This is a genomic window from Actinomycetospora sp. C-140, assembly GCF_054796175.1.
In genome coordinates, this window is record NZ_JBTWNF010000029.1 from 1 (window position 1) to 54,554 (window position 54,554).

At 73.2% G+C, this 54,554-nt stretch carries 61 protein-coding genes and 1 tRNA gene (1 of these 62 running past the window's edge); 27 read left to right on the forward strand and 35 right to left on the reverse strand.

Translation table 11 applies throughout. The annotated features are described in order from the left end of the window. On the forward strand, nt 1-938 hold a 938-nt coding region (locus tag ACR9E3_RS31125; protein WP_460384878.1), incomplete at its 5' end, for an ATP-dependent nuclease. Nucleotides 939-973: 35 nt separating this feature from the next. Next, nucleotides 974-2,629 carry a UvrD-helicase domain-containing protein gene (locus tag ACR9E3_RS31130; protein ID WP_460384949.1) on the forward strand — a complete coding sequence of 552 codons (1,656 nt, stop codon included), beginning with the start codon at nt 974-976 and terminating at the stop codon, nt 2,627-2,629. On the opposite strand, the gene ACR9E3_RS31135 is transcribed toward ACR9E3_RS31130, so the two are convergent. The 3 genes from ACR9E3_RS31135 to ACR9E3_RS31145 are packed head-to-tail and all read right to left on the reverse strand — an operon-like array spanning nt 2,626 to nt 4,654. Next, nucleotides 2,626-3,018 (reverse strand): NUDIX domain-containing protein, encoded by a 393-nt coding sequence (locus tag ACR9E3_RS31135; RefSeq protein WP_460384880.1) that lies wholly within the window; start codon nt 3,016-3,018, stop codon nt 2,626-2,628. The genes ACR9E3_RS31130 and ACR9E3_RS31135 overlap by 4 nt on opposite strands. Before the next feature lie 35 nt (nt 3,019-3,053). Next, nucleotides 3,054-3,860 carry a PP2C family serine/threonine-protein phosphatase gene (locus tag ACR9E3_RS31140; protein WP_460384881.1) on the reverse strand — a complete coding sequence of 269 codons (807 nt, stop codon included), beginning with the start codon at nt 3,858-3,860 and terminating at the stop codon, nt 3,054-3,056. Next, nucleotides 3,857-4,654, reverse strand: a complete 798-nt coding sequence (locus tag ACR9E3_RS31145; RefSeq protein WP_460384883.1) for a GntR family transcriptional regulator — start codon at nt 4,652-4,654, stop codon at nt 3,857-3,859. The genes ACR9E3_RS31140 and ACR9E3_RS31145 overlap by 4 nt, the downstream gene beginning before the upstream one ends. Before the next feature lie 244 nt (nt 4,655-4,898). On the opposite strand from ACR9E3_RS31145, the gene ACR9E3_RS31150 reads away from it, so the two are divergent. The 8 genes from ACR9E3_RS31150 to ACR9E3_RS31185 are packed head-to-tail and all read left to right on the forward strand — an operon-like array spanning nt 4,899 to nt 9,610. Further along, nucleotides 4,899-5,237, forward strand: coding sequence for a hypothetical protein (locus ACR9E3_RS31150; protein ID WP_460384884.1), 339 nt, complete (start codon nt 4,899-4,901; stop codon nt 5,235-5,237). Between the two features lie 18 nt (nt 5,238-5,255). Further along, on the forward strand, nt 5,256-5,678 hold the full coding sequence (locus ACR9E3_RS31155) for a hypothetical protein (protein WP_460384886.1): 423 nt from the start codon (nt 5,256-5,258) through the stop codon (nt 5,676-5,678). Then, the gene (locus ACR9E3_RS31160; RefSeq protein ID WP_460384888.1) at nt 5,675-6,031 is read left to right on the forward strand and encodes a WhiB family transcriptional regulator; all 357 of its coding nucleotides are present in this window, start codon (nt 5,675-5,677) and stop codon (nt 6,029-6,031) included. Before ACR9E3_RS31155 ends, ACR9E3_RS31160 begins: the two co-directional genes overlap by 4 nt. After that, on the forward strand, nt 6,028-7,275 hold the full coding sequence (locus tag ACR9E3_RS31165) for a hypothetical protein (RefSeq protein ID WP_460384889.1): 1,248 nt from the start codon (nt 6,028-6,030) through the stop codon (nt 7,273-7,275). Before ACR9E3_RS31160 ends, ACR9E3_RS31165 begins: the two co-directional genes overlap by 4 nt. Then, entirely contained in the window at nt 7,272-7,496 is a 225-nt protein-coding gene (locus ACR9E3_RS31170) for a hypothetical protein (protein ID WP_460384890.1), read from the forward strand. Before ACR9E3_RS31165 ends, ACR9E3_RS31170 begins: the two co-directional genes overlap by 4 nt. After that, nucleotides 7,493-8,032, forward strand: a complete 540-nt coding sequence (locus tag ACR9E3_RS31175) for a helix-turn-helix domain-containing protein (RefSeq protein ID WP_460384891.1) — start codon at nt 7,493-7,495, stop codon at nt 8,030-8,032. The genes ACR9E3_RS31170 and ACR9E3_RS31175 overlap by 4 nt, the downstream gene beginning before the upstream one ends. Next, nucleotides 8,032-9,282, forward strand: a complete 1,251-nt coding sequence (locus tag ACR9E3_RS31180; RefSeq protein WP_460384892.1) for a tyrosine-type recombinase/integrase — start codon at nt 8,032-8,034, stop codon at nt 9,280-9,282. The genes ACR9E3_RS31175 and ACR9E3_RS31180 overlap by 1 nt, the downstream gene beginning before the upstream one ends. Beyond that, on the forward strand, nt 9,275-9,610 hold the full coding sequence (locus ACR9E3_RS31185) for a hypothetical protein (protein WP_460384893.1): 336 nt from the start codon (nt 9,275-9,277) through the stop codon (nt 9,608-9,610). Before ACR9E3_RS31180 ends, ACR9E3_RS31185 begins: the two co-directional genes overlap by 8 nt. A 23-nt stretch (nt 9,611-9,633) precedes the next feature. Here ACR9E3_RS31185 and ACR9E3_RS31190 read toward each other — a convergent pair. Continuing rightward, a tRNA-Thr gene (locus ACR9E3_RS31190) sits at nt 9,634-9,710 on the reverse strand. A gap of 47 nt (nt 9,711-9,757) precedes the next feature. Then, nucleotides 9,758-10,141: a hypothetical protein gene (locus ACR9E3_RS31195; protein ID WP_460384950.1), complete on the reverse strand. Its 384-nt coding sequence runs from the start codon at nt 10,139-10,141 to the stop codon at nt 9,758-9,760. Between the two features lie 99 nt (nt 10,142-10,240). Between ACR9E3_RS31195 and ACR9E3_RS31200 the strand changes: the two genes are divergently transcribed. Then, the gene (locus tag ACR9E3_RS31200; protein WP_460384894.1) at nt 10,241-10,666 is read left to right on the forward strand and encodes a TlpA family protein disulfide reductase; all 426 of its coding nucleotides are present in this window, start codon (nt 10,241-10,243) and stop codon (nt 10,664-10,666) included. Then, nucleotides 10,663-11,082 carry a DUF4395 domain-containing protein gene (locus ACR9E3_RS31205; RefSeq protein WP_460384895.1) on the forward strand — a complete coding sequence of 140 codons (420 nt, stop codon included), beginning with the start codon at nt 10,663-10,665 and terminating at the stop codon, nt 11,080-11,082. The genes ACR9E3_RS31200 and ACR9E3_RS31205 overlap by 4 nt, the downstream gene beginning before the upstream one ends. Before the next feature lies 1 nt (nt 11,083). Here ACR9E3_RS31205 and ACR9E3_RS31210 read toward each other — a convergent pair whose 3' ends face one another. After that, nucleotides 11,084-11,830 carry an arylamine N-acetyltransferase family protein gene (locus tag ACR9E3_RS31210; protein WP_460384896.1) on the reverse strand — a complete coding sequence of 249 codons (747 nt, stop codon included), beginning with the start codon at nt 11,828-11,830 and terminating at the stop codon, nt 11,084-11,086. Nucleotides 11,831-11,850: 20 nt separating this feature from the next. Here ACR9E3_RS31210 and ACR9E3_RS31215 point away from each other — a divergent pair, with 20 nt between their 5' ends. Beyond that, nucleotides 11,851-12,639: a carbon-nitrogen hydrolase family protein gene (locus tag ACR9E3_RS31215; protein WP_460384897.1), complete on the forward strand. Its 789-nt coding sequence runs from the start codon at nt 11,851-11,853 to the stop codon at nt 12,637-12,639. 74 nt (nt 12,640-12,713) lie between these two features. Here ACR9E3_RS31215 and ACR9E3_RS31220 read toward each other — a convergent pair whose 3' ends face one another. Both ACR9E3_RS31220 and ACR9E3_RS31225 read right to left on the reverse strand, forming a co-directional pair. Continuing rightward, nucleotides 12,714-12,986, reverse strand: coding sequence for a hypothetical protein (locus ACR9E3_RS31220; protein ID WP_460384898.1), 273 nt, complete (start codon nt 12,984-12,986; stop codon nt 12,714-12,716). Between the two features lie 206 nt (nt 12,987-13,192). Beyond that, a complete protein-coding gene (locus tag ACR9E3_RS31225; protein ID WP_460384899.1) occupies nt 13,193-14,023 on the reverse strand; it encodes an alpha/beta fold hydrolase in 831 nt (276 codons plus the stop codon). Nucleotides 14,024-14,109: 86 nt separating this feature from the next. Here ACR9E3_RS31225 and ACR9E3_RS31230 point away from each other — a divergent pair, with 86 nt between their 5' ends. Then, on the forward strand, nt 14,110-14,646 hold the full coding sequence (locus ACR9E3_RS31230; RefSeq protein ID WP_460384901.1) for a CGNR zinc finger domain-containing protein: 537 nt from the start codon (nt 14,110-14,112) through the stop codon (nt 14,644-14,646). Between the two features lie 22 nt (nt 14,647-14,668). Here the strand turns inward: ACR9E3_RS31230 and ACR9E3_RS31235 are convergent, their stop codons facing one another. After that, entirely contained in the window at nt 14,669-15,151 is a 483-nt protein-coding gene (locus tag ACR9E3_RS31235; protein ID WP_460384902.1) for an ArsR/SmtB family transcription factor, read from the reverse strand. Nucleotides 15,152-15,163: 12 nt separating this feature from the next. Next, on the reverse strand, nt 15,164-16,315 hold the full coding sequence (locus ACR9E3_RS31240; protein ID WP_460384951.1) for a serine hydrolase: 1,152 nt from the start codon (nt 16,313-16,315) through the stop codon (nt 15,164-15,166). 88 nt (nt 16,316-16,403) lie between these two features. Here ACR9E3_RS31240 and ACR9E3_RS31245 point away from each other — a divergent pair, with 88 nt between their 5' ends. Then, nucleotides 16,404-16,952: a hypothetical protein gene (locus ACR9E3_RS31245; RefSeq protein ID WP_460384903.1), complete on the forward strand. Its 549-nt coding sequence runs from the start codon at nt 16,404-16,406 to the stop codon at nt 16,950-16,952. On the opposite strand, the gene ACR9E3_RS31250 is transcribed toward ACR9E3_RS31245, so the two are convergent. Continuing rightward, a complete protein-coding gene (locus ACR9E3_RS31250; protein WP_460384904.1) occupies nt 16,930-17,076 on the reverse strand; it encodes a hypothetical protein in 147 nt (48 codons plus the stop codon). The genes ACR9E3_RS31245 and ACR9E3_RS31250 overlap by 23 nt on opposite strands. A gap of 1,115 nt (nt 17,077-18,191) precedes the next feature. On the opposite strand from ACR9E3_RS31250, the gene ACR9E3_RS31255 reads away from it, so the two are divergent. Next, nucleotides 18,192-19,703 carry a hypothetical protein gene (locus ACR9E3_RS31255; RefSeq protein ID WP_460384906.1) on the forward strand — a complete coding sequence of 504 codons (1,512 nt, stop codon included), beginning with the start codon at nt 18,192-18,194 and terminating at the stop codon, nt 19,701-19,703. Between the two features lie 80 nt (nt 19,704-19,783). Here the strand turns inward: ACR9E3_RS31255 and ACR9E3_RS31260 are convergent, their stop codons facing one another. Beyond that, nucleotides 19,784-20,989: a DNA polymerase III subunit delta' gene (locus tag ACR9E3_RS31260; RefSeq protein WP_460384908.1), complete on the reverse strand. Its 1,206-nt coding sequence runs from the start codon at nt 20,987-20,989 to the stop codon at nt 19,784-19,786. Next, nucleotides 20,986-21,972: a GlxA family transcriptional regulator gene (locus tag ACR9E3_RS31265; protein ID WP_460384909.1), complete on the reverse strand. Its 987-nt coding sequence runs from the start codon at nt 21,970-21,972 to the stop codon at nt 20,986-20,988. Before ACR9E3_RS31265 ends, ACR9E3_RS31260 begins: the two co-directional genes overlap by 4 nt. Before the next feature lie 71 nt (nt 21,973-22,043). Here ACR9E3_RS31265 and ACR9E3_RS31270 point away from each other — a divergent pair, with 71 nt between their 5' ends. Next, the gene (locus ACR9E3_RS31270; protein WP_460384910.1) at nt 22,044-22,235 is read left to right on the forward strand and encodes a hypothetical protein; all 192 of its coding nucleotides are present in this window, start codon (nt 22,044-22,046) and stop codon (nt 22,233-22,235) included. Here the strand turns inward: ACR9E3_RS31270 and ACR9E3_RS31275 are convergent. Next, nucleotides 22,232-22,834: a TetR/AcrR family transcriptional regulator gene (locus ACR9E3_RS31275; RefSeq protein WP_285658597.1), complete on the reverse strand. Its 603-nt coding sequence runs from the start codon at nt 22,832-22,834 to the stop codon at nt 22,232-22,234. The two genes, ACR9E3_RS31270 and ACR9E3_RS31275, sit on opposite strands and share 4 nt — an antisense overlap. Before the next feature lie 66 nt (nt 22,835-22,900). On the opposite strand from ACR9E3_RS31275, the gene ACR9E3_RS31280 reads away from it, so the two are divergent. Continuing rightward, nucleotides 22,901-23,737, forward strand: coding sequence for an alpha/beta fold hydrolase (locus ACR9E3_RS31280; RefSeq protein ID WP_460384912.1), 837 nt, complete (start codon nt 22,901-22,903; stop codon nt 23,735-23,737). On the opposite strand, the gene ACR9E3_RS31285 is transcribed toward ACR9E3_RS31280, so the two are convergent. Beyond that, nucleotides 23,734-25,701, reverse strand: a complete 1,968-nt coding sequence (locus ACR9E3_RS31285) for a bifunctional MFS transporter/dTMP kinase (protein ID WP_460384913.1) — start codon at nt 25,699-25,701, stop codon at nt 23,734-23,736. The genes ACR9E3_RS31280 and ACR9E3_RS31285 overlap by 4 nt on opposite strands. A gap of 149 nt (nt 25,702-25,850) precedes the next feature. Further along, nucleotides 25,851-26,339 (reverse strand): MarR family winged helix-turn-helix transcriptional regulator, encoded by a 489-nt coding sequence (locus tag ACR9E3_RS31290; protein ID WP_460384914.1) that lies wholly within the window; start codon nt 26,337-26,339, stop codon nt 25,851-25,853. 102 nt (nt 26,340-26,441) lie between these two features. On the opposite strand from ACR9E3_RS31290, the gene ACR9E3_RS31295 reads away from it, so the two are divergent. Then, nucleotides 26,442-27,107 carry an FMN-dependent NADH-azoreductase gene (locus tag ACR9E3_RS31295; RefSeq protein ID WP_460384915.1) on the forward strand — a complete coding sequence of 222 codons (666 nt, stop codon included), beginning with the start codon at nt 26,442-26,444 and terminating at the stop codon, nt 27,105-27,107. A gap of 51 nt (nt 27,108-27,158) precedes the next feature. On the opposite strand, the gene topA is transcribed toward ACR9E3_RS31295, so the two are convergent. The 3 genes from topA to ACR9E3_RS31310 form a co-directional block, all read right to left on the reverse strand. After that, nucleotides 27,159-30,167, reverse strand: coding sequence for a type I DNA topoisomerase (gene topA, locus ACR9E3_RS31300; protein ID WP_460384916.1), 3,009 nt, complete (start codon nt 30,165-30,167; stop codon nt 27,159-27,161). A 215-nt stretch (nt 30,168-30,382) separates the two neighbouring features. Beyond that, nucleotides 30,383-31,246, reverse strand: coding sequence for a hypothetical protein (locus tag ACR9E3_RS31305; protein WP_460384917.1), 864 nt, complete (start codon nt 31,244-31,246; stop codon nt 30,383-30,385). Between the two features lie 53 nt (nt 31,247-31,299). After that, nucleotides 31,300-32,154, reverse strand: coding sequence for a helix-turn-helix transcriptional regulator (locus tag ACR9E3_RS31310; RefSeq protein ID WP_460384918.1), 855 nt, complete (start codon nt 32,152-32,154; stop codon nt 31,300-31,302). 100 nt (nt 32,155-32,254) lie between these two features. On the opposite strand from ACR9E3_RS31310, the gene ACR9E3_RS31315 reads away from it, so the two are divergent. Next, nucleotides 32,255-32,953, forward strand: coding sequence for an SDR family NAD(P)-dependent oxidoreductase (locus tag ACR9E3_RS31315; protein WP_460384920.1), 699 nt, complete (start codon nt 32,255-32,257; stop codon nt 32,951-32,953). 76 nt (nt 32,954-33,029) lie between these two features. Here the strand turns inward: ACR9E3_RS31315 and ACR9E3_RS31320 are convergent, their stop codons facing one another. Then, nucleotides 33,030-35,348 (reverse strand): sodium-translocating pyrophosphatase, encoded by a 2,319-nt coding sequence (locus ACR9E3_RS31320; RefSeq protein WP_460384921.1) that lies wholly within the window; start codon nt 35,346-35,348, stop codon nt 33,030-33,032. A 244-nt stretch (nt 35,349-35,592) separates the two neighbouring features. Between ACR9E3_RS31320 and ACR9E3_RS31325 the strand changes: the two genes are divergently transcribed. Beyond that, nucleotides 35,593-37,941: a DEAD/DEAH box helicase gene (locus ACR9E3_RS31325; protein WP_460384953.1), complete on the forward strand. Its 2,349-nt coding sequence runs from the start codon at nt 35,593-35,595 to the stop codon at nt 37,939-37,941. 380 nt (nt 37,942-38,321) lie between these two features. Here the strand turns inward: ACR9E3_RS31325 and ACR9E3_RS31330 are convergent, their stop codons facing one another. The 9 genes from ACR9E3_RS31330 to ACR9E3_RS31370 form a co-directional block, all read right to left on the reverse strand. Further along, complete coding sequence (locus tag ACR9E3_RS31330; protein ID WP_460384922.1) at nt 38,322-38,966, reverse strand: bifunctional DNA primase/polymerase; 645 nt, start codon at nt 38,964-38,966, stop codon at nt 38,322-38,324. 187 nt (nt 38,967-39,153) lie between these two features. Continuing rightward, the gene (locus tag ACR9E3_RS31335; RefSeq protein WP_460384923.1) at nt 39,154-39,567 is read right to left on the reverse strand and encodes an Rv3654c family TadE-like protein; all 414 of its coding nucleotides are present in this window, start codon (nt 39,565-39,567) and stop codon (nt 39,154-39,156) included. Between the two features lie 98 nt (nt 39,568-39,665). Beyond that, on the reverse strand, nt 39,666-40,157 hold the full coding sequence (locus ACR9E3_RS31340) for a TadE family type IV pilus minor pilin (protein ID WP_460384954.1): 492 nt from the start codon (nt 40,155-40,157) through the stop codon (nt 39,666-39,668). Beyond that, a complete protein-coding gene (locus tag ACR9E3_RS31345) occupies nt 40,154-40,363 on the reverse strand; it encodes a DUF4244 domain-containing protein (RefSeq protein WP_285658628.1) in 210 nt (69 codons plus the stop codon). Before ACR9E3_RS31345 ends, ACR9E3_RS31340 begins: the two co-directional genes overlap by 4 nt. A gap of 42 nt (nt 40,364-40,405) precedes the next feature. Beyond that, nucleotides 40,406-41,128: a type II secretion system F family protein gene (locus tag ACR9E3_RS31350; protein ID WP_460384924.1), complete on the reverse strand. Its 723-nt coding sequence runs from the start codon at nt 41,126-41,128 to the stop codon at nt 40,406-40,408. After that, nucleotides 41,125-41,943, reverse strand: coding sequence for a type II secretion system F family protein (locus ACR9E3_RS31355; protein WP_460384925.1), 819 nt, complete (start codon nt 41,941-41,943; stop codon nt 41,125-41,127). The genes ACR9E3_RS31350 and ACR9E3_RS31355 overlap by 4 nt, the downstream gene beginning before the upstream one ends. Further along, nucleotides 41,940-43,256, reverse strand: a complete 1,317-nt coding sequence (locus ACR9E3_RS31360; RefSeq protein WP_460384926.1) for a TadA family conjugal transfer-associated ATPase — start codon at nt 43,254-43,256, stop codon at nt 41,940-41,942. Before ACR9E3_RS31360 ends, ACR9E3_RS31355 begins: the two co-directional genes overlap by 4 nt. Then, a complete protein-coding gene (gene ssd, locus ACR9E3_RS31365) occupies nt 43,253-44,365 on the reverse strand; it encodes a septum site-determining protein Ssd (protein WP_460384927.1) in 1,113 nt (370 codons plus the stop codon). The genes ACR9E3_RS31360 and ssd overlap by 4 nt, the downstream gene beginning before the upstream one ends. A gap of 203 nt (nt 44,366-44,568) precedes the next feature. After that, nucleotides 44,569-45,306 (reverse strand): oxidoreductase, encoded by a 738-nt coding sequence (locus ACR9E3_RS31370; protein ID WP_460384929.1) that lies wholly within the window; start codon nt 45,304-45,306, stop codon nt 44,569-44,571. A gap of 214 nt (nt 45,307-45,520) precedes the next feature. On the opposite strand from ACR9E3_RS31370, the gene ACR9E3_RS31375 reads away from it, so the two are divergent. The 4 genes from ACR9E3_RS31375 to ACR9E3_RS31390 all read left to right on the forward strand — a co-directional run bounded on the left by ACR9E3_RS31375 (nt 45,521) and on the right by ACR9E3_RS31390 (nt 48,244). Then, on the forward strand, nt 45,521-46,168 hold the full coding sequence (locus tag ACR9E3_RS31375) for an acetate uptake transporter (RefSeq protein ID WP_460384931.1): 648 nt from the start codon (nt 45,521-45,523) through the stop codon (nt 46,166-46,168). Nucleotides 46,169-46,187: 19 nt separating this feature from the next. Beyond that, a complete protein-coding gene (arfB, locus tag ACR9E3_RS31380; protein ID WP_460384933.1) occupies nt 46,188-46,634 on the forward strand; it encodes an alternative ribosome rescue aminoacyl-tRNA hydrolase ArfB in 447 nt (148 codons plus the stop codon). 183 nt (nt 46,635-46,817) lie between these two features. Next, a complete protein-coding gene (locus tag ACR9E3_RS31385; RefSeq protein WP_460384934.1) occupies nt 46,818-47,297 on the forward strand; it encodes a phage holin family protein in 480 nt (159 codons plus the stop codon). A 29-nt stretch (nt 47,298-47,326) separates the two neighbouring features. Then, a complete protein-coding gene (locus ACR9E3_RS31390; RefSeq protein WP_460384935.1) occupies nt 47,327-48,244 on the forward strand; it encodes an alpha/beta fold hydrolase in 918 nt (305 codons plus the stop codon). Between the two features lie 93 nt (nt 48,245-48,337). Here the strand turns inward: ACR9E3_RS31390 and ACR9E3_RS31395 are convergent, their stop codons facing one another. The 4 genes from ACR9E3_RS31395 to nth are packed head-to-tail and all read right to left on the reverse strand — an operon-like array spanning nt 48,338 to nt 51,679. Beyond that, on the reverse strand, nt 48,338-49,534 hold the full coding sequence (locus ACR9E3_RS31395; RefSeq protein WP_460384936.1) for a MarP family serine protease: 1,197 nt from the start codon (nt 49,532-49,534) through the stop codon (nt 48,338-48,340). Next, the gene (locus ACR9E3_RS31400; RefSeq protein WP_460384937.1) at nt 49,531-50,280 is read right to left on the reverse strand and encodes an NUDIX hydrolase; all 750 of its coding nucleotides are present in this window, start codon (nt 50,278-50,280) and stop codon (nt 49,531-49,533) included. The genes ACR9E3_RS31395 and ACR9E3_RS31400 overlap by 4 nt, the downstream gene beginning before the upstream one ends. Then, nucleotides 50,277-50,930: a TlpA family protein disulfide reductase gene (locus tag ACR9E3_RS31405; protein ID WP_460384938.1), complete on the reverse strand. Its 654-nt coding sequence runs from the start codon at nt 50,928-50,930 to the stop codon at nt 50,277-50,279. The genes ACR9E3_RS31400 and ACR9E3_RS31405 overlap by 4 nt, the downstream gene beginning before the upstream one ends. After that, nucleotides 50,927-51,679, reverse strand: a complete 753-nt coding sequence (gene nth / locus ACR9E3_RS31410; protein WP_460384939.1) for an endonuclease III — start codon at nt 51,677-51,679, stop codon at nt 50,927-50,929. The genes ACR9E3_RS31405 and nth overlap by 4 nt, the downstream gene beginning before the upstream one ends. Nucleotides 51,680-51,821: 142 nt before the next feature. Between nth and ACR9E3_RS31415 the strand changes: the two genes are divergently transcribed. Both ACR9E3_RS31415 and ACR9E3_RS31420 read left to right on the forward strand, forming a co-directional pair. After that, entirely contained in the window at nt 51,822-52,076 is a 255-nt protein-coding gene (locus ACR9E3_RS31415) for a hypothetical protein (protein ID WP_285658661.1), read from the forward strand. Between the two features lie 256 nt (nt 52,077-52,332). After that, on the forward strand, nt 52,333-53,007 hold the full coding sequence (locus ACR9E3_RS31420) for a Crp/Fnr family transcriptional regulator (protein ID WP_116708603.1): 675 nt from the start codon (nt 52,333-52,335) through the stop codon (nt 53,005-53,007). Here ACR9E3_RS31420 and ACR9E3_RS31425 read toward each other — a convergent pair. Both ACR9E3_RS31425 and ACR9E3_RS31430 read right to left on the reverse strand, forming a co-directional pair. Beyond that, nucleotides 53,004-53,828 carry an MBL fold metallo-hydrolase gene (locus ACR9E3_RS31425; protein ID WP_460384941.1) on the reverse strand — a complete coding sequence of 275 codons (825 nt, stop codon included), beginning with the start codon at nt 53,826-53,828 and terminating at the stop codon, nt 53,004-53,006. The two genes, ACR9E3_RS31420 and ACR9E3_RS31425, sit on opposite strands and share 4 nt — an antisense overlap. Then, nucleotides 53,825-54,554, reverse strand: the 3' portion of a protein-coding gene (locus ACR9E3_RS31430) for an NUDIX hydrolase (protein WP_460384942.1). Its footprint extends 83 nt past the window's final position; only the last 730 of its 813 coding nucleotides appear in the window; the start codon falls outside the window, past its right edge; it ends in the stop codon at nt 53,825-53,827. Before ACR9E3_RS31430 ends, ACR9E3_RS31425 begins: the two co-directional genes overlap by 4 nt.

A 54,554-nucleotide genomic window follows, 5' to 3' on the forward strand; every position in this document is an offset into this window, starting at 1 on the left:
GTCGCGTCATCAGCAGTCTGCAGTCTTTCGCTCGCCGGCCTGATGCACAGGCTGTCGTCGCGACCCACTCGCCGGCCATGCTGCGCCGAGTCGCACCAGAGTCGGTCAGGTATCTCAGGCTCGACGCTCATCGTGTTACGTCCGTGCGGGAAATCAGCCTTCCTACCGACGACGAGGCCGAGTACAAGTACGTTCGCCAAGCTGTCCAAGCCTACCCAGAGCTGTACTTTGCTCGTCTCGTAGTCCTTGGAGAGGGAGACACCGAGGAAGTGATCATACCTCGCCTTCTTGCTGCGAACGGTCTTAGCGACGACGAGTCGTCGATCACGGTAACTCCTCTCGGTGGGCGACACGTAAATCACTTCTGGCGCCTTCTGAATGATCTTGATATCCCACACATCACGCTACTTGACCTCGACAGCGGGAGGTTCCGCGCTGGCTGGGATCGGCTTCGATATGCGCTTGAGCAACTCGAACAGTACCGAGAGAAGGGCCTCGGAGCCCAGAAATCGCTTCTTGACGAGCTTCCGCGGTGGAACGCTAGCGAATCCGTCACCGATTCGTGGCTAGGACGGGAGCTAATCGAACTATTGGAGCGCTACAACGTCTTCTTCTCTGCGCCGCTTGACCTAGACTTCTCAATGCTACGTGCGTTCGACGATCAATATGAGGCCCACGCTCCGCTGGAGCCGCCAGCACCTGACCTCATAAAGGCCGTACTGGGCAAGGCGGGAGACAGCTCCGCAAACAAGTACCACGACAACGAGAAGGAGTTGTTTGGCAAATATCATGAGCTCTTTCAGCTTGGAAGTAAACCGACAACGCACCTCGCAGCTCTCGCCGAAATGACCGACAGGGTTATACGCAAATCTACCCCGAGGTCGCTCGCGCGCATGCTGGGGAATGTGCAGGCCTCGCTAGAGCGGTTACCCGAGTGATCCACCCTCTGGATTGGAAGCCGGCCGACGGGATCGTGTTGGAGCCGAACGCCGACGCTGCGGTTCGTGAGCAGGCCCAGTCCCTAGCTTTGACCGCCGGGCCAGGCGCCGGGAAGACCGAACTTCTTGCTCAACGTACAGACTTTCTCCTTCGAACGAACACTTCATCTTTCCCAAGAAGAATCTTAGCGATCTCGTTCAAAGTTGACGCAAGTAGGAACTTAGCAGATCGTGTGAGACTACGATGTGGGTCGACCTTTGCTATGCGACTCGATAGTCGAACGTTCCACGCTTTCGCGAAGCGTTTGCTCGACCGCAACCGTCTAGCGCTGCAGAGCAGCTACCCGCTCAAGGCCGATTTCACAATCGGCGACACGAGCAATCCTCCTGATCAGATCACCTTCTCGCAGATGATCCCGCTGGCAACCAAGATACTAAGCACAAGTACTTACGCCAGAAATGCGCTCAGGCAAGCTTACAGTCATGTACTTTTGGACGAATTTCAAGACTGTACGCAACAGCAATATGATCTCATTAAGGAAGCCTTCCTAGGTTCTTCTTGTACCCTCACGGCAGTTGGGGATACAAAGCAGAGGATCATGGGTTTCGCAGGCGCTATGGAAGGTGTGTTCGAGCAGTTCGTCACCGACTTCGATGCTCGGGCGTTGAACATGTATCAAAACCATCGATCAGCGGTACGCATTCGTCGAGTGCACAACCTGATGGTCGAGCTAATGGAGCCCGAAGCGGCACTGCCTGTCGCAGTACTCGCGGGCGTAGACGGCGAGGTTCGGGCGCCATCGTTCGCCAATAGCGACGATGAGGCCGACGCGCTTGTCAGGGATATCCGCTCTAGGATCGAGCTCGGCGTTGCTCCTTCAGAGATAGCTGTCATCGTTCCTCGGGAGCCCCACCTATACCTCGCTGAGTTGATGCGACTCCTTGAAGCGCACGGCGTCCCCTATCGAAACGAGCAGGCTCAGCAAGACCTTATATCTGAGCCGCTTTTCACTCTCATCAGCGACTTCTTGCTGGTGGTGTTGACCAAGAGGGCACCGGACTCCTACTCGCGTCTTATGGGCGCGCTAATAGAGACGGAGCTCGACGAGGAGAGTGAGTACAGTACTCGAGATCGATGGGACCGCTACATCAAAGGATGGAGAGCCAGATTTGATCCGGAGGGTAGCGCCGACTTCGAAACCGTCCGTCGGGCTGTGCATCTGTTCTTGAAGCGATTCGGCGGGCCAGCCACTCGAGCACTTTCACCGAGTTACGAGTTCGGCGACTTCCTGAACAGAACGTATGGCAAGATCGTCGACATGCTCGAAGCCGGATTCACAGGGGAGGGTACGTACGCAGCTTGCGCGGCAGCATTCGGAGCGCAAGAGGCTGTTAGAATCTTGACGGTCCACAAGTCAAAAGGCCTAGAGTTCGAAACAGTCTACGTCATTGGTGCCGAACAGAGCTTCTACCCAGACGACGAGACCGGCCGCTGCACCTTCTTCGTTGCCATATCTAGAGCAAAGCACTCGCTAGTCGTCACAACGGCTGGCCAGCGTCCCGCTCCATCTGACTTGCCGCCCTATCGAACACGTCGATGGGATGCGAGTCCGAGAGTCAACCAGCGCTTCCTAGATTTCGTGGAGTCCGAGGTCGACGATGATGAAGACGGAGGCGACTCGAAAGCCTAGACCAAATTGGTTCCGTCGTGCGCACGGCTTGATACTGAAGTTCCGAGCGACCGAGCTGCGTCCTCGACTCGTATGGCAAACGCCGGTGCCATTCGAGACACCGCTTCGTGCAGGTCGACCCACGCCACTTCAATGCTCTCGTCGGAAGTTGCGGGTTCGCCGCATACGGGACGGCACCGGTATACCAGCGCGACGACGCCTCTGACCATATTCTTATAGATGCCGGTCAGATGGGTTGGCTCGACCAGTACCCCGGTCTCTTCGAGTACCTCCCGAGCCACGCCCTCCTCAAACGTCTCATTGAGTTCGAGGACCCCGCCCGGTGCTTGCCACTGCCCGTTATCTCGCCTACGAACAAGCAGGACCTCGCCGTGATCGTTGAAGACCACGCCAGCTACGGAAACTGAGTGAAGCGGCGTTGAACTCAATGAGAGGTCACCACAACAGCTGTTTTGTCGTCGTGTTGCTTGAAGCGTGGGAGCTCAAGAGCGGCCGGGTCCTTGTCTTCTTCCCACTCGTGGAGTTCGCGGAGCAGGTCCTCGAGCTGGACGCGGGTGCGTTGCGCCACGTCGTCAATTGGGATGCCTAGGTGGCGGAGCGGCTTGTCGACGCCGTCAGTGAGCATCACGAGCCATGGCAAGTCCGCGGGCACGGTGCGGGTGACGCTCTCGTGCCCGGCCTCGGGCCTGGCCTCGGCAATCCAGTAGCCGCCAGGTTCGTTGAGCAGCGGCAACTGTTCGGCGCGGACGGCTCGAACGAGCTCGCGGTGCGCTTCGTCGTAGCCGGCGCCTTGGCGGAGGCGCTTGTAAGCCTTCGTCCTGCTGGGTAGGTCGAGACGGGCGAGGCGGTCGTCGGTGAACAGGTCGCCGTCGGGGCCGAGGTAGATGGGGCTGTCGCCCAGGACGAGGAGGTGGACCTCGTCGCCGCGTCGGCGGGCGATGCTGACTGTGGAGGACGGCGACTCCCCCGGCATGAGGCGGAGCGCGGCGACGGTCGAGCGGATGGCATCGGCGAGGGCGTGCGGCAGCGGGACGTCCGGCTCGGCGTCCAGGACGTCGATGAGGGCGCCGGCGAGGTGGTCGACGTAGTCGGCGACGGTGACCCGGGTGTCGCTGCCCGACGCCCCGTCGAGGACGACGACCGCGTTCGTGCCGACCCGGACCCGGTCCTCGTTGGGGGCGTCCCCGGCCGGGAGCTCGGCGCTGATGACGTGCAGACCGGTGGCGCTCACTGCTGGGCCTCCTGGGCCGCGCTGTCGTTCTCGGCGTTCCACTCGAAGTGCATGATCCACTGGTAGGTCGGCAACACGTCCTCGCGGTACTCCACGGCCGTGCCGTCCTCGAGGTAGGCGATGTGGACGATCTCGTAGACCTGCTGGGTCTCGGAGAGCGCGAAGAAGCGCTCCTCGGCGGCTGACGGGGTCCGGACTCGCACGTCCTCGGTGAACCTCACCGGGCCCTTGCCGATCTCGGCCAGGCGCGAGTAGGTCCCACCCGGGCCGGTGTCGACGTCGGTCACTCCGGCCTGCTCGGCGAGGTCCCACGGGAAGTATGAGGTGGCGAGCAGGACGGGCTCGTCGGAGGCGAACATCTCGCGCTTGCGGATGAGCACCATCTCGCCGACCTCGAGCCCCAGTACCTCGCGCGCGGTCTCCGGGGGTGCGACCTGCCCGAGCTGGGCCAGCTTGGTCGACGGCTTGAGTCCGAGGCGTCTGATCTCGAAGTCGAAGGCTCCGCGACTGCCGTCCTCCTCGCGGGAGCTGCGGGCGTAGCGCCGGCTGCTGTTGCGTCGGATCGGCGGGATCGCTCGGACGACGGTGCCCCGTCCCCGAAGCACGCGGACGAGCCCTTCGCCGCGCAGCAGCTGCACCGCTCGGTTGATGGTCACGCGGGAGACGCCGTACTCCGCGGCGAGCTCGGACTCCGCCGGCAGCGTCGAGCCCGGGGCGTAGTCCTGGCGCTCGATGCCTTCGCGCAGCAGGTCAGCGACCTGTCGGTACTGCGATTTCGCCGCCTCGAGCGCCACCGCGAGTCCCTCCTCGTGCTCACCAGTGCCGGTCAGTGCCTGTTACTGCCGGCCAGTCACCACTCTAGTGACAGGACGTCCTACGTCCTACTTGCGTTGCCTTCGGCGCGTGCTACCTTCCACACACAGGACGTCGGACGTCCGACGTCGTATGTGTGAGGAGATCGCCGTGCAGGTGGATGACGACTCCGGACCCGGCGGCCGACTGGCGCCTCGCCCGGAAGCAGCAAGACGGACCGGCCCCTTGATCGCCGCACTGGACGACGGCGCCGAGGCGGTGCGGCTGGCCAACCACGCAGCCCGGGACGGGCTCGTCGAGGTGGTCGGTCTCTACGGAGCACTCGGCTCCGTCGTGACGCTGGTCGACCGGCTCCCGCAGGTCGTGCTGTTCGCCCAGCGCTGCGCCCTGGCCAACGGCACCGCGGGCCTCGTCGACGACACCGGCCGCGACCCCGGCGAGCGCCTCGTCGAGTTCATCGCCTGGCTCGGCGAAGGCCACGCCGGGCTACTCGGAGCCGGCCGCGCCCTCGGACGCGGCCACGCCGCGCTCTCCCACCTCGGCCACCGACCGGTGCCCGCCTGACCAACCCCAGGAGAAGCCATGATCCAGAACTTCGCCATCGACCAGGCCGCGACCTTCGAGTCGCTGCTGTTCCTGTCCTGCGAGCCCAAGACCGCGTTCGGCGACGCGTTCCGGCAGGAGACCACCAAGGACGGGCTCCCGAAGTGGGAGGCCCAGCTCGTGGCCCGGTTCCGCCAGTTCGGGCGGGCCACCAACGAGATCATCAAGGTCGGGCTCGTCGCCGAGCGCGCCCCCGCCGACGACCTCGCACCGGCCACGCCGGTCGAGCTGGTCGGCTTCGAGATCGGCGTGATGGACAAGAAGGACCGCAACGGCAACGTCACGGGCGCCCAGGTCTGGTACCGCTGCCAGGAGGTCCGCGCCCTCGCCTCCACGACCCCGCGCCAGCGACGCAACGAGGCGGCCACGCAGTCCGCCCAGTCAGAGGCGGCGGCGTCATGAGCTGGCAGACCCAGGCGGCCTGCCGCGACACCGACCCCGAGCTGTTCTTCCCGCCCACCGGCGACGACACCGCACCGATCGTCGCCCGCCACCTCGGCGCCGTGCGGCCGGTGTGCGGGCGCTGCCCGGTGCAGACCGAGTGCCTGACCTGGGCGCTCGACACCGGCCAGGACAACGGCATCTGGGCCGCCACCACGCCCACTGAGCGCCGCGCCATCCGGCGCCAGCGCCTCGCCGGCATCCCCGACCCCATCGCCGACCGGGAGCCGGCGTGCGCGGCCTGCTCGCTGCTGTTCCCCGTGCCCGCGGTCGACGGGTCCGTCTGCCCCACCTGCCAGGAGAAGGGAGCGTGACCGTGTCCGAGACCCACGCCCTCGAGCGGGCGCCGGGCGGCAGAGCCGGGCCGGGCTTCCTCGGGCGGCTGCGCGAGCGCCAGGCCCGCCGGGACTACGAGGTGTCGATCGTCGCCTACGCCGAGGTCGTCCGCGGCGCGTTCCGCGAGGCGTGTACCGGCCTGAGCATCTGCCACTACGTCCAGGTCGCCGCCGGCGTCACCATCCGGACCCCGCGGGTCGGCGAGGTCCGGGTCGGCCCGCCCACGTCGCTGACGGTGGAGCTGCTGCCCGGGCAGGAGCCGTGCGACTTCACGGCCAAGGAGAACGGGCCACGGCTCGCGCACACCCTCGGCGCGCACGGGCTGCGGGTCGAGCCGATCGCGGGCCGCTGGGTGCGGCTGCACCTGCTCGACGCCGACCCGCTGCGCGACGGCTTCGGCCTCCCGCCGGCCGTTGTCGCCTCCGGGAGGGAGGCCGTGGTCCTGGGTCGCACCGAGGACGGCGTCACGCTCGGCCACGCGATCACCGACCCGGCGCACGTGGCCGTGCAGGGCATGAACGGCTCCGGGAAGTCGGTGTTCACCTACGGGCTGCTCTCCCAGCTCGCCGCCGCGCCCGACGTCCTGGTCGCCGGCTCGGACATCACCGGGCTGCTGCTCGGGCGCGCATGGGACGGCACGATCCACCGCGCCCACCAGGTCACCGGCACCGCCGACATCGCGGCGCATGCGGTGCTGCTCGAGGACCTCGTGGCCGAGATGGACCGCCGGCTCGCGACCATCCCGCCGCGCCGCGACAAGATCGTGCCCTCGGTGGAGTGCCCCACGGTGCTCGTCCCGCTCGAGGAGTTCCCCGGCCTGCTGCGCGCCGCGGACGCGCTACCGAGGCCCAAGCGCGGCGAGGGCGTGCCGGTCGGCGACCGCATCCGCACCGCGGTGCTCCGGCTGCTGAGCGAGGGGCGCAAGGCCGCGTTCCGGGTGCTGATGCTGGCCCAGCGGTTCGAGGCGACCGCGGTCGGCGGCGGCTACGCGCGCGACCAGTTCGCCCTGAGGATGAGCTTCAGGGTTCCGGCGGACTCGCTGGAGATGCTCCACGGCACCGACGCCCGCGCGCTGGGCCAGGGGCACGCCAACGCCGATCCCGGCGTCGCGTACCTGTCAGGACTTGGCAGGGACTGCCAGCGCATCCGCGTCCCGTACCTCGGGGAGTACGGCGAGTACGTCGACCGCGTTCAGCGCTTCGGACGGCGGGCCGAGTCGTGAACCTGCTCGCCATCGTCGTCATCGCCGGCCTCGTCACCGCCCTGCTCATCAAGAGCCACCGCGCCGCCCCCGCGCTCGTGTCCGGCGTCGTGACCCTCGTGCTGCTCTTCGCCGCCTTCCCGACCCTCGGGCCCGCGGTGTCGAGCAGCGCCGGCGAGTTCGCCCACCAGCTCGGCGCCGCCACCGACCGCGCCGCCGACGTCCCCGAGGAGACCCGATGACCACGACCGTCGCCGAGCACGTCGGCACCGCGGCCGGCGCCGTCCGCGCGGCCAACCACGCCGCGATGAGCACGGCGCTCACCGCGCCCGACACCTCCGCCGTCGTCGAGGCCCTGACCGACCTCGCGCACCGGCTCCCGCAGCTCCTCGAGCACGTGGCCCGGCCGCTGCACACCGCCGACCCCGTCGACTACCGCGACGACCGCGGCAGCGACCCGATCCACGCGCTGCGCCAGGCCCGCGCCGGTCTGAACGACGCCCGCGACGTCTTCGAGGTGCTCGCCGGCCACCTCGACCGCGCCCACAACCACCTCGGCCACCTGAGCCCGACCGACCCGGAGGACAGCACCGTGAACACCACCAAGTACCTGTGGCGCGTCGAAGAGGTCGCCGAGCTGCTGGGCATCTGCCGCTCGCGGGTCTTCGGGCTGATGAACGCCGGCGAGCTGGCGTCGGTGAAGATCGGCAGCAGCCGCCGCGTCCCCGACCAGGCCGTCCGCGACTACGTGGCCCGGCTCTCCGAGGGCGCGGCGTGATGGGCACCCGCAAGCCCAACCAGCGCTCCTCGGTCTTCGAGGGCGCGGACGGCTACTGGCACGGCTACGTGACCGTCGGGCACAAGCCGGACGGCCGGCTCGACCGCCGCCACCTTCAGGCCACGACCGAGGCCGGCGTCACGACGAAGGTCCGCAAGCTCGAACAGGACCGGGCGCGCGGTGAGACCAAGAAGGCCGGTCGCGCGCCGACCGTCGCGGCGTGGATGACCACCTACCTCGACACGATCGCCCCGCAGCGGGTCACGCCCAAGACGCTGGACGCGTACTGGTCGCAGGCCACGAACTGGATCATCCCGAACCTTGGGCGGCACCGGCTCGACCGTCTCGCGCCCGAGCACCTGGACCGGCTCTACGCGGTGATGCTCGAGGCCGGCCGGGCGCCGTCGATGGTGCTCAAGACCCACCGCATCCTGTCCCGCGCGCTCAAGATCGCTCACCGGCGCGGGCACGTGAACCGCAACGTCGCGCTCCTGGTCGATCCGCCGTCGGCGCCCGAGGTCGAGCAGCAGCAGCTCACCCTCGCCGAAGCCCGGCAGGTCCTCGCGGCCACGGCCGAACTGCGCAACGGGACCCGCTGGTCGGTGGCGCTGTCGGCGGGTCTGCGCCAGGGCGAGGCGCTCGGGCTGCGGTGGGAGTACGTCGACCTCGAGACCGGTGATGTGAAGGTCTGGTGGCAGCTCCAGCGCAACCGCTGGCGCCACGGCTGCGACGACCCGCACGTGTGCGGCGAGCGCCTGCACCGGCCCACCTGCCCCAAGGACTGCCGGCGCCACGCCACCGCCTGCCCGCAGCGCTACGGCGGCGGGCTCGTGTTCCGCCGCCCCAAGGGCAAGAGCCGGCGCACCGTCACCTTGCCGACCCGCCTCGTCGACGCCCTGCGCGAGCACCAGGCCGCGCAGGACCTCGGGCGGGAACGCGCTGGCGAGAGCTGGCACGACCAGGACCTCGTGTTCGCCACCGAGACCGGCTGCCCCGTCGATCCCCGCCGCGACTGGGAGGAGTGGAAGACGATCCTGCGCGAGGCCGGCGTACGCGAGGTCCGCGTCCACGACATGCGCCACACCGCCGGGACGCTGCTGGTCGCCCAGGGCGTACACATCCGCGCGGTGCAGGAAATCCTCGGCCACTCCGACGTCCGGACCACGCAGGGCTACACGCACATCGGCTCGGAGGTCGCCCGGGACGCGGCACGGCGGATGGACTCGGCGCTGTGGGGCGACGATGCCTGAGCGCCCGATCGAGGAACCGCCGCTGCGCCTCACGCCGCCCTACGACCGCGAGGACCGCTCGCTGTTCCGGCAGCGCTGGGAGAACGCCGAGACCCACCGCAACCGGCTCCGGAAGCGCAAGACCGCCGTCCTGCTCGAGGCGCTGGCCGAGGTCGAGCTCAGCGGTTACGAGGGCAGCTGCCTGACGTGGGTCGCGGCCTGGGAGACGCACATGGTCGCCACGTTCGCGGCGCTGATGCGCCGGTCCTACGCCGCCGGCGTCGAGGCCGGCTGTGAACGGAACTGCAACGACAACTGCAACGACGCCGACCGGGAGCAGGCTTCCTGAGGGGGAAACCTGCTGGTCAGGGGTGGAGCCGCCTGTCGGAATCGAACCGACGACCTACGCATTACGAGTGCGTTGCTCTGGCCGACTGAGCTAAGGCGGCAGTGGTCACGAGTGTAGGGCAGGCGCCCGTGCCGCTGAGCAGGCGGGTCACGCCAGCAGCAGCACCCCGAGCACGACGAGCGCGACGGCCTTCACGATCTCGAGGCCGATGTAGACCAGGTGCAGCCGCGAGCGCGGGCCGCTCTCGCCGCTGAGGACGCGGTCGGAGCGGCGATTGAGGCGCGGGCGGACGACGGCCAGTTGGACGATCAGCAGGACGACGAGGACCGCGATCAGCACGCCCGCCGCCCCCGGCACGCCGCCGAGGAGGGCACCGAGGAGGGCACCGAGGACCACGGCGAGGAGCAGGACCACCTCGGCCACGTTCAGCGCCCGGAACACCAGCCGCCCGATCCCGAGGCCGATCACCGTCGTCACGCCGGGAGCCCGGAACTTCAGCGGCGCCTCGAGGAACGAGATCGCCGCCACCATGCCGAGCCAGATGAACGTCGCCGCCGTCGCCACCGCCACGACGGCCGGTATACACCGCGATCAGGGAACATCGGCGCCGGTCGGAGGGTTGCCGCGATCGTGAGCGTGATCGGCGCGGTGGTGCTCGTGGTCGTGCTGGCCGTCGCGACGGCCGCCGGGTTGGTGCTGCAGCGCCGGAACGGCACGATCCGGTCGGCGGCCACGCGGGAACGTCACGGCTGGGACCTCGCCGGCACGGTGCCCGACCCCGACGACCGCGTCCTGCTGCTCCAGCTCTCGTCGCCGATCTGCACGCCGTGCGACCGCACCCGCGAGCAGCTGGACGCCCTGGCCACCGAGCACGCGGGCGTCCGCCACGTCGACGTCGACATCGCCGAGCGGCCGGAGGTCGCCCGCGCCCTGTCGGTGATGCGCACCCCGACCACCGTCGCCTTCGACCGCACCGGCACCGAGCTGCTGCGGGTCGGCGGCGTCCCGCGGCGGGACGAGCTGATCGCCGCCCTGCGGATCGAGGAGACCCGATGACCGAGCAGCTCGACCCGCGCGGCGTGCGCTTCGCCGCGGCGGTGACCACCGTCGTCCTCGCGGCGATCCTGCTGACCGGCAGCGGCGCGCTCGCGGTGCTGCAGGCGGTGGTGTTCGCGATCCCGGTCGTCGCCGGCATGCGGTTCTCGCCCTACGGCGTGCTCTACCGGGTGCTGCTCGCGCCGCGCCTCGGCCCGCCGAGCGAGCGGGAGGACGCGGCGCCGGTGCGCTTCTCGCAGGCCGTCGGCCTGGTGTTCACCGCCGTCGCCGCCGTCGGCTACCTGTCCGGCGCCGCGGCGCTCGGCATCGTCGCGACGGCCTTCGCGCTCGCGGCGGCCTTCCTCAACGCGGCCTTCGGCTTCTGCCTGGGCTGCGAGGTGTACGGGCTGCTCGCGCGGGTGCGCACCGCCCGCTGAACTACGGCAGCGGGCAGAGCGGCGTCGGGACCTCGTCGAGCACGATCCCGAACACGTCCCGGTAGACGTCGCGCTGCTCGCCGGCGGTCAGGGTGCGCTCGGTGCGGGTCCCGTCGTCGGCGGTCTCGATGAGCTTCGGACCCGAGATGGTCACGCGGCCGGTCGGCGTCAGCATCGAGCACGTCACCTCGCGCGTGAACGGCGAGGTCGGCGACGTGCGGTGCCACCAGGCCATCGGGACGAAGTCCCGCAGCGACCGGGTGCGCGGATCGAGGCGGTACTGGGCCCTCTCGCCCCACCACACGTCGAGCTCCCCGTCCGGGGCGTCGCGGACGGTGAAGACGCCGGACCGGTCGGGCTGGTCGGCGCGGGAGTCCAGGTCGATCGGCCCGACGGCGAAGCGGCCGAAGCCGACGTCGACAAGCGTGTGGCCGTCGACGACCAGCGCCATGTGGTCGCCCGGGAAGGAGAGCCCGTCCGGGGTGGCGACCCGGGCCGAGCACCGCGCGACCTCGTGGCCGAGCTCGCCGAGCAGCCAGCCGAACGCCCCGTTGAGCTCGTAGCAGAACCCACCGCGGCGCCGGTCGACGACCTTCCCGACCAGCGCCTCGTCCTCCAGCGGCACCGCGTCGCGCTCGTGGATCGAGACGTTCTCGAACGGGACCGACTGCAGATGACGGCGCATGAGCACGTCGAGCGGATCGTCGGCCGCCGCACCGATCCGCATCAGGTAGTTCGTCGCGTCCACGCGCCCGGTATACACGGGTCATGCGCGTCGCCCTCGCCCAAATCCTCGCGACCGACGATCCGGCCGAGAACCTCGAGCTGGTCCGTGACCACACCGCGCTCGCCGCCCAGCAGGGCGCGACGGTCGTGGTGTTCCCCGAGGCGACCATGTGCCGCTTCGGGGTGTCGCTCAAGCCCGTCGCCGAACCCGTGGGCGGGCCGTGGGCGGGCGAGGTCCGGCGCATCGCCGCGCAGCACGACGTGCTCGTCGTCGCCGGGATGTTCACCCCGACCGACGACGGCCGGGTGACCAACACGCTGCTCGTCACGGGCCGGGGCGTCGACACCGCCTACGACAAGATCCACCTTTACGACGCGTTCGGCTTCGCCGAGTCGGACACGGTCGCGCCGGGGGTGAAGCCGCTGACGGTCACCGTCGACGGGACGACGCTGGGGCTCGCGACCTGCTACGACATCCGCTTCCCCGAGCTCTTCCGCGCCCTCGCCGACCAGGGCGCCACCGTCACGTTGCTGCCGGCGAGCTGGGGCGCAGGGCCGGGCAAGGTCGAGCAGTGGCAGCTGCTCGTGCGGGCGCGGGCATTGGACGCGACGACGTTCGTACTCGCTGCCGACCAGGCCGACCCGGCGAGCCGCGGCATCGACGCCGGTAAGGCCCCCCGGGGTGTCGGGCACAGCCTCGCCGCCTCGCCGTTCGGCGTGACGCTCGACGAGCTCGGCGCGGAGCCGGGGCTGCTGGTCGTCGATGTCGACCCCGAGCAGATCCCTGACGTCCGCGCCGCTCTCCCCGTCCTGGCGAACCGCCGGCTCTAGGTGCGGCTACGCCGCTCGTGAGCACTTCGGAGTGCCGGAGCACTCCGAAGTGCTCACAGGCGCCGGAGGCGCACCTACGCCGGGCGGCTCATCCAGCGCACCCGGTTCTGGTAGGGCGCGAGGCGGGTGATGAGGTCGCGCCGGGCCCCCGCGGCCGCCGGGGCGGTGAAGGCACGGTCACGGGTGAGGCGGGCGCGCACGGCGCCGGGATCGAGGACGATCACCTTCGCGGCGGCACGCACCGCCGCGTCGAGGCCCTGGGCGCCGCTGTGGGTGGCGTCGGCACCCATCCGGTCGGCGAGGACCTGCGCGGCCGCGAGGCCGGTGGCATCGGGTCGGGCAGCCACGACGAGGACGGGAGCCTCGTCGGAACCCGGGCGGGGCGCGGGGACGGTGGTGTCGGGGGCAACGGGCCGCGTGGGCGAGCTCATCGTGCAGTGCTCCAGATCGGTCGCCGCGTGCCGGCGGCGACGTGAGGGTGTTACATCTCGGAAGACGCCTGTGAGGTGCGTCAGTTGTCCGTCGGCGAGGGTGACGCGCACCTCTCCGTACCTCACGGCAGCACCTCCTCGAGCACGGCGAGGAACGCCTCCGGGGCGTCCTCGGTGAGGAAGTGGCCGGCGCCCGCGACGAGGTGGCGGCGGGCGCCCGGGATCGCGTCGCACAGGGTCGACGCGGCGGCGGGCGCGATCCAGGTGTCCTCGGCGCCCCAGACGACGTCGGTCGGCACGGCGATCTCGCCGAGGCGGGCCACGACGTCGCGGGTGTCGTCCTCGCTGAAGCCCGCGACCTGGTCGAGGTAGCGCTGCTGGCCGTCGGGGCCGGCGTAGCGGTCGAGATAGGCCCGTTCCGCCTCGTCGGACAACGTGCCGGCGACGGTCGTGCGCACATGCGCGGTGATCATCGCGGCGAAGAGGTGCGGCGGCATCTCCCGGTACGTCGCGAGGTGCGCTTGCACGTGCTGCGTGGCGCCGGTCAGCCACGGCGAGAGCACCGCGGCGTCCGCGAGGACGAGCGCGCTCGCCGGCGCACCGTGGACGAGGTGCGCGCGCAGCGTCGTCGCCGCGCCGATGTCGTGGCCGACGAGCACGGGCGCGTCGAGACCCCAGTGCGCGACGAGGGCAGCGAGCGTCCGGGCGTGGCCGTCGACCGACGGACGCTCACCGGTCGAGTCCCCGTACGTCGGCAGGTCCCACAGGTGGACCGGGCGCTCCCGCGCGAGCGCGGGCGCGACGTGGCGCCAGAGGTACGACCACGACGGCGTGCCGTGGGTGAGGACGACGGGAGTGCCGGGACGGTCGGCGCCGAGCACGTCGACGGCGATCGTCCCGGTCGGGAGGGCGACGCGGTCGCGCAGCGCCCAGGTCGCGAGATCGGTGGTCACGGTGCACCTCCACAGGGTTAAACTCTCGCTTTGAGCCTTACCGTAGGAGAGGTGCGTAAGGGTTGCAAGCGCTATTTGACGATTACGTGGCGGGTGCCGGGCTCGCCACCGAGCTCGTGAACACCGCGCCCGGCGTCTGGCACGGCGACGACCAGCTCCCCGACGTCGCCGCCTTGACCGCGTTCCTCGGCGAGCACGGGATCACCGAGACGCCGTCGATGGGCGACCTGGCGGCGGTGCGCGAGCTGCGCTCCCGCCTGCGCGCGGTGCTCGACCGGCGTGACGCCGGTGAGCTCGCCGACGGCGCCGCCGACCTGGTGGCCCCCGGGCTCGGCACGGTCGGCCTCGTGCCCGACGAGCGCAGGCGGCTGCAGTGGTCCGCCCGGCCGCGTCCGGACGCCGATCTCGCCGACCGGCTCGCCCTGCTCGCCGGCGTCGGCGTGCTCGGCGCGCTGCGCACGCTGGGGCCGGAGCGCTTCCGCGACTGCGCGTCGGACACGTGCTCGGGCGTCTTCATCGACACCAGCCGGCCCGGCCGACGGCGCTACTGCATGCCCGGCCTCTGCGGGAACCGCGCCAACGTCGCCGCCTACCGCGCGCGGCAGAAGGCGGGCGGAAACTGACATTCTCTGTCAGTTGCGCAGGTCAGCGCAGGGTTCCCGACAGGTCGGCCGCCGCGAGGAGGGCGACGAGCACCGGGACGACGCCCGTGGGCGGGACGCGGTAGCGCCGCCCGTCCTGCTCCACGACGCGGGCAGCGGTCAGCGTGCGCAGGTGGTGGTAGAGCTGGCCGCTGGAGGAGAGCTCGGTGGCCTCGACGAGCTCGTGCGTACCGGCCGGTCCGGCGAGCAGGCGACGGACCAGCGCGAGACGGACGGGGTGCCCGAGCGCCGCGAGGACTTCGCTCACCGGGCCGGCCGGAAGGTCGAGGGTCGCGGCCGCGTCGTAGCCGATCGTCCACGTGATCGGGCCGGCGTCCTCCTGCAGGCGCACGGCGCCGTGGTACCCGACCTCGCCCGCCTCGCCGGCCGGCTCGTCCGCGGCGGGCCGGTGTCCGGAGCGTTCCTCGAGCGCGGCGACGCGCGCCTCGAGGGCCTCGAGACGCGGGTCGGGGTCGGCGTCCGGCATCGCGCGATCGTCTCAGGCCGAACAGAGGACCCGGGAGCGCTCGGCGGGGTCCTCCACGGCCCCGGCGAGGAAGCGGAGCTGGGCGAGTCCGACCTCCGTGAGGTCGGCGGTCGGGCGGAACCCCCTGCCGAGGAGCACGCCGATGCCGAGCGTGCCGTCGGGACGGCGCACGCTCAGCGCCATCGTGCCGATCCCGGGGAACGAGCCGCCCTTGAACGCGCGGACCTGCCCGTCCGGTCGCGGTCCCGCGTACTCCAGCTCGGCCCGGGCGACGTTGGCCCCGGCCCCGAACGTGCCGCTGATGAGAGCGCGCCAGAGCCCGGCGACCTGCTCGGACGACCCGGTCGACGTCGACCGGGCCCACCGCTCGCTCTCGAGGAGGTACGCCTCGGTGTCCGCAGCCTGGGCCACGAGGCGGCGCCGGGAGTCGTCGCGGAACGCCGGGTCGGCCGCGAAGCGCCGCGCCAGGGCCAGCTCCGCCGCGCCGCGCTCGGCGCGCGGCGCGGTCACCGGCGGCGCCTCGCGCGGCCGGACGAGCGCGAGCTGCGCGCCGAGCTCCGAGGGCAGGTCGAGGCCGTACCACCCGCCCGCCGCGGCCGCGTCGACGAGCGCCTGGTCGCCGAGGCGCTCGCGCAGCCAGTCCGCGGCGGCGTTGTCGCTGACCTGCACCATCGAGGCCACCATCTGCTGGACCGTGACCGTGCGGTTCGGGTCGACCGCCCCCACGACGCCGCGGCGCGGGATCCCGAGGACGTCGAGCGCCTGCGCGTGGGCGCCGGCGTCGGCCGCGAGGTACCAGTTCTCCCAGTCGCCGACCCGGACCGGCTCGTCCGGATTCAGACGACCCTCGGCGACGGCCCGCCCGTACGCCGCGACGTGGACGACCTTCGCCGCCGACGCCAACGGCATCGGCCGGTCCGCGGCGTGCGAGACGACCGTGCCGCGACCGTCGTCGACCACGAGGCCCACGTCGTCGGGTTTCGCCGCGAGCAGCCCCAGCCAGCCGCCGGCCGTCGTGGGGTCGGCGGCGGGCGCCCGGGCGCAGTCGGCCGGACGCGGCGGGTTCGTGGGGACCGACGCCGCGGGGACCGTTGTGCCGGGGCCCTCGCCCGAGGCGCCGGACGCGCACGCCGCGGGCAGGACCAGTGCGGCGGCGAGCACCATCGCCACGAATCCGTTATTCCGAAATTCCGGCACAACGGAGAAGCTAGCACACCCGGCCGCCATCCCTCCCGGGCGACAGGATGGCGGCGTGGGTCTCTTCGATGCGGTCGCGGCCACCCCGGCAGAGGTCCGCGAGCCGCGGCGCGGCGACGATCTCGTCGTCCCGGCCGACGTCGTCATGGACCGGGCGTTCACCGTGCCCGGGGCGCCCGCGGACGTGTGGCCGTGGATCGTCCAGCTCGGCAAGCGCCGCGCGGGCTGGTACCTCCCGTCCCGCGTCGAGAGGCTGGTCCCGCCGGGACGTCGGGCCGCCCGCCGGATCGACGACCGCTGGCAGCACCTCGCGCCGGGCGATGTCATCCCGGACTACGGCGGGCGCGACGAGACGTTCGTCGTCGACACGATCGAGCCGCCGGACGTCCTGGTCCACCGCTCGCAGCGCGGCCGCACGCAGGTCTCGTGGTCGATCACCCTGCGCGCGATCCCGGACGGCACGCGTGTCCTGCTGCGCCTGCGGCTCGGGCCGGTGAAGCACGTCCGGCTCGCGGAGACCGTCGGCGACGCGTTCGACGGGCTGACGATCGCCGGGATGGCCGCCGGGCTGCGGGAACGGCTCAGCCCGCCCGCAGCGCCGTGACGAGCGCGTCGATCGCGATCTCGGGCTTCACGTTCGCGGTGAGGGCGTCGCGGCAGGCGAGGACCGACTGGCCACCATTAAGTAGTGGGCGCTCGCAGTTCCAGAGCTTACGACCGTCCGGCACACTGGCCCAATATCTAGACCGATCGGTATGCGACTTCGCCGCCGCAGACAAACCGCCATCTATATCCCCCAATAAAGGGAGATGGGGCATCAACCGCCACAGCGAACCCCGCAACCCACTCGGCTCGGGGTCGGTGCCGATCGGCAAGAACACCTGGCGGATCGGTGTTCCCTCCAGACCGCCCTACCCGTGCGCCCCGATAGTAAGGCCGCGGAACCGGTGCAGCAGGCGAAGCATTCACCTGGATGCTGCGCAAGTTCACCCGTCTAGCGGCATCCTATGCCTGTCGATGTACAGAAAGTTTGGCTCACGTTGGGCCTAACGTAGCAGCGACTCAGGCGACGCTCCTTCAACTTGAGTCGCCATCCGGACAGTGCCGACATGTCGCAACGATACATCTTGGGGGGAAATCAATGGCTGAAGTTGACACCGATATAGCAATCCCTCCTTCTCGCATGGCGGATGACCCAAAGAGGAAGGACGAGGCCCAAGTCCTACTGATCTGCCGAGTTCAACAACTCATCGAGCAGTCCTGGTGCCAGAAGTTGGTCGCAATCGAGGGCGTCGACACGCAGGCCGTACGAGAGCTGTGTCGGAACCAAGTACTCGCGGCTCATCAGGCTTCAGGCCTCCGTTCCTCCGCTCACGATGTTCTCCGATGCCAGGACCGACTCTCGTCGTTTAGACACATCTCGCGTGGCACGATGGCAAGTGCGATCATGGTGATCCTTGCACTCGTCTCGATTGCCCTGCTTGTTCAGCTCTCCTTAGATGAACCCGGCCTAACAGTTGCGGCGACTCTATACGGTGCGATCTTAGGCTTCTGGATCCCACCCTACCTGCGGTCGAGAAGGCGGCGCCAGCTTGGAGTCACGAACGCGCCGGCAGAGCTCTCTGCGTCCAATACCGACCTCGACCGGCGGCTACGCTCGCTCATCAGTAGGTGCGTCCGAACAGCCGTAATGCCGGACTTTTGCGATACCCTCGACGATCGGGTTCAGGTCGAGGAAGCTTCCCATCTGTCAAGCAGGGCCCTCGAAGATCAACGGATTGACACTCCGTCGCGATCGTCGGTAGAGCTACACCTGCTTAGGACGGGCGGCGCCACAGTCGGCGTGACGGGCGAGCGAGGTGTCGGCAAGTCCGAGGTCTTGAGGTCTTTCTCCAATGACTCCACTAGCCAGCCAACGATCGACAACGGTGGCACAATCGGCGTCCTAATTTCGGTACCCGCTGCCTTTGACGGAATTCAGTTCCTGAAGCTCGCGCTGCGTCGCCTCGCCGAGGCCGTACCAGGCCAGGACGAGCTTCGGAAACGGAAGCGGCGGATCGCTTCGATTAAGTACCTGACTGTCTATTTCTTCGGCCTAGTGCTCATGGGCGCCGGCCTCCTCACCCTACTTAACCACACATCGGCCGCCAACTGGCGAAGTATGCTGGGGTCAGATTCGACCGAGAAATGGCAGTGGTCACCCGTTCATTTGTCTGTCGGATTGATCCTGTTCGGCATCGCCTCTGTGTTCTGCTCCTTCAGGGTGGCTCACCGATTCCACACGTCACTGCCATCGGGCCGAACAATGGCCAAAGACTTTGCGGATCAATCACGGCTCAGAACTCTCCGTTTAGCTGCGGCACTCAATGCCCAGAAAGTCCTAGAAAGATTACGCTACAGCGAGACGATCAGTGCAACGAAGGAGGGCTCGCTCACCGTAGGAAAGGCTGGATACAAGCGCTCCAATCAACGCAGCCTAAACGCGCTCCCGCTGACCGAGAGCGACCTTGTCGACGAGTTTCGAACTCTCGCGTCAGGACTCGAGGATGTCGGTTACCGAATTTGCGTGTGCATAGACGAGATGGATAAGCTAGAAGAGGGGACGCCTACCGAGAACTTCCTGAATAGCGTGAAGCAGTTGTTTGTTATTCGTTCTTGCTCGTTCTTGGTTAGTGTTTCCAGTAGTGCGTGGACGCGATTCGTGCGCCGTGGCGTCGAGCTTCGTGATGCGTTCGACAGCTCACTTGACACAATCGAGAGCGTGAGCCCGATGGAATACCTTGAGGTGCGGAGCCTCCTCCGACACCGAGGCGAAAGCATCACTGATATGCAAGCACTCTTGTGCTATGTGCTGTCTGGTGGGTTGCCCCGCGAGGCGCTCCGTGCGGGACGCTCCCTCGCACAGGTCAATTATGATCTGGGAGGAAATGTCGAACTGAATCGCTTGGTGCGCGACATGATAGACCATCAAGCGCGCAGTCTCATCGAGGCTTCGTTCAAGTTGGCGGCCGCCTCGGCGTCGGCGGACGCGACAAGCGTCGAGGTGGAGTTGCACGAGCTGCTGCACGACTGGCGGGTTCGCGCCTCCCTCAAGTCTATGCGCCCTCGCCACGATGATTCCTCCGTAGTTGGCGAGATCGATCGCGTATACGCGCTTCTTCGATTCTTCACTACCGTCGAGTCAATCTTTGTCGAACAAGAGAGAATCTTCGCCAATCCCCCCAGTCGAGTGGTTGAAATTGCATCAGTACTAGCAGCGGTGAGGCGGGAGATTGAGGCAAGTGCTTCCATCGCAGAGGCGTCGCTTGACCGTTTCGAGGCCGAGGTCGGTGCTCGGCTTTCCGCGATCAGCTAAGTTGTCAACTGGGCAGACTCGAGCGACGACTCGGATCCAATTGGGTTGGACCCTGAGCGTCTCCTGGGAAAGTATCCGTCTCAGCCCGCCCGCAGCGCCGTGACGAGCGCGTCGATCGCGATCTCGGGCTTCACGTTCGCGGTGAGGGCGTCGCGGCAGGCGAGGATCGCCTCCAGGCGGCGCAGGGACGCCTCCGGCGTGCTGTCGCGGGCGGCGTTGCCGACCTCGGTGGCGCGGTCCGGGTGGGTCGAGGTGACCGACGCGCCGATACCCCGTGCGAGGACGTCGCGGTAGTAGCCCGCGAGGTCGACGAGCGCGCGGTCGAGGGCGTCGCGCTTGGTGCGGGTGAGGCGGGAGCGCTGCTTCTTCTCCAGGTCCTTCTCCGCGGCGCGGGCCGAGCGCTGGGCCTGCGCGGTGCCCTTGCCGGTGCCGCCGGCGCCCAGCGAGACGGCGAGCTCCTCGCGCTCGGCCTCGTCGCGCGAGGCGGCGAGCGCGGCGGCTTCGGACTCGGCCGCGCCCACCATCGCGTCGGACGCGGCGAAGGCGTCGGCGGCCGAGCGCAGCGCGCGCGGCAGGGCCAGGACGGCGTCGCGCTCCTCCCGCGCCTCCGGCACGCGGGCCAGCCGGCGGGCCCGGCCGATGTGGCCCCCGCAGACCGACGCCGCCCACGTCGCGTCCTCCGGGGAGATGCCGTCGCGCTCGACGAGCACCGCCGCGATCGCCTCGGGCGCGGGCGTGCGCAGGCGCACCGCGCGGCAGCGGGACCGGATGGTCACCGAGATGTCGTCGGGGTGCTCCGACGGGCAGCAGAGCAGGAAGACCGTGCGCTCGGCCGGCTCCTCCACCGACTTGAGCAGCGCGTTCGACGCCTGCTCGGTGAGCCGGTCGGCGTCCTCGACGATGACGATCTGCCACCGTGCCGTCGTGGGGCGGCGGGCGGCGACGTCGATGGTGCCGCGCACCTCCTTGACGCTGATCGACAGGCCCTCGGGGACGATCTCGCGCACGTCGGCGTGCGTGCCGGCCATGACCGTGTGACAGGCGGGGCAGTCGCCGCAGCCCTGGTGGGGGCACTCGAGCGCCGCCGCGAACGCCCGCGCGGCCACCGAGCGTCCCGAGCCGGGCGGGCCGGTGAAGAGCCAGGAGTGGGTCATCCCCGCGGCCGGTCCGGACGCGTCCGGATCCTCGAGCTCGTCGGAGAACCGCACCCGCGCGGCGCGCTCGGCCGCGGCCTGCAGCTCCGCCACCGCCGCGGGCTGGCCGACGACCTGGGACCACACGCTCACGCCGTCGATGATGCCGCACCGGTCCGACGGCTCCCGAACGTGCGCCGGTACTCCTGCGGGGTCGTGCCGACCTCCCGCAGGAACGGGCGCCGCAGCCCGGCGGCGGTGCTGAACCCGCAGCGCGCCGCCACCGTCTCCACGGGCAGGTCGGAGGCCTCGAGCAGCTCCTGGGCCCGCCGCACGCGCTCACGGGCGAGCCAGCGGCCCGGCGTCGCCCCGGTGGCGTCGTGGAACCACCGGGCGAAGGTCCGCGGGCTGGTACCCGCGACCCGCGCCCACTCGTCGACCCCGACCGGGCGGTCGAGGTGGTCGCGCGCCCAGTCGAGGCTCGTGGCGAACGACGACGGCGGGAGCGTCGGCGCGGCGGTCGGCACGAACTGGGCCTGCCCGCCCTCGCGGTGCGGCGGCACGACGCTGTGGCGGGCGACGATCCCGGCGACGCGGCTGCCGTGGTCGCGGCGCACGAGGTGCAGGCACAGGTCGAGGCCTGCGGCCGAGCCCGCCGAGGTCAGGACGTCGCCGTCGTCGACGTAGAGGACGGTGCGCTGCACGTCGACGAGCGGGTGGCGACGGGCGAGCTCGTCGACCGCGCTCCAGTGCGTGATCGCGGGCCGGCCGTCGAGGAGCCCGGCCGCGGCGAGGACGAACGCGCCGGTGCACACCGACGCGATCCGCGCGCCGCGCGCGTGGGCGGCGCGCAGGGCCGCGAGGAGATCCTCCGGGAACGCGACCCGGCCGTCCCGCGGCGGGGCCACGACGATCGTCTCGGCGTCCGCGAGCGCCTCCGGGCCGTCCCCCGGGTCGACGACGGCCCACCGGTCGAGCCGGAGCGGCCCCGGTTCGCCGGCCACCAGCCGGACGTCGTACCAGTCCTCGCGAGGGACGCCGGTGGTCGCGGAGCGGTCGGCGGCGAGCACCTCGAGCACCGTGGAGAGCTCGAACATCGGGGTGCCGTCGGTGACGGGGACGGCCACGGTGTGCATGGCAGGAATGTATCTGATGACGACGTTCCTGCCACTGGTTCGGGCCCTCCTCCCCCGCCAGGGTCGACGACATGGAGATGCGGCGGATCGGGCAGGCGCTGGCGCGGGCCTGGGCGCGGTACGTGGACGCGTGGGAGCTCGTGGGGCGCCAGCAGCGGGGCGAGTGGGAGGACGAGGGGCCCCTGCGCTGGCGGCGGGTCCTCGGCGAGGGCTGGGAGCTGCACGGCAGCGTGCTGCCCGACGAGCCCCCGGTGCGGCGCTAGTCGCCGCGCAGCACGCCGTCGAGCAGCCCGAGCAGCACCTCGCGGACGTCACGGCGGGCCGCCTCACGGTCCGGGGCCTCGGCGATGACCATGGCCCCCTCGTCGAGCGCCCCGATGAGCACGTGGGCGAGCGGCCGCAGCGGCTGCTCGCGCAGCTGGCCCGCCTCGACGGCGGCCGCCAGCAGCTGCTCGGTGAGCCCCAGGGTGTACCGCTGGGTCAGCTCCCGGAACCGCGCCCAGCCGAGCACGCTCGGACCGTCGAGCAGGACGATCTGGCGCACCTCGGGGTCGACGCACACGGTCAGCCAGCTGTCGAGGGCCGCGCGCAGGACCTCCGCGGGCGTCCGGGCCCCGGCGGCGACCACGGCCGCGGCGAGCTCGTCCACCACGCGCTGCTCGACGTCCTCGAGCACCGCGACGAAGAGCGCCGCCTTGTCGGCGTACTGGTGGTACATCGCCCCGCGCGTCACGCCGGCCTCGCGGGCGATCTCCGGGGTGCCGACGTCGCCGTACCCGTGCTCGCCCCACAGCCGCCGCGCGGCCGCCTTGAGCGCGTCGCGGGTCGCGGCGGAGCGCTCCTCCTGCGTACGCCTCTTCACTTCCATACATCCTGCCGGTAAGTTACGAACAGCCTGCACGTAAGTATGCGATCCCGGGAGACCCCGATGCCCACCGTCGAGCTCGACCACACGACGATCCACTACGAGGTCGCCGGCCCCGACACCGGCCGCCCGGTGGTGTTCGTCCACGGCTACGCCATGGGCGGCTCCCTCTGGGCGGACGTGAGCGCGCGGCTGGCCGCGCGGGGCCTGCGCTGCCTCGCGCCCACCTGGCCGCTCGGCGCCCACCCCACCCCCTTGCGGCCCGGCGCCGACCCCACGCTGCCCGGCGTCGCCGCGACCATCGGGGACTTCCTCGCCGCCCTCGACCTCACCGACGTCGTGCTCGTCGGCAACGACACCGGCGGGCTCGTCACACAGCTCGTGGCCGTCGGTCACGGCGACCGGCTCGGCGCCCTCGTCCTGACCAGCTGCGACGCCTTCGAGCACTTCCCGCCGCCGATCCTGCGGCCGTTCATCCTCGCCTCCCGCAGCACGGTGACGTGGCGCGCCGCGGTGAAGCCGCTGGCGCTGCGGGCCGTCCGGCGGCGGGCGTACGGCGACCTCGCCCACCGCGACGTCGAACCGTTCGCGGCGGCGTGGGTCCGTCCCGCGCTCGACGACCCACGGGTTGCCGAGGACCTGCGCCGCCTGACGTCCTCGCTCGACCGCCAGGTGTCGCTGGACGTCGCCGCGCGGCTCAGCGAGATCACGGTGCCGACCCTGGTCGCGTGGTCGGCCGACGACGCCTTCTTCCCGCTGGCCGACGCCCACCGGCTCGTCGACGCGATCCCCCGCGCCGAGCTGACGGTCCTCGAGAACGCCAGGACGTTCTCGATGCTCGACCGGCCCGACGCGCTCGCCGACGCGATCGCCGGGCTCGCGGTGGCACCGGCGCGCTAGCCGGTCCGCGCCTCCTCGGGCGCCGGCAGCGCGCGGGCGACGAGCGGGGCGAGCAGCTCGCGGACCCGCGCGGCGACCTCGTCGGGGTCGCCGTCGGCGTCGACGCGCACGTAGCGCCCGGGGTCGGCGGCGGCCATCTCGGTGAGCGTGCGCTGGACCTGCCAGGTGTCGACGATCCCTTCGGACACGAAGCGCAGCGGAGCTCGACCATCGGGTCCGTTGACCGGCGCCGCGTCGGCCGAGGGGTCGCGGTCGAGCAGGACGGTGACGTCCGGGCGCAGCGAGCCCGTGGCCCACGCCCCGAGGCGCTGCAGGTCGGAGGCGTCGAGCTCGTCGCCGACACGGGCGAGCGGGGAGTCGAGGCACCCCTCGAGCACGACGACCTTCCCGTCGCGCAGCGCCGGCAGCACCTCGTGGGCGAGGACGTCGGCGCGCACCGCGGCGGCCACGAGCGCCTTCGCCCGCTGGCCCGCGACGCCGCTCGCCCCGACCGCGGCCGAGACCCGCGCGGCGTCACCGGCGCTGCGCCCGGCGAGGACGACGTCGGCACCCTGCGCGCGCAGCCAGCCCACGAGGCGCTCGCCCTGCTCGTCGGTGTCGGTCCGCGACGCGCCCTCGACGGCGACGAGGAGGCCGGGCTCGCCGTGGCGGCTGCGGCGCAGGGCCCGCCTGACGTCGGCCATGATCGTCCGTTCACGCCGGTCGTCCATCTGCCGGTAGGCGAGCACGCCGACCGCGGCCGCGACGATCCCGGCGCCGAAGAGCACGAACCGCGTGCCGTCGACCTGGGCGCGCTCGCCGAACAGCGTGAGCGTGCGCGACTGCACCAGCCCGACGAGCAGCGGCACCACCGACATCGAGGCCAGCAGGTCGACCCGCACGATCGACTGCACGAACGCGACGACCCGCCCGCGCACGGCGTCCTCGACCTGCGCGCCGATGATCGTCAGGCCGGTGAGCAGGGCCGTGCCGGCGAAGAACCCGACCATGACGACCATGACGAGCGCGACGTAGAGGTGCCAGGCGACGGCCACCGCGAGCAGCGAGAGCCCGGCACCGACGATCGCGACACCGAATAGTCGGTTGTGCGGCATCCGGCGCGCGACGCGGGGCACCGTCGCCATCCCGAGCGCGAGGCCGGTGAACAGGGCGATGAACAGCACCGAGTAGGCCGCGTCGCCACCGCCGAGGCTGGTCGCGTAGAGCCGGGCGCTGGCGATCACCGCCCCGCCGGCGGCGAAGGCGCCGATGATCCCGACGACGAGGCCGCGCACCAGCGGCGTCGTGGCCACGAACTGCGCTCCGTCGCGCAGCATCGCGAGCAGGCCCGGGGCCGCGGCCCGCCGCTCGGCGCTACGGCCGGAGATCTCGGGGATGCGGAACGCGACCGTGAGCGCGGTGAGCAGCGCGGCGAGCCCGTTGACGACGAGCGCGAGGTAGACCGTCGTCGTGGGACTGGGGTGCCAGCCCGCGATGTTGCCGGCCTTCGAGATCAGCGCGAACGCGCCCGCGGCGCTGATCACCGCGACGCCGTAGGTCATCACGAGCGAGAGCTGGTTGGCCGTCTCGACCTGGTCGGAGCGCTTGAGCAGGTTGGGGACCGAGGAGTCTTTGGCCGGGATCCACACGAGCGCGCACAGCTCGATGAGGAACGTCGCCGCGAACAGCCACCACAGCGACCCGACCAGCGGGATCGACAGGAAGAGCAGGGCCTTGCCCACGTCGCAGGTGACCATCACCGTGCGCCGGTCGAACTTGTCGGCCAGCACGCCGCCGAGCGGGGCCATGAACAGCGCCGGCAGCAACTTGGTGGCGACGACGCCGCCGAGCGCGAAGCTCTGGGCCTGGTAGCCGCTGGTCAGCTGGGTGGCGAGCGCGGTCAGCGCCAGGAGCGAGAGCCAGTCACCGAAGCTCGCGACGGCCGTGACGGCCCACAGCCGCCGGAACGGCCGGATCGCGAGCACGCTGCGGATCCGGTGCGTCGCGGACGGCGCCTCGGCGCTCGCACCGCTGGGCTGCGCGTCGATCCCGGCCCTCCCCTCGCGTCACCCCTGCCGCGAGCAGGGTATCGGGGGCAGCAGGGAGGCCGGCGACGGATCACGCCGCGCGCCGGTCAGCAGGTCCCGCCGGCGTCCATCTCCTGGATCTCCGCGGCCACCTGGCAGGCCGACGCGCCGTCGTGCCCGACGGCGAGCCGCTGCAGGAGCGTGCGCAGCACGTCCCGCTCGGAGGGCTCGAGCGGCGCGAGCAGCTCCTCCTCGGCGTCGCGGAGCCGCCGCTCGAGGTCGCAGAGCCGCGCGCTCCCGGTCTCGGTGAGCAGGACCTGGCGGGCCCGGCGGTCGGCCGGGTCGGGGCGTCGCTCGACCAGCCCGGCCTTCTCGAGCTCGTCGAGGAGGTAGGTCATCACGGTCCGGTCGACGCCGAGCGTGCGCGCCAGCGCGAGCTGCGTGCGCGGCGGTCCCTCGGCCAGCCCGGCCAGGACCTGGTAGCCGCGCGGACCGCCCGGCAAGCCGGACACGACGTCCTGCGCGGTCCGCAGGTGGGCGCGTGCCACCCGGCCCAGGGCCCAGCCCAGGTCGGCCTCGACGCGCGGCGTGGTCATGCCCACAGACTAGCGGTCAGCCAGCACGTCTGTTGACAAGAACGTCTGTCGGGCAGAATATCTTGGGAGCAGCGCTTACCGCTCCCGCTCCCGGAGGACCCCGTGACCCTGTTCCGTCTCGACAGCAGCATCCGCACGGAGGGCTCGGTGAGCCGCGAGGTCGCCGACACCCTCGAGCGCGCCTACCTCGAGGCGCACCCGTCCGACACAGTCGTGCGCCGCGACCTGCGGACCGACCCCGTGCCCGCCGACGCCTGGCCGGCCGCCGCGCTCGCCGGGTTCACGCCCGAGGACCAGCGCTCGCCCGAGCAGCGGGCGGCCGTCGGTCTCGCCGCCCGGCTGGCCGACGAGGTCGTCGACGCCGACGCGGTCGTCGTCGCGACCCCGCTCTACAACTTCGGCGTCGCGCAGCAGCTCAAGATGTGGATCGACCTCATGATCACCGACCCGCGCTTCGCGCCGGGGACCTCGCCGCTGGCCGGCAAGCCCGTGACGCTGGTGATCGCCCGCGGCGGCGGGTACGGCGAGGGCACACCCCGTGCCGGGTGGGACCACGCCACCGGCTGGATCGTGCGGATCCTCGCCGACGTGTGGGGCGGCGACGTGACGCTCGTGGAGGCCGAGCTGACCCTGGCCGACACCGTGCCCGCGATGGCCGAGCTGCGCCCGCTGGCCGGCGAGATCCGCGCCCGAGCCCACCAGCTGGCGGGCTCGGCGGGCGCCGACATGGCCCGCGCGGTGGTGGAGTCGCTGACGTCGGTGGCCTGAGCCCGGCCCGATCGAGGAGCCGTGTCCCGAGGACACGGCTCCTCGTGGCGTCTAGCTGGTCGGGGTCCCGCGGCCGCTCTTCGAGCCGGTGCCGCTCTTCGCGGTCGTCTTCTTGGCGGTGCTCGTCTTCGCGGCCGTCTTCTTGGCCGGCGCCTTCTTCGCCCCGGCCTTCGTCGGCTTGGTGCCGTCCTTCGCGCGCTTCTCGGCCAGCAGCTCGGCCGCCCGCTCGTCGGTGAGGCCCTCGACCGCGTCGCCCTTGCGCAGCGAGGCGTTCACGCCCGCGCCGTCGGTGACGTACGGGCCGAAGCGCCCGTCCTTGACGACCATCGGGTTGCCCGATGCCGGGTCGGTGCCGAGCTCCTTGAGCGGCGGCTTCGCCGCCGCCCGCCCGCGCTGCTTGGGCTGGGCGTAGAGCTTCTGGGCCTCCTCGAGGGTCACCGTGAACAGCTTCTCCTCGCTGTCCAGCGACCGGGAGTCCTTGCCCTTCTTCAGGTAGGGCCCGTAGCGCCCGTTCTGCGCGGTGATCTCCTCGCCGGACTCGGGGTCCGTGCCGACCACCCGCGGCAGGCTCAGCAGCTTGAGCGCGTCGTCGAGGGTGATCTCGGCGAGCGTCATCGACGCGAACAGCGAGCCGGTGCGCGGCTTGGACTTGTCGCCCTCTCCGAGGACCTCGGTGACGTAGGGCCCGTAGCGGCCCTCCTTGGCGAGGATCTCGTGCCCCGACTCCGGGTCGGTGCCCAGCGAGCGCCCCTCCTGCGGGGTCGCGAAGAGCTCCTCGGCGTGCGCGAGGTCGAGCTCGTCGGGCGGGAGGTCCTCGGGCAGGTTCGCCCGTTGCGACTTCTCCTCGCCGTTCTCGGTGACGACCCGCTCGAGGTAGGGCCCGTAGCGCCCGACGCGCACGACGACGTCGCGGCCCTGGTCGTCGGCGAACATCCGCAGCGAGTTGACCTCGCGGGCGTCGATGCCCTCGAGCTTGTCGCCGACGAGCTTCTTCAGCCCGCCGAGGTTCGACATCGAGGCCTCGACGCCGTCGCCGTGGGCGGCACCGTTGCCGTTGCCGTTGGCGCCGTTGCCGTTCGCACCGCCCGACCCGTTGGCCCCGAAGTAGAAGTGCGACAGCCACGTCTCGCGCTGGGCGTTGCCCGCGGCGATCGCGTCGAGCTCGTCCTCGAGCGCGGCGGTGAAGTCGTAGTCGACGAGGCGCCCGAAGTGCTGCTCCATCAGCCCGACCACGGCGAAGGCGATCCAGCTCGGGACGAGGGCGCTGCCCTTCTTCCAGACGTAGCCGCGTTCCTGGATCGTGTTGATGATCGACGCGTAGGTGGACGGGCGTCCGATGCCGCGCTCCTCCAGCGTCTTCACCAGGCTGGCCTCGGTGTAGCGCGCCGGGGGGTTGGTGCTGTGCCCCTCGGGGGTCAGCTCGTCCGCGGCGCACGCGTCGCCCTCGGCCAGGCGCGGCAGGCGGCGCTCGGCGTCGTCGGCCTCACCGCCGGCCTCCTCGTCGACGGTCTCGACGTAGGCGCGCAGGAAGCCGGGGAACGTGATGGTGCGCCCGGACGCCGAGAACGTGCACTCCTCGCCCGTCGCGGCCGTGCCCGTGATGCGCACGCTCATCGTCGTGCCGCGCGCGTCGCGCATCTGGCTCGCGATGGTGCGCTGCCAGATCAGCTCGTAGACGCGGAACTCGTCGCCCGAGAGCTCGCTGGCTACCTGGCCCGGCGTCCGGAACGTCTCCCCCGCCGGGCGGATCGCCTCGTGCGCCTCCTGCGCGTTCTTGACCTTGCGCGTGTACTGGCGCGGCTTCTCGGCGACGTTCTCGTCGCCGTAGAGGTCGCGGGCCTGGTTGCGCGCGGCGTTGATCGCGGTCTCCGACAGCGTCGTGGAGTCCGTGCGCATGTAGGTGATGTAGCCGTTCTCGTACAGGCGCTGCGCGGTGCGCATCGTCCGCTCGGCCGAGAACCGCAGCTTGCGGCCGCCCTCCTGCTGGAGGGTCGAGGTCATGAAGGGCGCGTACGGCTTGCGCGTGTACGGCTTCTCCTCGACCGAGGAGACCGTGTAGTCGCGGTCGGCGAGGGCCTCGGCCAGGCGCCGGGCGTCGCCCTCGTCGAGGCGCCGGACGTCCTGCGTCTTCAGCTGCCCGAGGGAGTCGAAGTCGCGGCCGGTGGCGACGCGGGCGCCATCGACGGCGGTGAGGCTCGCCTTGAAGCTGCGCGGGGCCTGATCGTCCTTGGACTCGGTCGCTCGCAGCTGGGCGTCGATGCCCCAGTAGCCCGCGGACACGAACGCCATCCGCTCGCGCTCGCGCTCGACGATCACGCGAGTCGCCACCGACTGCACCCGGCCCGCCGAGAGCTTCGGCATGACCTTCTTCCACAGCACGGGGCTGACCTCGTAGCCGTAGAGCCGGTCGAGGATGCGCCGGGTCTCCTGCGCGTCGACGAGGTCCTGGTCGAGCTCTCGGGGGTTCGCGGCGGCGGCCTGGATGGCCGACTCGGTGATCTCGTGGAACACCATGCGCCGGACCGGAACCTTCGGCTTGAGGGTCTCCAGCAGGTGCCAGGCGATGGCCTCGCCCTCGCGGTCGCCGTCCGTCGCGAGGTAGAGCTCGTCGACCTCCTTGAGGGCGTCCTTGAGCTCGGTGACCGTCGACTTCTTGTCCGGCGTCACGATGTAGAGCGGCTCGAAGTCGTTGTCGACGTCCACGCCCAGGCGGGCCCAGGCCTCACCCTTGTACTTGGCGGGGACGTCGGCGGCGCCGCGCGGCAGGTCGCGGATGTGGCCGCGGCTGGACTCGACGATGTAGCGCGAGCCCAGGTAGTCGGCGATCTTGCGAGCCTTCGCCGGCGACTCGACGATCACGAGCCGGCGACCGCCGTCACCGGCCGGGGTCGCGCCGCCGCGGCCGGTCTTCTTCCCGCCGCCGGAGCCCTTGCTCCCGGACTTCGTGCCCGACGTCGCGCGCGTGCCGGACCGCCCCGCGGACCCGTTCTCGGTGGGGGTCGCGGTGTCGGTGGTCGCGCTGCGTGCCGTCGTCGAGCCCTTCGTCGGTGCCACGGGCATGCCTCGTCTCGTCGTACAGGTGGCGGGTCGCCACTGGCGCCAGTGTGCCTCACGGTGGTCGCCGCGCCAGGCGCGACCGGTCGTTTCCCCGCGGCACACGGGTGGGGACCACGCTTCTCGAACCCCCGTCGGCGCCTCGCGGGAGGGCCGATCGGTGCTGGACATCGGGCCGTTCGGGCGCTCCCGCCACGGTAGCGACCGGGGTGTCGGCGGGCTCACACCGGCCAGACGCCGTCGGCCAGCCGTCGGGGCGGACGCCCGACCAGCTCACCCAGTCGGCCCTGCCGCCGGGCCCCGACGATACGCAGCGCCGGGGTGCGGCCGTGCCGGACGAGCCGCGCGCCGAGCCCCAGGTGACGACTCGCTGTGAGCAAACGGTCGTCGAGCGTGCGCGCCTCGGGGTCGAGCCCGAGCGTGTAGCCCCGCCCCGCGTGCGCCCCCGCGGCCAGCACCCAGAGCCGCAGCCGCGGTCCGTCCAGCTCGAACCCCGACGGCACCGTCTTCGTTCCGGCCCCGCACGTCCACGCCCGTGCCAGGTCCGCGAGATCGGTGCGGAAGGCCGTGCTGACCTGGTGCCGCCCGTCCTCGGCGCGCCCCACCTCCGCCGGCACCCCCCGCGCCCGCAGCGCGCAGCACACGGCCTCCGCCCGCCACGTGCTGACGGGGTCCTCGGGGTGGTGGCTCGCTAGGTTGTCAGCGTGGCGTCCACGCTGACGTTCAACGTCAGGAAATCCACCCGCTCGCGACGGCGGCGCCGCTCTCGGTGCGAGGCGGGCCGCGATCTCGTCGGGGTCCAGGTCGAGGAACGCGAGCTCCTCGGGGTCGAGGGCCGGCGCGTGGTCGACTGGGGTGTCGTCGACCTGGGCGTCGTCGATGTCGGGCTCCTCGACCTCCGCGCCGTCGTTGTCGCCCTCCGGCTCATCGTCCGGCTCGGGCGGCGGCGCGCCCAGCACGATCGTCAGACGCGCCGCGCGGCCGCTGCCGAACAGCTCCGCGCGCCCCGGCCCGCAGAGCAGTCCCTCGAGGTCGCCCAGGGCGCGCGGACGGGCGTCCGCCGACCAGAACGACAGCTGCCCCACGCCCGCGGAGCCTAGAACATGCGTTCGAACGGACGCGGGACCCGACACGGGCCTCAGACGGTCTGCAGGCCCACCACGCGCAGGAGGTCGAGCAGCTCGGCGTCCCGCGACCCCGGAACGGCGGAGTACACGACGAGGCGCTGGTCGTCGCCGGGGACGTCGAGCGAGTCGCAGTCCAGGGTGAGCCGACCGATGCCCGGGACCTCGAAGGTCTTGCGGTCGACGCGGCGGTCCTCCACCGGCCGCTGCGCCCACAGCTCGGCGAAGATCGGGCTCGTCCGGTTCAGCTCGTCCACCAGCGCCCGCAGCACTGCGTCGTCGGGATAGCGACCCAACGCCGACCGGGCCCGCGCGACCGCCGCACGGTCGAGGCGGGCACGACTGCCGTCCTCCTCGACGACGAGCGCGTGACCCTCGCGCCCCCGCGGCCCGAGCCGCATCCAGAGGAGGTTGCGCTGGTCACGGGGGATCGCCGAGAGATCCCCGAACAGCGCGTCGAGCAGGGGATTCCAGGCCAGCAAGGTGCTGCGGGCGTCGACGAGCATCGCCGGCAGGTCGTGCATGCGGTCGAGCAGGCGCAGCACGCTCGGGCGCACGATGTCGACGACCTGCCCGGACCCCGGCGCCTCGACTCCGGCGAGGTCGAAGAGGTGGCGCGTCTCGGGGGTCGTGAGGCGCAGGGCGCGGGCGAGCGCGCCGAGCACCGACGACGACGGATGGGGTCCGCGGCCCTGCTCGAGGCGCACGACGTAGTCGACCGACACCCCGGCCAGCGCGGCGACCTCCTCGCGCCGCAACCCCGGCGTCCGGCGCCGCGGCCCGGCGGGCAGGCCGGCGTCGGCGGGCGTCACGCGCTCGCGCCACTGCCGGAGCGCCGCCGCCAGGTCGGCGCTGTCACCGCGGCTCATGACTCCAGGATGCCCCGCCCCCGGACACCCAGCCTGGTACCGCGGGTCCCCGGGTGCGACGTCCCTGGCCGACGATCACCGCCCGGCGCATCGTGGGTCCATGAGCACCGCACTGATCACCGGGGCCTCCCGCGGGCTGGGGCTCGAGGCCGCCCAGCGGCTGGCCGGGCAGGGCTGGACGGTCCTCGCCGGCGCCCGCGAGCCCGGGCCCCTGGCCGACACGCTGGGCACGACCGACCTCGACATCCGCCCGATCGCCCTCGACGTCACCGACGACGCGTCGGTCGCCGCGGCGGCCAAGGAGGTGCAGGACGCCGTCGGAGCGATCGACGTCCTGGTGAACAACGCCGGCATCGCCGGGGCCGAGCGGGAGATCGCTCCGGCGGACACCACGGCCGAGCACCTGCGCGCGGTGTACGAGACGAACGTCTTCGGGCCGGTGCGCGTCACCCACGCGTTCCTGCCCCTGCTGCAGCGGAGCGAGCACCCGCGGCTGGTGATGGTGTCGTCGAGCCTCGGCTCCCTGCAGGAGATGCACGCCGGGCGGTGGGAGCGCTACCCGCACCTCGCCTACCCGTCGTCGAAGGCGGCGCTGAACATGATCTCGGTGCTGTACGCGAAGACGCTCGCCGACGTCGTCGTCACCGTCGTCAACCCGGGCTGGACCGCGACGAACCTCAACGCCTTCGCGGGCTCCCAGACCCTCACCGAGGGCACCGACGCGATCGTCGCGGCCGTCACCGACACCGAGGGCGCGACGGGACGCTTCCTCGACCGCGACGGCGAGCTCCCGTGGTGACCCACCCCTGAGCCCCGAGACGCGCGAAGGGCCCCTCCGGTCGACCGGAGGGGCCCTTTGCCGTCGTGCGTGCCCGTCAGGCCTGGGCGGCCGCCGGGGCGTCCTGGTTGGAGTCGGCGATCGCGGTCGAGCGGCGCTTCGACACGTAGATCGCGACGATGATGCCGATCAGCGCCACCACGGCGATGACGATGCGGACCGCCGGGTTGGCGTCCACGCCGACCGACAGGGCCACGACGGCCGGGGCGATCAGCACCGAGACCAGGTTCATGACCTTGATCAGCGGGTTGATCGACGGGCCGGCGGTGTCCTTGAACGGGTCACCGACGGTGTCACCGATGATCGTCGCTTCGTGGGCGTCGGAGCCCTTGCCGCCGTGGTTGCCGTCCTCGACGAGCTTCTTGGCGTTGTCCCAGGCACCGCCCGAGTTGGCCAGGAAGATCGCCATCAGCGTGCCGGCGGCGATGGCGCCGGCGAGGTAGCCCGCGAGCGGGCCGACGCCGAGACCGAAGCCGACGGTGATCGGGGCGAGGATGGCCAGCAGGCCCGGCGTCGCGAGCTCGCGCAGCGCGTCACGGGTGCAGAGGTCGACGACCTTGCCGTACTCCGGGCGCCCGGCGCCGTCGCCGCCGCGGTACTCCATGATCCCGGGGATCGAGGCGAACTGGCGACGCACCTCGAACACGACCGCCCCGGCCGCGCGCGACACGGCGTTGACCGCGAGGCCCGCGAACAGGAAGACGACCGCCGCACCGATGACCACGCCGACCAGCAGGTTCGGGGCGGTCACGTTGTAGATGTCGCCGATCGTCTGGCCCGCCTCGCGGTAGGCCAGGGTGATCGCGTCGTTGTACGAGCCGAACAGCGCCGTGGCGGCGAGGACGGCCGTGGCGATCGCGATGCCCTTGGTGATCGCCTTCGTGGTGTTCCCGACGGCGTCGAGCTCGGTGAGGATGTCCGCGCCGGCGCCCTCGACGTCACCGGACATCTCGGCGATGCCCTGCGCGTTGTCCGAGACCGGGCCGAAGGTGTCCATGGCGACGATGACGCCGACCGTGGTCAGCAGGCCGGTGCCCGCGAGGGCCACGGCGAACAGTGCGACGAACACGGAGCCCGACAGCAGGAACGCGCCGTAGACGGCCGCGCCGATGACGATCGCGGTGTAGACGGCGGACTCGAAGCCGACCGAGATGCCGGCGAGGATGACCGTCGCGGCACCGGTGAGCGAGCTGGTGCCGACGTCCTTGACGGGCTTGTCCTCGGTGCCGGTGTAGTAGCCGGTCAGCGACAGGATGACGATCGCGAGGACGATGCCGATGATCACGGCGACGAACGCGATGATCTGCGGGTTGCCGGCGGCGGCGAGGTCGCCGATGCGGGCGGCGTCGACGCCCGGCAGCTCGGCGAAGCTCGACGGCAGGTAGGTGAACGCGGCGATCGAGCACAGGATGATCGAGATGACCGCGGACACGTAGAAGCTGCGGTTGATGGCCCGCAGCGCGTTCTCGCCCTCGCGGGTCCGCGTGATGAACACGCCGACGATCGCGGTGAGGACACCGATCGCCGGGATGATCAGCGGGTAGGTCAGGCCGAGGGTGCCGAACGCCACCGAGCCCAGGATCAGCGCGGCGACCAGGGTCACGGCGTAGGACTCGAAGAGGTCCGCGGCCATGCCGGCGCAGTCACCGACGTTGTCGCCCACGTTGTCCGCGATGGTCGCGGCGTTGCGGGGGTCGTCCTCGGGGATGTTCTGCTCGACCTTGCCGACGAGGTCGGCGCCGACGTCCGCGGCCTTGGTGAAGATGCCGCCGCCGACACGCATGAACATCGCGAGCAGGGCGGCGCCGAGGCCGAAGCCCTCGAGGACGCGCGGGGCCTCCTCGACGAAGATCAGCACGACGATCGCGGCACCGAAGAGGCCGAGGCCGACGGTGGCCATGCCGACCACGCCGCCGGTGCGGAACGCGATCCTCGCGCCCTTGTCGCGCCCGCCCGGCTCGTTGGCCGCCGCGGCGACGCGGATGTTCGCCTTCGTCGCGAGGTTCATGCCCAGCGCGCCGATGGCCATCGAGAACAGCGCGCCCACCACGAAGGCCACCGAGCGGCCGATGAGCTCGCCCGTGCTCGACGCGGGCAGCGCGAACAGCACCAGGAAGACCACGACGATGAACGGCGCGAGCGTCTTGAACTGGCGGGTGAGGAACGCGTTCGCGCCCTCCTGCACCGCCCGGCCGATGTCACGCATGCCCTGCGTGCCCTCGTCGGCGGCGAGCACCTGCTTGCGCAGCACGAAGCCGATGGCGAGCGCGATGACGGCCACGACCGCCACCACGACCACCACGATGTTGTCGCCGGCGGAGAACGAGATCCCCGCGGCGAGGACGGACGCTTGCATCCAGCCTCCCGGTTGGCACATCTGCTCGACGCGCCCGGCCCGGCCTCGCGGCGACCTCGGCGCGTGATGAATCAGCCACCGCCCCGACACGCCGGGTGGTGGACAGGTGCCGCAGTGTAGGAGGTGGGAGTCACCCGGTCGCACGGCAGTTCCCCCGAGCGCTGTGAGGTGTACGTCTTTCTCGAACGAGAGTGCGAGGGGAGAGCCTGTGTCAGGGTCGGCGCGCGTGGGGGTCGAACGCGATCTGCGCTCGCGCGAGGAGGCGCTCGAGACCGCGCTCGAGGGCCGGACGCGGGGCGCGGTGCTCCTGCGGCGGGTGCTCGCGGGCACGCCCGACGGTGAGAGCCCCCTGACCCACGCCGAGATCGTCCCCGCGCGGGAGGGCACCACCGAGGGCTGGCCGGATTGGGTGCCCGAGACGGTGCGCGCCCCGTTCCTCGCCCGCGGCATCGACCGTCCGTGGAGCCACCAGGCCGCGGCCGCGTCGCTCGCGGCCGACGGCGAGCACGTCGTGGTCTCCACCGGCACCGCGTCCGGGAAGTCGCTGGCCTACCAGCTGCCGGTGCTCACCCAGCTCCACACCGACCCGCGCGCGACCGCCCTGTACCTCTCGCCGACCAAGGCGCTGGGCGCCGACCAGCTCCGGACCGTGCTCGACCTCGGCGTCGACGGGGTGCGCGCGGCGTCCTACGACGGTGACACCCCGATCCCCGAGCGCGACTGGGTCCGCCAGCACGCCAACTGGGTGTTCACCAACCCGGACATGCTCCACCGGGGCGTCCTGCCCCGGCACGGCCGCTGGACGACGTTCCTGCGCCGCCTGCGCTACGTCGTCGTCGACGAGTGCCACACCTACCGCGGCCTCTTCGGCTCGCACGTCGCGCTGCTGCTGCGCCGCCTGCGCCGGGTGTGCGCCCGTTACGGGGCGCACCCGACGTTCGTCCTCGCGTCCGCGACGGTGTCCGAGCCCGCGGCCTCGGCGTCGGTGCTGACCGGGCTCGACGTGTCCGAGGTCACCGACGACGGCTCGCCGCGCGGCGCCCGGGCCGTCGCCCTGTGGGAGCCGCCGCTGCTGGAAGAGGTCACCGGGGAGAACGGCGCCCCGGTGCGGCGCTCGGCGGGGGCGGAGACCTCGCGGATGCTCGCCGACCTGGTGCTCGAGGGCGCGCGGTCGCTCGCCTTCGTCCGGTCGCGGCGCGGGGCGGAGCTCACCGCGCTGGGCGCGCGCCGGGTGCTCTCGGAGATCGACGACGAGCTGGCGACGCAGGTGGCGGCCTACCGCGCCGGCTACCTGCCCGAGGAGCGCCGCGAGCTGGAGCAGGCCCTGCTGTCGGGGTCGCTGCGCGGGGTGGCGACGACGAACGCCCTCGAGCTCGGTGTCGACATCGCCGGCCTCGACGCGGTCGTGGTCGCCGGGTTCCCCGGCACGCGGGCGTCGTTCTGGCAGCAGGCCGGTCGCGCCGGGCGGTCGGGTGACGACGCGCTGGTGGTGCTCGTCGCCACGGACGACCCGCTGGACACCTATCTCGTGCACCACCCCGAGGCGATGCTCGGCGCACCCCTCGAACGCTGCGTGCTCGACCCCACGAACCCCTACGTCCTGGCGCCGCACCTGGCGTGCGCGGCGTCGGAGATCCCGTTGACGCGGGAGGACATCGCCGCGCTCGGGGGCGACGCCGCGCTGTCGGTCGTCGACGACCTCGTGGCCGAGGGTCTGCTGCGGCGGCGCCGGGGCGGGTGGTTCTGGTCGCACCCGACCGACCGCCCGCACGCCGGCGTCGACATCCGCGGCAGCGGCGGCGAGCAGGTGGTGCTCGTGGAGTCGGAGACCGGGCGCATGCTCGGCACCGTCGACCCCGGCGCGGCCCCGGCGACCGTCCACCCCGGCGCCGTCCACCTGCACCAGGGCGAGAGCTACGTCGTCGACACCCTCGACCTCGACGAGGGCCTCGCCCACGTGCACGCCGAGGACCCGGAGTGGACCACCCAGGCGCGCACGGTGATCGACATCTCGGTCGAGGAGACGGAGCGGTGCGCCTCGTACGGCGACCTGCAGGTCTGCCTGGGCTCGGTGGAGGTGACCGAGCAGGTGGTCGGCTACCTGCGCAAACTCCCCTCGGGGCGGGTGCTCGACTCGAACCCGCTCGACATGCCCGCGCGCAGCCTGCAGACCCGCGCGGTCTGGTACACGCTCACGGAACAGGCGCTGCTGGCGGCGGGGCTGGCGCCGGCGCGGTGGCCGGGCGCCCTGCATGCGGCCGAGCACGCGGCGATCGGGCTGCTCCCGCTCGTCGCGACCTGCGACCGGTGGGACATCGGCGGCGTCTCGACCGCCCTGCACCCGGACACCGGGCACCCGACGGTCTTCGTGCACGACGGCCATCCCGGCGGCGCGGGGTTCGCCGACCGTGCCCACGAGGCCCTGCGGGAGTGGCTGACCGCGACCCGCGCGGCCATCGCCGACTGCGAGTGCCCCTCGGGCTGCCCGTCCTGTGTCCAGTCGCCGAAGTGCGGGAACGGCAACGACCCGCTCGACAAGGCGGGCGCGATCCTCGTGCTCGACGCCGTCCTGGGGCGGTTGGCCGAGGGCTGAGCGGGGCGTTGCGGGCCGTGCTCGTTCGCGGGCGCGGCGGGCGGGAGGTGGGCTCCGCCGCGGGTCGGGGGTTCTCCGGTCCGTCCCGACCCGCGGCGAGGTCTGGAGCGCCGCAGGCCGGGGAGATCGTCGACCCGGCCTGCGGCGCCGTTCGGGGCGGCGGTGGGCGCGCGAATCGCTCGCGGGCGGCCCACCGCCGCGGGGGCCCTCCCCTGTGTCCCGGACCGGCAGCCGGTCGCGACGGGTGCACCGGCGCGTCGGCTGAGGTGTCCGGGTGGGGCGGCGGGCGCGGCCTCCCGATCGGGAGGCCTCGCTGGTCCGGCGTCGCCCCGAGGGGACCCGAAGTCTGGAGTTGTGGGGGTGTCGCGCGGGGCCTGCTGCTAGGAGCGGACCCCGGTGGCGACGGTGGCGAGGCGGTAGGTCGACCCGCCGCCAGCGACCGCCGGTCGCTGGGCCACGGCCTCGACGAGAGCGTCCTGGACGCGGAACGGGTCGGGCAGGTTCCAGCCGCAGGCCGACGGGCGGACCCGCCAGTGCACCGAGCCCTGCGGGTAGGTCGACGGCGGCGCGGAGAACCAGCTGCCGCGGCCGTGGAGCACGACGCCGGCCCGCTCGGCGAGGTCGGGGCGCAGCGGCTCGCCCGCGCCGACCGGGAACAGCCACTCGCCGGTGGGCGTCGCGGCGATCGGGACCGGCACCCCGAGCGCCCGCAGCACGGCGGCGGCGCGACGGCCGACGGTGGCGGGGACCTCGAGGACGTCGAAGGTCAGGCCGGTGGGCAACAGGATCGAGTACGGCAGGCCCGACCACCACTCGGCGATCTGGCCGCAGTCGGTGGACGCGCGACGGGCCCAGTCGTCGAGCACCGGGCACGGCCCGTCCTGGGCGGCGTCGGGGCATCCGCTCCACGCCTCGCCCTGCGGGAACGTTCCGGGGACGACCGCCCAGCCGTGGTCGGCCAGGACCATCGCCTCAGCGCGGAGCTCCGTGCCGTAGACGGCTCGATAGCTGTCCCACCACTGCATCGGTTCCTCCTGGTCCGGGTGTCCGTCCCGGTGTGCTGTTCCCAGTAACGGCATGCACACGTGGCTTCGCCACCCGTCATCGCCCATCGGCCGTGATCACACGTTGAGCGTGCTCGTCGGCCCCGTTCAGCGGGCGAGCGCGCGACGAGCAGCCGACCCGCGCCCGTTTGCTCGTCCGGGGCGCCGCTCACCCGGGACCGCCCTCCGCTCGTCCCGGGTCGAGCGGCGCCTGGTCGCCCGCCGTCACCGCCGCGGTGCCGGTCGGGGCGTCACCGACGGCGACCGGTCCCGCCCGTGCGCGTCCCGTGGCATCACCGGACACGCTCGGCACACACCGGCACGGCGCGGCCGCGACGACGGTCACCGTCCACCCCCGGGCCGTGCAGGCCAGCACCCGCGCACCGTTGCCCGCGGCGACCGTGGACGCCCGCTCGCAGGCCACGTCGACGCCCTCGACGACCGCCCGGGCCGCGGCGAGCGCCGCCAGGTCGGCGGCCGCCTCCGCGCGGTGGCGGGCGAGCGTGGCGGCGCCGAGCTGCAGCCCGAGCCCGAGCAGCAGGACCAGCACGCCGACCGCGGCGGCCGCAAGCACCGTGGCCACCCCGGCGTCGTCGGCGACCACGGCGCCGGCCGGCGGACCGACTCGCGGTCCCGCCGGGGCGCCGCGACCCGCGGTGGCCCGACCGCTCGCCGCGCCGTTCACGGCACACGCCCCGGGCCCGGGGGCTCCCGTGGCGGCGAGTCCGCCGGCGCCGGGCCGGAGGCCGACGCCGGGTCGGCCCCGGCATCGGCCTCCGGCGGCGCGCCGGGGAGCGGATCGGGGCCCTCGGCCGGGGCGACCGGCGAGGGCTCGCGGGCGGCCAGCACCTCGGCGCCGACCCGCAGTCCGGGGAGCGCCGAACCCAGCGGTGCCGCGCGGACGCGGGCGACCACGTCGTCGCCGCGTACCTCGACGACGACCTCCGCGCCGTCCGGCACCAGCCGCGCCGCCGCGCGCCGCGCACCGTCGGGGTCGCCCCGGGCGGCGAAGCGGGCGGCCTCGACCGCGGCGTCGGTGCACCGCAGCTGCAGCACCACGGCGCCCATCGCCGCGAGGACCACGGCCAGGACGGCGACCAGCGTGCCGACGGCGAAGGCGGCCTCGACGGTGACCGCGCCGTCGTCCCGGGCGTGGAGCAGGCCCGGGGTCAGAAGGTGCTGGTCAGCGCCCGTTGCACGATCGCGGTGAGCGCTCCGACGATCGAGTCGCCCGTGATCACCGTGTAGAGCAGCGCCCCGAAGGCGGCCGCGGCGATGGTCCCGATGGCGTACTCGGCCGTCGACATACCCGTGTCGTCGTCGCGCAGGTGGGCCAGCCGGTCGCGCAGACCTCGGGTCTCGGGAGTCGGCGTGGTCATGGGGTTCTCCTCTCGTCCCACGCCCCGGCGGGGCGTGCGGGCTCATCGCTGCTCCAGCAGCGGACCGGCGAGCCCGACGACCACCGGCACGATGCCGAGGGCCAGGAAGGCCGGCAGGAAGCAGAGACCGAGCGGTCCGGTCACGAGCACGCCGGCCCGCTCGGCGCGGGCCTCGACGGCATCCGCCGCCTCGGCACGGAGGTCGACCGCGACGGCCTCGACCACGTCGGCCACGGCGGCACCGCTGCGGGCCGAGCGGCGGGCGGCACGCGCGAGCCGGGCGGTCGTGGGTTCGGCGAGGGCGGGCTCCCACGCGGTCGCGGGGTCCGCGCCCAGGGCCACGAGGTCGGCGACCCGCACGAGGGCCCCGCCCGCCGCGTCCGGCAGCACCGGGACCACGGCCCGGGCGGCACGGTCCAGCGACAGCCCCGACCGCAGACAGGCCCCGAGCTGGTCCCACGCCCCGGCGAGCGCGAGCGGGTCGGGCGCCGGGCGGGCGCGCCGGGCCCGCCAGCGTGGGAGCCCGAGCGCCACGGCGAGGGCCGCGACGACCAGCAGGCCGGCCATCGCGCCCGCGCCGGCGACGACGGCGGCCGCGCCGGCCACCGCGAGCGCCACACCCGGCACCAGGCCCTCGCGCACCGGTGGCCGGGCGGGAGGCCGCGGCACCGCACGGTGGTGCGCGCTCACCGGCCCGGGCGCCGTCACGAGGGCGGCGGCGAGGCAGCAGAGCACGGCGGGCAGGCCCGCGGGCGCGGCGCTCACCGGGAGACCCCGGCGACGATCCGCTCGGTCCACGCCAGACCGGCGCAGACGAGCCCGACCCCGACCACCAGCATCGCCTGGCCCAGGGCACCGCCGGTGAGGACGGACCACGGCCGCGCGCCGATGCCCTCGCCCAGGAGCACGCCGAGCACGGGCAGACCCGCGAGGACGGCAGCGGTGGCGCGCGGTCCGGCCAGGCGCGCCCGCAGCCCCCCGGCGAGGCGGGCGCGGGCCCGGAGGTCCGCGGCGACGGCGCCGGCCGGCCCGGCGAGCGCGATCCCGTGGCGCTCGGCCAGCCCCCACGCCCCGGCCAGGCGGTCGAGGTGCTGTGCCACCGCGGGCTCGCGCCCTCGTGCCGCGCGCAGGGCCGCCGGCACGTCGCCCCCGAGGTGGGCCGTGGCGCCGACGAGCGTCATCACCCGCGCGGCGACCGGGTGGGCGTCGGTGCCGGCGGAAGCGGCGGCCGCCGACGGCGGGGCGCCGGCGCGGACCTCGGCGGCGAACGACGCCAGGGCCTCGGCGAGACCGGCGGTCGCGACCGCGCGGTCCCGGTCGGCCGCGGCGGCGCGACGGTGGCGGAGCAGGGTGGCGGTCAGGACGAGGGCCGCCGCCGCGCCGCCCGGCCCGGCGACGACGAGCCCGAGCGCGGTGGCGGCCGGCAGGACCACCCGACGTCGTCCGAGCGCCGCGAGACGGAGCGGAGGCAGGCTCCGGGGAGAGCCACCGGTCGGTGCGCCCAGCCGCAGCGGAGGCACCGGCACCGGCCAGCACACGAGCGCGACGGCGAGGACCGTGAGCGCGATCGCGGTGGTCACGCCGGCTCCCGCTGGAGCGTGGCCACCCCGGCCGACAGCGCGACGGACGGGAACGCGCGGACCGCAGCCCCGAGCGGCGGGTCGGCGAGAGGAGGCGGGTCCGGCTGGTCCGGCGGACCGGGCTCGTCGCTCCAGGGCGGCGTCACGCCCCGCTCGCGGAGCATCGCCCCGAGGTCCGCGCGCCCGACCGCCCACCCGTCGGCCCGTGTCCAGGCCGGCACCACGACGACCTCGCCCGCGCCGTCCCGCCGACGCAGGATCCCGACGGCGTCGAGGCGCCGCGACCCGTCCCGGTCGCGACGCACCTGCAGGATCACCTGGACCGCCGCGGCGAGCTGGCTGTGCAGGGCGCCCGGGCCGAGCCCGCCGAGGGCGGCGAGCGCCTCCAGACGGGCCGGCACCTCGCGGGGCGCGTTCGCGTGGACGGTGCCCGCGCCGCCGTCGTGCCCGGTGTTCAGGGCGGCGAGCAGCTCGACCACCTCGCCGCCCCGGACCTCACCGACGACCAGCCGGTCGGGGCGCATCCGCAGGGCCTGGCGGACCAGGTCCCGCAACAGGACCTGCCCGGCGCCCTCGACGTTCGCCGGGCGCGCGACCAGCCGAACGACGTGCGGGTGCGCGGGCGCCAGCTCCTCGGCGTCCTCGACGCAGAGGATCCGCTCGGCGGGCGCGACCTCGCCGAGCAGGGCGGCGAGCAGGGTCGTCTTCCCGGAGCCGGTGCCGCCGACGACGAGGAAGGCGAGCCGGGCTGCCACGACCGCCCGGAGCAGGGCCGCGCCCTCCGCGCCGACCGTGCCGGAGGCCGCGAGCGTCGCCAGGTCGTGACGGGCGGGGCGCAGCACCCGCAGCGAGACACAGGTGCCGTCGGCCGCGACGGGGGCGAGCACCGCGTGCAGGCGAACGCCCGAGCCCGGCAGACGGGCGTCCACGTAGGGGCTCGCGTCGTCCAGCCGGCGCCCGGCCGCGCTCGCGAGGCGCTGCGCGAGGCGGCGCACGGCGTCCTCGTCCGGGAAGGTCACGGTGGCGCGTTCGAGCCCCGCTCCCCGGTCGACCCACACCGCGTCCGGCGCGGTGACCAGCACGTCGGAGGTGCCGGGCTCGCGCAGCAGCGGCTCCAGCGGGCCCGCACCCACGAGCTCCCGCTGCAGGCCCCGCACCGCGGTCAGCACGTCGGCGTCGCCGACCACCCCGCGCGCTTCGGCGCGCACGGCGGCCGCCAGCTCCCCGACCCCGGCGTGCCCTCCCGAGCTCACGAGCCGGGTCCGCACCCGCTCGACCAGCTCGGTCGGCGCCGCGTCCGGTGCGGTGGTCACGCCGCCCGTCCCCGGTCGGCGACGTCGTCGAGCGCGTCGAGCACGGCCGAGGCCGCGTCCTGGAGCGGGCCGCGCCGCAGGCCGGGGATCTGCCCGCGGTCGAGCAGCACCGCCAGCCCCGGTTCGGCGGCCACCGAGGCCACGGTGTCGAGCCCGAGCGCATGGGCGACGTCCTCGGCGTCGAGGCCGCCCGCCGCGGGTCCGCGGACGACGAGGCGCAGCGACGCCCCGCGCTCGACCAGCGGCTCGGCCACCCGCCCGGCGGCGGCCACCGCGCGGACCTCCGCGGGCACCACCATGACCACCAGGTCGGCGACGTCGGCGACGGCGAGCGCGGTGTCGGTGGGGTGGCGGGGCAGGTCGCAGACCACGATCTCCCCGGCACGCCGTCCGGCGTCGACGACGGCCGCCGCGGCGTCGGGTTCGGGGCCGGCACCGGCGCGGTCGCAGCTCAGGACCGTGAGCATCCCGTCGGGCGAGGGCAGCGCCTCGTGCAGCGACTCGGCGGCCACCCGTCCCCCGCCGCCTCCGCCGAGGACGAGTCCTCCCCAGCGGAAGCCCTCGAGGTCCTCCGCGCCGGCGACGAGGTCGAGGCCGCCGCCGAGCGGGTCGCAGTCGACGAGCAGCACGCGGGTCCCGCGGGTGCGGGCCTGGCACGCGATCGCGACGGCGAGCACCGAGGCGCCCGCCCCGCCCCGGCCGCCGACCACCGCGACGACCCGCCCGCGGCCGCCGTCCCCCGCCGGACGGGCGTCGGCGAGGGCGCCGACCAGCCAGTCCTCGCCGTCGGGCAGCGACACGACGTGCTCCGCGCCGACCGCGACCGCGCGTTCCCACAGCGAGCCCGGCGGCTCGCCGCGGCAGACCACCACGACCCCGTCACGCCGACCGAGCCGCAGCGGGCCGATCGCGCGGGCCGCGTCCTCGTCGAGGAGCACCAGCGCCGCCGTGTGCCATCGCCGTCGGACACCCGCGGCGTCGGGCACCCGTTCGAGCTCGGCGTCCGCCGCCGCGGCGAGCCGCACGGTCTCGTCGAGCAGCTCCTCGTCGTCGGTCATCACCACGACCCGCCGGGCGTCCGCGCCGCCCATCGCCGTCCTCGCCGCCATCGACTACAGCCCTTCCTCGTCCCGGCGCGGGTCGCCGGTGCGGAGAACGCTGCCGCGGTCGGCGGTCGCGACGTCAGCGCTCGTCCCGGGCCTGGGGACAACCGCGCGGGGTGGGGACGGAGGCCGGCGACGGCGGGGCGGGAGCTGCGCCGGACGCCGCAGCCGCGGCGTCCGGGCGACAGCCCGGCGAGCGAGGGCGCGCCTCAGCCTCCGGCGGCCTCCGCGATGCCGAGCCCCTCGCGGGCGCCGACCTGCCACGCCTGCGCGGAGTGCGCGAACCAGCGGGCGAGGCCGTCGGGTTCGCCGGTGGCGAAGGCCTGCGCGGCCGCGCGGTACTCGTCGGCGGCGCGGTAGTGGCCGACCTCGGGGACGGCGAGGCCGCGGGGATCGAGACCGGTGCCGACCGCGGTCAGCCGGGCCGCGGCGCGGGCGACGACGCCGGTCGCCGTCGGGAACGGCGCGAGGGCCAGCAGCTCGCCGTGGACGACCGCGACGAGCACGGGCGCGGGCACGGAGGTCCCGCCGGTGACGAGTCCGGCGAGGGCGTCGAGGCGCTCCCCGACCCCCGGGTCGCGGCGGGGGCGCCCGAGGTCGTCGTCGGTCACGCCCGGCAGGTCGGCGGCGGCGAGCATGTGCAGCCGGGCCAGGGCCTGGCCGGGCGCGGAGCGCCAGGCGGACAGGAGCCCGCCGAGGGCCTCGGCGACGCGGAGGGAACCGGCCAGGACGGGGTCGGTGACGCGGCCCGAGGCCGGCAGCTCGGCGTCCCCGCCGTCGAGGCTCGCCGAGGCGCGCGCCGCGCGCACGGAGGCCTCGGCGGACGTGGCGGGCCAGCCGCGCCGGTTCGCGCGGTGGTTGTGCACCCGCGTGAGCGCGTCGCGGACGGCGTCGGCGTCGTCGGCGACACCGGGCAGGCGGGTCAGGGGCTCCAGCGGGTCGGCCACGGTCACCGATCGTCCCAGTCGGGCTCGTCGGCCCCCGTCACACCGCCGAACGGAGGACAGCGCTTCCCTACGGTTACTGGACCGGTCAGGTCAATCATCCGCGCATGGACGATCCCCTGTCAGGGGAAGTACGGCTCGCACGTGATCGGCATCACGACAGCCGGTGCCCCGCGCACACCACGTTGCGGGACCCGCACGCAGGAGAGGAGCGAGCATGTCGAGCACCACCGAAGTGCGCCCGGAGTCGTCGGCGGCAGAGGCACGACCCCCGGAGACCGGCGCCAGCAGCATCGCCGATCCGGCCCCGCTCGGGCTGGCGGCGTTCGCCCTCACGACGTTCGTCCTCAGTCTGTTCAACGCCAAGATCGCCCCCGAGGCCCTCGAGCCGACGGTGCTCCCGCTCGCCTTCTTCTACGGCGGGATCGCCCAGTTCCTCGCCGGCATGTGGGAGTTCCGCCGGGGCAACACGTTCGGCGCCACGGCCTTCGGGTCCTACGGCGCCTTCTGGCTCTCGTTCGCGGCGTACGTGCAGTTCGTCGAGCCCGCGCTCGAGTCCGCCGGCGCGACCGAGACGCAGGTCAAGACCGCGACCGGCCTCTTCCTGCTGGGGTGGACGCTGTTCACCCTGTTCATGCTGATCGCCTCGCTGCGCACGACCGGCGCGCTGATCGGCGTCTTCGTGACCCTGTTCCTCACCTTCGCGCTCCTGACCGTCGCCGACCTCGCCGGGGCCTCGGCGCTCGGGACCGTGGGCGGTTTCGTCGGGATCCTGACCGCCCTGGTCGCCTGGTACGCCGCGACGGCCATCGTCACCAACGCCACGTGGGGCCGCACCGTCATGCCGGTGGGTCCGCGCAGCTGAGAGGGGCATCCTGGTCGGCGTGCCGCCGACGGGTGACGACGTCGCGGGCGACCTCCTGGTCGCCCGCGACGTCGTCGTGCCCGCGGTCGACCTGCACTGGCGCTTCTCCCGGGCCGGCGGCCCCGGCGGGCAGGGCGTCAACACCACCGACTCGCGCGTCGAGCTCTGGGTGGACCTGCGCCACGTCGCGCTGCCCGAGCACGTCCGCGCGCGGCTGCTCGAGCGGCTCGACGACCGCCTCCACGACGGTGTGATCACCGTCGTCGCCGCGGACGACCGCTCCCAGCGGCGCAACCGCCGTGCCGCGCGCGAGCGTCTGGCCGCGGTGCTCCGTGACGCGCTGGCTCCGGACCCGCCCGCACGTCGCGCCACCGGGCCGTCCCGGGGCGCGCGCCGGCGTCGTCTGGAGGCCAAGCGCCGGCAGGGGGCCGTGAAAGCGCTGCGGCGTCGCCCCGCGGCCGAGTGACGCCGACGACGCCCCCGGATGGGGGAACGCGCGGAGTACGTCGCCGGGTGACGGGGAAAGCCGGTCGCGATCAGCAGGCGACGCGCCGTGCCGCGCGGCGTACCGCCGATGACGTGGCACGATGACCGACCTCACCACCGCTCGCCCAGCCCGACCGAGCGGCCGACCTCGCCAGGAGCGCCCGTGACCCGCCCCGAGCAGCCCGCCAGCGGCTCGTCCACCCCGCCGGTCGTGCCCTCGATCCCCCTCAACGCCGAGCCGGTGCGCCAGGAGGGCGACGCCTCCGTCGGTTCGCTCGTCAAGGAGGTCACCACCCACGTCTCGACCCTGGTCCGGGCCGAGGTGGAGCTGGCGAAGACCGAGATCACCGCGGAGGTGAAGAAGGGGGTGCAGGGCAGCGTCTTCTTCGTCGTCGCCGGCGTCGTCGCGCTGTTCAGCCTGTTCTTCTTCTTCATCGCCGTGTCCGAGGCCTTCAACCTCATCTGGCCCAGCCAGCAGTGGGCGGGCTACGCGGTGACGTTCGGGCTCATGATCCTGTTCGCGGGTCTCATGGGCCTGCTCGGGTACCTCAAGGTGCGCAAGATCAAGGCGCCGGAGCGGACCATCGAGTCCGCGAAGGAGTCGGTGGCGGTCTTCAACCGCGGCCGCTCCGACGCCGCCTGAGTCCCCGAGCGAGCCGCTCCCCGGGCACCGTGACCTCCGGGTCGCCCGTCGACATCGCGGGGCCGTGGACCCACCGCACGGTCTCGGCCAACGGCATCCAGCTGCACGTGGCCGAGGCCGGGCCGGAGTCCGGCCCGCTGGTGCTGCTGCTCCACGGCTTCCCCGGGTTCTGGTGGGCCTGGCGCCACCAGCTGCCCGCGCTGGCCGCGGCGGGGTACCGCGTGGCCGCCGCCGACCTGCGCGGGTACGGCGACTCCGACCGTCCGCCCCGCGGCTACGACCTGTGGACCCTGGCGGGCGACGTCGCGGGCCTCGTGCGCTCGCTGGGGGCCCGGGAGGCGGCCGTCGTCGGCGCGGGCTGGGGCGGGGCGGTCGCCTGGACGCTCGCCACGTTGCGTCCGGGCGTGGTGTCGCGCCTCGCCGTCGTCGCAGCACCCCATCCGCGTGCGGCGCGCGACGCCGTCCGTCGCCGGCCGTGGGGCCCGGCGGTGCGCCTCGCGGCGTCGGTGCAGCCGCCGCGGCTCCCCGAGCGGCGCCTCCGGCGTGACGACGGCGCCTGGGTGGCCGAGCTGCTGCGCGCCGGCTCGGGTGCCCCGTGGGTCGACGCGCCCGAGTTCGCCGAGGTCGCCGACCACCACCGCGCCGCGATGCTGCTGCCGCGCGTGCCGCACACCGCGGTCGAGGGCTTCCGGTGGTGCGTGCGCTCGCAGTTCCGGCCGGACGGGGCGCGCTACGCGGCCGCCATGGCCCGTCGCGTCACCGTCGCGGTGCTCCAGATCCACGGCGCGGCGGACCCGTGGGTGTCGGACCGTGTGGCCCGTGCGTCGGCGCTCTGGTGCGACGCCGGGCACGACCACCGCACCCTCGACGGCGTCGGGCACTTCCCGCACCAGGAGGCGCCGCAGCACGTCACCGACGCCTTGCTGGACTTCCTCGACGGTTCATGATCGTGGTGACTTTCCTGACGTTGAACGCCAGCGTGGACGCCAGGCTGACAAACCACGCCGGCTGACGAACCACGCCGACCCCGGACGACGCCGCTAGGCGGCGCAGGAGCCGGTGCTGACGCGGCCGGTGGCGTTCGGGGCGGCGTCGAGGGCGGGTCTGACCTGGTCTGCGGTGAGGACGAAGCCCGTGTCGCCCTGGTCGACCGCGGCGCCGAAGACGACGCCGATCACGCGGCCCTGGGGGTCGACGAGCGGGCCGCCCGAGTTCCCGGACCGCACCTGCCCGCGGATCGTGTAGACGTCGCGGGTGACGGTCTCGCTCTCGTAGATGTTCGGCCCGCGCAGCTGGATGCGCTGGCGCACCTTCGCCGGCGAGGACGAGAACGGGCCGTCGAGGGGGTAGCCGAGCGCCACCGCGTTGTCCCCGGTGTCGGCGCCGCTGAAGTCGAACGGCAGCGCGTCGGTGTCGAGCCCGGGCACCGCCAGCACGGCGACGTCGACCTCGTCGTCGTAGTAGACGACGCGGGCCGAGCGGGTGCGGCTGTCGCCGTCGGAGGTCGGGACCTCGACCGACACCTCGTCGGTGCCCGCCACGACGTGCGCGTTGGTCATCACCCGGTCCTCGCCGATGACGAACCCGGTGCCCTCGAGCGCGCGCTGGCACGACGGCGCGCGGCCGCGGACCTTGAGCACGCTCGCCCGCGCCTGCTGGACGACCGGGTCCTCGACCAGCGCTTGCTCGGGCGGTGGCACCTCGGCGATCGGCGTGGACGAGAACGGGCTCAGCACGTCCGGGAAGCCCGAGGCGTCGAACAGCGCCCGCAGCTCCGAGGGCAGCTGGCGCAGCGGGTCCGGCATGACGGCGTCGACGCCGGCCAGCACACGGGAGTCGCGCAGCGAGGACGCCAGGGCGGTCTGCGACGAGCCGGCCAGCGGCAGCGCGATGAGCCAGGCGACGATCAGTGCGGTGATGGCCTGGAGGATCGAGCCGAAGAAGGAGTCGACGGTGCGCACCGCGGGCAGGCGCATCCGGTCGCGCAGCGCCCGCCCGAGGTAGACCCCGAGCGTCTCGCCGAGCGCGACGAGCGCGACCACGAGCAGGACGCTGACCACGATCTTCGACGTCGTGCCCTCGAAGGTGTCGACCAGCGCCGGCGCGATCTTCAGGCCGAGCAGCGCCCCGCCGAGCACGCCGAGGAAGCTCAGGGCGGCCACGGCGAGACCGTGGCGCCAGCCCGAGATGCCCGCGGCGATCGCGAGCAGCACGACGACGATGTCCACCCAGCTCACCGGACCGGACCTCCTTCGGCGGCCGCATCGGGCCGGCTCGGCGCGGGCTGCGCAGTACTCAGGTCGTGCCGCTGCGCCCACACCTCGTCGAGGTCACGCACGTCGGAACCGTCCCAGGGTCTCGCCCACCCGCCCAGGGTGAGCATCCAGTCCACCAGACCCGCCGTGAAGCCCCAGACGAGCAGTCCCCCTGCGGCGAACGCGGGACCCACGTATCCGGAGGGGCCGGTGACACGGAAACGCGCCGCCGGATCGGCGAGCGCCGCGATCGGCACGCGGAGCACCGCGGCGGTCTCGCCGGGGTCGACGACGCCCACCGGCGACGGCCGTTCCCAGTGGGCGAGCACCGGCGTCACGGCGAAGCCGGTGACCGGGATCGTCAGCGGCGGCAGCGTGAGGAGCGGGACGACGCCCTCGGGCTCGAGGCCGGTCTCCTCGCGGGCCTCGCGCAGCGCGGCCCCGACCGGTCCCGCGTCCTCGGGGTCGATCGAGCCCCCCGGGAACGCCGCCTGGCCCGCGTGCGCGCGCATCTCCGCGGCCCGCTCGGTGAGCAGCAGCTCCGGCCCGGCGCCCCCGCCCTCGTCCGCGAAGAGCATGAGCACCGCGGCACGGCGCCCGTTCGCCGTCGTCACCCGGCGGCGGAAGGGGACGTCGTCGGGCCCGAGGTGCCGGCAGGCCTCCACGAGCGGCGCGAGCCAGGCCGGTGCGGCCCCGGGGCGCAGGTCGGCGGTGTCGTCGGCGGTCATCCGGTGCCCCCGCGGGCGGCGTCGACGGCGGCGCGGACCTGGTCGGGGGTGCGCAGCACCTGCGGCGGGATGTCGACGACGCTGCCGTCGGCGCGGACCAGCACGCTCACCGGCAGCACCGGCGGCGCGCCGAGCTTCGGCGCGACGACCTGCGCGGGGTCGCTCACCGACGGGTAGCGGGCGCCGAGGCTCTGCATCAGGCCGAGCGCGGACGTCGCGCGGTCCCCGGCGTCGACGCCCAGCACCGCGGCGGCCCCCGGCTGCGCGGCGTACGCGGCGAGCGCGGGCACCTCCTCGCGGCACGGCGCGCACCAGGAGGCCCAGAAGTTGACGACGGTGTCGCGGCCGGCGAGGGCGGTGGTCAGGTCGACCTGCCCCGGGGCGCCCAGGCACTCGAGCGTCACCCCGGCGAGGGGCGCGACGGGGGCGGCGCCGGGCACGGGCGCCGGGCAGGGCGCGAGCCCGGCCGACTCCCGCGCGGCGGCGAGCGCGGCCGGGTCGTCGGGACCCGGGGCGGGGGCGGCCGGCTGCAGGACCGCCGAGGGGTCCGCGGCGGGCGCGGATCCCGTGTCGCGCGGCCAGAGGGCGATCACCCCGACGACGGCCAGCACGAGGACCACGAGGGTGGCCCGGACCTCGGCGCGCGTCACCGCTCGAGGCCGACGAGGGCGAGCAGGTGCGCGGCGTCCGGCCCCTTGATCAGCTTGGCGGCCTTCACCGGGTCCTGCTGGCCGGTGCCCGACGACGGGCAGTCGCGACGCAGGGAGCACGCCCCGCAGGCCGGCGTCTTGGCGTGGCAGACGCGGCGGCCGTGGAAGATCAGCCGGTGGGAGAGCATCGTCCAGTCCTTGCGCGGGATGAGCTCGCCCACCTCCTTCTCCACCTGCACCGGGTCCTCGGACTCCGTCCACGCGAAGCGGCGGGCCAGGCGCCCGAAGTGCGTGTCGACCGTGATCCCCGGGACGCCGAAGGCGTTGCCCAGCACGACGTTGGCCGTCTTGCGCCCGACCCCCGGCAGCGTCACGAGGTCCTCGAGCCGTCCGGGGACGACGCCGCCGAACCGGTCGACCAGCGCCGCGCCGAGCTTCGTGACCGACTCGGCCTTCGCCCGGTAGAAGCCGGTCGGGCGCAGGATCTCCTCGAGTTCGACGCGGTCGGACCCGGCGAGCGCGGCGGGGTCGGGGTAGCGGGCGAACAGACCCGGGGTCACGCGGTTGACCGTGACGTCGGTGGTCTGCGCGGAGAGCACCGTGGCCACCAGCAGCTCGAACGGGGAGCTGAAGTCCAGCTCGCAGTGCGCGTCCGGGTGGGCGACCGCGAGCTCGCGGTCCATCCGCCGCGCCCGCCGCACGAGCGCGAGACGACTCTCCTCGCCGGTGGCGCGCGCAGCCCTGCTCACCCACCCAGGGTAGGACCCGCCCCCGCGAGCGCCCGGCGCCCCTCGACGGGCCCGCCGGACACCGAGCGTCGACGGACGACGACACGCCGCAGACGACCCCGATGGCGCAGCGCCCGGGGCGGTGCGCGACGATGCGTGCACCATGACCGCCTGGCTCGCCATCCTGATCCCGCTGCTGGTGATGGTCTTCGCGCTCGGCATGGAGCGCCTGGAGACCCGCCTGCGGTCCGGCACGGTGCGCGAGGACGAGGTCGAGGACTTCCTCGAACGGGCTCGTCCGGACGAGGTCAAGGCCTTGTTCCGCCAGGGGATCGGCGGCGCGCTCCAGTTGTTCCGGCTCCGCAATCTCGGGAAACGGGGCGGCCTGTCCGCGCGGCGGACCAAAGAACGAGCCTGACGCTCACGCACGGCAGCGACGCCTGGGGATCTCGAGGTCTATGATGGTCCGAACGGGCGATGGCTTGCCTCGACCAGGGCGAAGGCGCCCCGATGCGGTGAGTTCCGTGGGCCTGGCGTGGCGTGATCATGGGTAGAGACGTGACTATGCTGCGGCGCACGTGACTGGTGACACAGCAAGTAGCACAAGGGTGCGGACGCGGGCCGGCGGCCCGACGCCCGTGCGCGGTTGAGTGAGAGTGGGCGAGGAGCGGACGGTGGACGAGGTACTGGCGCGGGCCGGCATCTTCCAGGGGGTGGACCCCGCCGCGATCGAGGTGCTCACCGAGTCCCTCGAGCGCGTGGAGTTCCCCCGCGGGACGGTGATCTTCAACGAGGGCGAGCCCGGCGACCGGCTCTACATCGTCTCGACCGGCAAGGTGAAGATCGGTCGACGGTCCCCGGACGGTCGCGAGAACCTGCTCTCGATCTTCGGCCCGTCCGACATGTTCGGCGAGCTCTCGATCTTCGACCCGGGACCGCGCACCTCGACCGCCACGACGGTCACCGACGTGCGCGCCTACACGATGGACCGCAACGCGCTCCGCGAGTGGATCGCCCAGCGTCCGGAGATCGCCGAGCAGCTGCTGCGCGTCGTCGCCCGTCGGCTGCGCCGCACGAACAACCTGCTCGCGGACCTCATCTTCACCGACGTGCCCGGCCGCGTCGCGAAGGCGCTGCTGCAGCTCGCGCAGCGCTTCGGGTCCCAGGAGGCCGGCCTCCTGCGCGTCACCCACGACCTGACGCAGGAGGAGATCGCCCAGCTCGTCGGCGCCTCCCGCGAGACGGTCAACAAGGCCCTCGCCGACTTCGCCGCCCGCGGCTGGCTGCGCCTCGAGGGCAAGAGCGTCCTGATCCTCGAGCCGGACCGCCTCGCGCGGAGAGCCCGCTAGCCTCCGACGCGGCGCAGGTGCTCCAGCTGGGCGGCCACCGACTGATCGGCCGCCGGCCAGAGCTGCTCGTCGACGTCCGCGTAGACGATCTCCACGACCTGCCGCGGTGACGGGTCGGGCCCGAGCTCGCCCAGCGCGGCCCGGACCTGGTCGAGCCGCTGCTCGCGGTGGCGCAGGTAGTACTCGGCGGTCTCGCGTGCATCCGGCAGGTCTGGACCATGACCGGGCAGCAGCGTCGTCCCGGCGGGCAGCTCCGCGAGCCCGCGCAGGGAGTCCAGGTAGTCGGTCAGCGCCCCGGGATAGTCCCCGAGGACCGTCGTCCCGTAGCCCAGCACGGTGTCGCCGGTGAGGACGCTGCCGTCGTCGTCGACGACGAGGCAGAGCGAGTCGTCGGTGTGGCCCGGTGTGACGAGGACCCGCAGGTCGAGCCCCGCCACCCCGAGGCGCTCCCCGGCGCCGAGGCCCTCCGCCCCGAGCACCAGCGTCGGGTCCAGCGCCCGCACGGGCGCCCCGACGCGCTCGGCGAACGTCCGGGCCGCCTCGGTGTGGTCGAGGTGCCGGTGGGTCAGCAGCACGAGCTCGACGGGACCGCACGCCGCGAGGCGGTCGAGGTGCGTCGGGTCCTCCGGACCGGGGTCGACGACGACGCAGCCGGTCTGGCCGGGCGCGCGCAGGATCCAGGTGTTCGTGCCGTCGAGCGTCATCGGCGACGGGTTCTCGGCGAGCACCACCGACGCCGCCGCGGTGACCGGACGCAGCTGCTCGTAGGCGGGATGCGCCGGGGTGCCGTGCGGCGACGCCGGGACCACGCGCCCGCTCACCGGGCGGCGCCCAGCGCGTGCGGGGGCACCGCGAGGCGCACCCGGTCGCCCTGCGGCCGGAAGCTCGGTGTCACCGGCTCCGGGCGGCGCCCGGCCGCGGCCGCCAGGAGCGTCGCCGAGTCCCCCGCGGTGCCGAGCTCGGTGAGCACGGCCCACGTGGGTGGCATGAGCGCCCGCCGGCCCTCCTCCCACTCGCGCAGCGCCCGCGCCGGCGAGCACCAGGCCGCCGCCACGGCCTCGCTCGTCGCGCCGTCGGGTTCCTGGCCCTCGGGCACGGCGGCGACGAAGAACGCCGTGTCGTAGCGGCGCGGCGCGGTCTCCGGGGCGATCCAGCGTGCCCAGGGGCGCAGCCGCTCGGCCTCGATCCGCGCGGTCACGTCCCGCAGCGTGATCTCCCGGGACGTGAGGCGCTCACGCGCCCCCGCGGGCGGCTGCGTCCCGGCGAGCAGGACCCCGGTCTCCTCGAAGGTCTCCCGGACCGCACAGGCGAGCAGGGCGGCCGCGTCCGCGGGGGCCGCGCCCCAGCTGCGGGCCGCCTCGGCCGCGGTCGCCTCGTCCACCAGACCCTCGGCGAGGGCCTCGCGGTCCGTCGCGTCGAGGCCCCCACCCGGGAACACCGTCATCCCGCCGGCGAAGGCCATCTGGGTGGTCCGCTCCAGGACGAAGACCTCGAGGCCCTCGGCGCCGTCGCGGACGAGGATCACCGACGTCGCGAGCCGCGGCTCA

Coding starts and splice junctions, on each gene's coding strand:
- ssd (WP_460384927.1), bottom strand. CDS start 44,365: ATGGCGGCGAGGACGGCGATGGGCGGCGCGGACGCCCGGCGGGTCGTG.
- ACR9E3_RS31205 (WP_460384895.1), top strand. CDS start 10,663: ATGACCGAGCAGCTCGACCCGCGCGGCGTGCGCTTCGCCGCGGCGGTG.
- ACR9E3_RS31400 (WP_460384937.1), bottom strand. CDS start 50,280: ATGACCGCCGACGACACCGCCGACCTGCGCCCCGGGGCCGCACCGGCC.
- ACR9E3_RS31235 (WP_460384902.1), bottom strand. CDS start 15,151: ATGCCGGACGCCGACCCCGACCCGCGTCTCGAGGCCCTCGAGGCGCGC.
- ACR9E3_RS31375 (WP_460384931.1), top strand. CDS start 45,521: ATGTCGAGCACCACCGAAGTGCGCCCGGAGTCGTCGGCGGCAGAGGCA.
- ACR9E3_RS31155 (WP_460384886.1), top strand. CDS start 5,256: ATGATCCAGAACTTCGCCATCGACCAGGCCGCGACCTTCGAGTCGCTG.
- ACR9E3_RS31320 (WP_460384921.1), bottom strand. CDS start 35,348: ATGCAAGCGTCCGTCCTCGCCGCGGGGATCTCGTTCTCCGCCGGCGAC.
- ACR9E3_RS31290 (WP_460384914.1), bottom strand. CDS start 26,339: ATGACCACGCCGCGCGTCGAGGCCGACCTGGGCTGGGCCCTGGGCCGG.
- ACR9E3_RS31195 (WP_460384950.1), bottom strand. CDS start 10,141: ATGGTGGCGGCGATCTCGTTCCTCGAGGCGCCGCTGAAGTTCCGGGCT.
- ACR9E3_RS31280 (WP_460384912.1), top strand. CDS start 22,901: ATGCCCACCGTCGAGCTCGACCACACGACGATCCACTACGAGGTCGCC.
- ACR9E3_RS31160 (WP_460384888.1), top strand. CDS start 5,675: ATGAGCTGGCAGACCCAGGCGGCCTGCCGCGACACCGACCCCGAGCTG.
- ACR9E3_RS31330 (WP_460384922.1), bottom strand. CDS start 38,966: ATGCAGTGGTGGGACAGCTATCGAGCCGTCTACGGCACGGAGCTCCGC.
- ACR9E3_RS31270 (WP_460384910.1), top strand. CDS start 22,044: ATGGAGATGCGGCGGATCGGGCAGGCGCTGGCGCGGGCCTGGGCGCGG.
- ACR9E3_RS31240 (WP_460384951.1), bottom strand. CDS start 16,315: ATGGTGCTCGCCGCCGCACTGGTCCTGCCCGCGGCGTGCGCGTCCGGC.
- ACR9E3_RS31180 (WP_460384892.1), top strand. CDS start 8,032: ATGGGCACCCGCAAGCCCAACCAGCGCTCCTCGGTCTTCGAGGGCGCG.
- ACR9E3_RS31175 (WP_460384891.1), top strand. CDS start 7,493: ATGACCACGACCGTCGCCGAGCACGTCGGCACCGCGGCCGGCGCCGTC.
- ACR9E3_RS31310 (WP_460384918.1), bottom strand. CDS start 32,154: ATGAGCCGCGGTGACAGCGCCGACCTGGCGGCGGCGCTCCGGCAGTGG.
- ACR9E3_RS31345 (WP_285658628.1), bottom strand. CDS start 40,363: ATGACCACGCCGACTCCCGAGACCCGAGGTCTGCGCGACCGGCTGGCC.
- ACR9E3_RS31215 (WP_460384897.1), top strand. CDS start 11,851: ATGCGCGTCGCCCTCGCCCAAATCCTCGCGACCGACGATCCGGCCGAG.
- topA (WP_460384916.1), bottom strand. CDS start 30,167: ATGCCCGTGGCACCGACGAAGGGCTCGACGACGGCACGCAGCGCGACC.
- ACR9E3_RS31415 (WP_285658661.1), top strand. CDS start 51,822: ATGACCGCCTGGCTCGCCATCCTGATCCCGCTGCTGGTGATGGTCTTC.
- ACR9E3_RS31315 (WP_460384920.1), top strand. CDS start 32,255: ATGAGCACCGCACTGATCACCGGGGCCTCCCGCGGGCTGGGGCTCGAG.
- ACR9E3_RS31185 (WP_460384893.1), top strand. CDS start 9,275: ATGCCTGAGCGCCCGATCGAGGAACCGCCGCTGCGCCTCACGCCGCCC.
- ACR9E3_RS31265 (WP_460384909.1), bottom strand. CDS start 21,972: ATGCACACCGTGGCCGTCCCCGTCACCGACGGCACCCCGATGTTCGAG.